Genomic DNA, 57,671 nt, shown 5'->3' with positions numbered 1-57,671 from the left:
CGCACCTCCGTGCGCGACAACTCCGAGCGCGACGGCCAGCAGGTCGCCGGCAAGACGGGTACCTCCGACGACAACAAGTCGGCCTGGTTCACCGGCTACACGCCCGACCTGGTCACCTCGGTCGGCCTGTTCGGCGAGGACGTGAAGACCAGCGCGCAGGCCAAGATGTACGGCGCGGGCGGCCTCGAGCGCGTCAACGGCGGCGGCTTCCCGGCGCAGATCTGGGCGGCGTACACCTTCGGCGTCTCGGCCAAGAACTCCAAGTTCGACCTGGAAACCGACCAGGGCGCGGCGGTCCAGCCGACGAAGTCGGCGACCCCGAGCCGGACCCCCACCCAGACACCGTCGGAAGAGCCAACCACCGAGCCCCCGACGACGGAGCCCGAGACCACGGAACCGGAGACGAGCGAGCCGCCGACGGAAACCCCGACGACGACGGCCCCGACGACCAAGCCCCAGACAACCCCGACAACATCGCCTCCCGCGGACGCCACCACCCCGGAGAACCCACTGGACCCGAGACAGAACGACCTCTAGCAACAAAAAGGGGCGCCCGGCAAACACCGGGCGCCCCCTCAGGGGTGCGGGGCTGTGACATATGCGGCTCCACCGCGTGGGCGCGACAAGCCACAACGGAACCCGTAGCCGCCCTACGACCCAACCCCCGCGGCGAAGGCGAGACCCCGCCCCACCGCCGGAGGCATCAGGCCTCAGCTGCTGTTCAGCTCGAACCAGACCACCTTGCCCGTGCTCAGCCGCGTCGCCCCCCACCGCCGGGCCAGCCGGTTCACCAGATACAGCCCGCGCCCGCCCTCGTCCGTGGCGCGAGCCTGCCGCAGCCGGGGCAGCTGCGGAACGTCGTCCCCCACCTCGCAGCGCAGCACGTCCGTCCGCAGCAACCGGAGCGTGATCGGCCGGGTCGCATAGCGCACGGCGTTGGTCACGACCTCGCTGACCAGCAGCTCGACGGAGTCGGTGATGTCCTCCATGCCCCAGCGGGACAGCGCCCGCCGGGCCAGCCGCCGGGCCCGGCCGGGAGCCGCGTCCTCCGGCTCCAGGAACCAGTACGCCACGTCACTCGGCGCGATCCCGTCGAAGCGGGCGGCGAGCAGGGCGATGTCGTCGTCCCGGTCGCCCGGGCCGAGCATGTCGAGCACCTCGTCGCACAGCGCTTCGAGGGGCGGCGGATGATCGGGTCCGGTCAGCTGCGCGGTGGCGGCGAGCTTCTCGCGCAGCTGCTCTATCCCGGTCCACACGTCCCTGAGGCGCGACTCGACCAGCCCGTCCGTGTAGAGGAGCAGGGTCGCTCCGGCCGGTGCGTCCAGCTCCACGGCCTCGAAGTCGACGCCGCCGACACCGATCGGCGCGCCCGGCGGCACCCGCAGCACCTCGGCCCGGCCGCCCAGGTGCAGCAGGACGGGCGGGGGATGGCCGGCGTTGGCGATGGTGATCCGGTGCGAGACCGGGTCGTAGACGGCGTACAGGCAGGTCGCCATGCGATCGGTGCCGAGCCGCTGGGCCTGCTCGTCGAGATGGTGCAGCACCTCCTGCGGCGGCAGATCGAGCCCGGCGAGGGTCTGCGCGGTGGTCCGCAGCTGGCCCATGATCGCGGCGGACGTCATGGAGTGCCCCATGACGTCCCCCACCACCAGCGCCACGCGGCTGCCCGGCAGCGGGATCGCGTCGTACCAGTCGCCGCCGACCCGTGCGGTTTCGGCGGCCGGGAGATAGCGGGACGCCAGCCGCACACCCGTGGGCCGCGGCAGCGTCTCCGGCAGCATGGTGCGCTGCAGCTCGTCGGCGATGTACGCCTCACGGCCGTACAGCACCGCCTTGTCGATGCCGAGGGCGCTGTGCGTGGCGAGCTGGGCGGCGACCAGCAGGTCGTCCGGCTCGAAGGCGATGCGCTCAGGGCGGCGCAGGAACAGCGCGGCACCGATCACCCGGCGCCGGCCGCGCAGCGGGGCGAGGATCGCGCGCTGCCCGGCGGGTACGGCGAACTCGCCGCCCTCACCCAGAAGTTCGGTCAGCGCGGCGCGCACGTCCGAGGTGTCCGTGAACACGGGACGTACCCCGCGCAGCACCTCGGCGAGCGCACTGCCGGGCCGTACCTCGCACAGCTCCGTGCCGATCGTGTCCAGCTCGGACTGATCCGGCACCGGCACCGGCAGGATCCCGACCTCCAGGTCCCGCTCCTGCGGGATCCGGTCGGTCCGGCGCAGCCGCAGCACCAGCGGCCCGGTGGGCCGCTCGTCGCCGACGGGCAGCGGGTCGCGCAGATAGACGAGGATGGCGTCGGAGAAGGTCGGCACGGTCGCCCGGCACAGCCCCATCACGATCTCGTCCAGGTCGATGCCACGGGCGATCCGCCGGGTCGCGGCGCCCACGAAGCGCAGCCGGTCCCCGTCCCGCCGCATCGGCGTGGGCCGGCCGGGCGTCAGCGACTGCCCGGTACGACGCTCCTCGGCTCCGGCGCTCTCGGTGCCCGGCTGGACCGGGATCGCCTCGGGCACGGGCCGCGGACGGTGCGTGTCGGGCTCCGCGGAGATGGCGGGCTGGGAGTGCTCGGATTCGGTACCTACGGCTCTGGTGTCCTCACCGCTCGATGTCGTCGTGCCGGGACCGGCGGGCGGCGGCTCGCCGGCGCGCGCCTGCGCCGCTAAGGCACCGGCGCCGGGCGCGTGCGACGGCATGTCCGAGCCGTGCTCGGCACTGTGCGGGTGCGACGGCGCCGAGGCACGCAGGAGCGCCCCGCGGGGATCCGCGGGGTCGACGCCCGTCTGGGGCCGTTCGAAGGAGGTCGGCTGCTCCGTCACGCGTGTCGAATCCGTCCGTCCGGCGCTGCATACCGCGCGTGCAGTTGGTCCCGCCGAAGACCCGATACCCGGAATGCATGTCCCAGGAACGGATTTCCCGCGTGGTCAGAGGCTGTTTCTGTGCCACCGGCGGGAGCGCTGCCGCCCGCACCGGTGTTGCCCTCGTACCCCTCGCTCACGTCCTGCCCGCCCCTCGGTGACGATCGGTCAAGCCCAGCGCGTGCTCCGGTAGTTATCAAGGCGCGCCCTTGCGGAGGACGATCCTACGTTTCTTGCCCCGGGGCGCATCAAGGGTCTCACGAGGACATGTGCGCGGGCGTACGATCCCAGTCCTCCGGCAGGGTGGGGACACTCCAGGACGGATCAGGACGCCAGTGCTGCCAGCCGTCCGAGAACGGCGGCCCCCAGGCCCGGATCACCTCCACGGCGGACCGCCCCGCCTCCCGCACCTGTTCGGCCAGTTGCTTGTCCATCAGTCCGTCCCGCTGGGCCTGCGTGAACTCGTCCTCGTCCCGCCACTGCCAACCGCGGCTCGGATCCACGGTGATGTCGAGGAAGTGGTCGACGGAGTCCACCCCGCCCTCCCAACGCGCCAGCGGCTCCTCCAGGTTCACGTACCAGTTCTTGAACCGCCAGCCCGGTTCCCAGAACAGCCACACCGACCACGGCTCACCGGGCCGCGCCAGCTTCAGCACACCCGTCCCGAACCACCGGTCGCGCTGCACGGTCCGCGGCTTGGTGTAGCGGCTCTCCAAGGGCTCGACGTGCACGGGCGTACCGTCCGCGAGCACCGGCTTCACACACTCGGTGCCCGGGGCCATCCACACGGCGAGCAGCTCGCCGTCGTCCCGTACGACGGTGACGGGACGCGCGATGTGGAAGCCCGCGCCGCCGTTCTCCCGGTAACGCCACAGGATCTGACTCCCGGGCGCCCAGTACACCGCCGACCCGCCCGCGTCCGTTTCGGCTCTCACCGCTCCACCGTCTGCCATGCACAGATATTAGGTGCCATGGGCATACGACGCTGCGGCGCGCGTCACGGTTCACGCGCGGGGCGTGCGGCGTGCGCGATTGGTTACGGATGCGTCATCCGCAGGACATCCAGCGCCTCGTCGAGCTGCTCCGCGGTGAGGTCCCCACGCTCCACGTACCCGCCCTCGACGACGACCTGACGGATGGTCTTCCGCTCCGCCAGCGCCTTCTTGGCGACCTTCGCGGCCTCCTCGTACCCGATGTACTTGTTGAGCGGAGTCACCACGGAGGGCGACGACTCGGCGTACTCCCGCGCCCGCTCCCGGTGGGCGACGATCCCGTCGACGGTCCGGTCGGCGAGCAGCCGTGAGACGTTGGCGAGCAGCCGGATGGACTCCAGCACGTTCTTCGCGATGACCGGAAGCATCACGTTGAGCTCGAAGTTGCCGGCTGCGCCTGCGGTGGCGACGGTCGCGTCATTTCCGATGACCTGGGCGGAAACCATGAGGACGGCTTCCGGAATCACCGGGTTGACCTTGCCGGGCATGATCGAGGACCCGGGCTGGAGGTCGGGAAGGCTGATCTCGGCGAGGCCGGTGCGCGGCCCGGAGGACATCCACCGCAGATCATTGGCGATCTTCGTGAGCGACACGGCGACGGTCCGCAGCTGCCCGCTCGTCTCGACGATCCCGTCCCGGGCCCCCTGCGCCTCGAAGTGGTCGCGGGCCTCGGTGAGCGGCAGCCCGGTGGCGCGGGCGACCTCCTCGATGACGGCGGCGGAGAAACCGGGCGGCGTGTTGATGCCGGTGCCCACGGCGGTGCCGCCCAGGGGCAGCTCGGCGAGCCGCGGGAGGGACGCGCGGAGCCGCTCGACGCCGTAGCGGATCTGCGCCGCGTAGCCGCCGAACTCCTGGCCCAGGGTCACCGGGGTGGCGTCCATGAGGTGCGTGCGCCCCGACTTGACGACGTCGGCGAACTCCTCGGACTTGCGGGCGAGGGAGTCGGCGAGGTGCTCGAGGGCCGGGACGAGATCGCGGGTGACGGCGGCGGTGGCGGCGATGTGGATGGACGAGGGGAAGACGTCGTTGGACGACTGGGACGCGTTGACGTGGTCGTTGGGATGCACGTCCCGCCCGAGCCGCTCGGTCGCGAGCGTGGCGATGACCTCGTTGGTGTTCATGTTGGACGAGGTCCCGGACCCGGTCTGGAACACGTCGACGGGGAAGTGCTCGTCCCAGCGGCCTTCGGCGACTTCGGCCGCCGCCTCCTGAATCGCGTCGGAGACGTCCTTGTCGAGCACTCCGAGGCTCGCGTTCACCTTCGCCGCGGCGCCCTTGATGCGCGCCAGCGCCTCGATATGGGCGCGTTCGACGCGTTGCCCGGAGATCGGGAAGTTCTCCACGGCCCGCTGCGTCTGCGCCCGCCACTTGGCGTCGGCGGGGACCCGGACCTCGCCCATGGAGTCGTGCTCGATGCGGTATTCGCTCATGAGGGGTACAGCGCCCCCGCCGCCCCTGCCCATTCCCGTCCGCTGGGGCTGCGCACCCAGACCCCCCTTCGGCCCGGAAGGGGCCTCGTCCTCAAACTCCCCCAGAGGGGGGACCCCCAGACGGGCTGAAATCAGCCCCTCCGGCGTTTGAGGAGCGGGGTCTGGGGCGGAGCCCCAGGGGGCGGGAACGGGAAGGGGCGGCGGGGGCGAAAAACCCCTAGCCCAGCCCCGGCCCCCGCACCGGAATCGACGTGAACGTCGGCTGCTCCGGTTCCCGCGAAGTGAAGAAGTCGTTGCCCTTGTCGTCGACGACGATGAACGCCGGGAAGTCCTCGACCTCGATCTTCCAGACGGCCTCCATGCCGAGCTCCTCGTACTCGACGACCTCGACCTTCTTGATGCAGTCCTGGGCGAGGCGGGCGGCCGGGCCGCCGATGGAGCCCAGGTAGAAACCGCCGTGGGCGTCGCACGCGTCCGTGACCTGCTTGCTGCGGTTGCCCTTGGCCAGCATCACCTTGGAACCGCCCGCCGCCTGGAACTGCTCGACGTAGGAGTCCATGCGGCCGGCCGTCGTCGGGCCGAAGGAACCGGACGCGTAACCCTCCGGCGTCTTCGCGGGGCCCGCGTAGTACACCGGGTGGTCCTTCAGGTACTGCGGCATCTCCTCGCCCGCGTCCAGCCGCTCCTTGATCTTGGCGTGCGCGATGTCACGGGCCACGACCAGCGAGCCGGTGAGGGAGAGGCGGGTCTTGACGGGGTACTTGGTCAGCTCGGCGAGGATGTCGTCCATCGGCTGGTTCAGGTCGATCTTGACGACGTCGCCCGCCTCGTCCAGGTGCTCGTCCGTCGTCTCCGGCAGGAACCGCGCCGGGTCCGTCTCCAGCTGCTCCAGGAAGACGCCCTCGGCGGTGATCTTCGCCACGGCCTGGCGGTCGGCGGAGCAGGACACCGCGATGGCGACCGGGCAGGACGCGCCGTGGCGGGGGAGGCGCACGACCCGTACGTCGTGGCAGAAGTACTTGCCGCCGAACTGCGCGCCGATCCCGATCTTCTGCGTCAGCTCGAAGACCTTCTCCTCCAGCTCCTTGTCCCGGAAGCCGTGCCCCAGCTCCGAGCCCTCTGCCGGGATCTCGTCCAGGTAGTGCGCGGAGGCGTACTTGGCCGTCTTGAGTGCGTACTCGGCCGACGTACCGCCGACGACGATCGCAAGGTGGTACGGCGGGCAGGCGGCCGTACCCAGCGAACGGATCTTCTCCTCCAGGAACTTCATCATGGAGGCCTCGTTCAGGACGGCCTTCGTCTCCTGGTAGAGGAACGACTTGTTGGCGCTGCCGCCGCCCTTGGCCATGAACAGGAACTTGTAGGCGCCGCCGTCCGTCGCGTACAGCTCGATCTGCGCCGGCAGGTTCGAGCCGGTGTTCTTCTCCTCCCACATGGTGAGAGGGGCCATCTGCGAGTAGCGCAGGTTGAGGTTCAGGTAGGCGTCGTAGATGCCATGGGACAGCGCCTTCTCGTCCTCACCTTCGGTGAGTACATTCTGTCCGCGCTTGCCCATGACGATCGCCGTGCCGGTGTCCTGGCACATCGGCAGCACGCCCGCGGCCGCGATGTTCGCGTTCTTCAGGAGGTCCAGCGCCACGAACTTGTCGTTGCTCGACGCCTCGGGGTCGTCGATGATCCGGCGCAGCTGGGCCAGGTGGGCCGGGCGCAGATAGTGCTGGATGTCATGGATGGCCTCCTCGGCGAGCTTGCGCAGCGCCTGGGGCTCGACCTTGAGGAACGTCCGCCCGTCGGCCTCGAAAGTGGAGACACCCTCGGAGGTCACCAGCCGGTACGGGGTGGTGTCCTCTCCCGCAGGGAGCAGATCGGTGTACGCGAACTCAGGCATCTCGCCCATTCCTCACTCGACGACGGCCGCTGGCCTCCATTGGCAGCGCCCACCAGCGTAGAACCTGCCACCGACCGCGCTCTTGTGAGGTAATCCTCAGTCGGCCGGATCAAGCCCGATCAAGCCCGATCAAGCCGCATCAAGCCGGCCGGGCCAAAGGTTGTCCACAGCCCTAGTCGCGATCTATCGCGTTTGGGTACGCTGCTGCCGTGGACCTTCAGAAGCACACCGAACCGCAGGTGCAGTCCCCCTCCGAACTGCGCGCGTCGGACGCCGACCGCGACCGGATCGCCGACATCCTGCGCGAGGCCCTCGCCGAGGGCCGCCTCAGCGCGGACGAGCATGCCGAGCGCGTCGAGGGGGTGCTGAACGCCAAGACGGTCGGCGAGCTGGAGGTCTTCATACGGGACCTGCCGGCCGCACACGAGCGCCGGGCCACCCCCCTCTACACCCCGGCCCCCAACCGCCCCACCGACGCCATCCCGCACGACCCCGACGACAACGTGGTGGCGGTCTTCGGCAGCGCCGTCCGCAAGGGCCGCTGGCGGGCGGGCCGCCGTATCCACGCGTACGCCGTCTTCGGCAGCGTCGAGATCGACCTCAGCGAGGCGATCTTCGAGTACCGGCAGGTCGTCATCAAGGCGATCTCGGTCTTCGGCAACGTCGAGGTCCGCGTCCCGGAGAACGTGTCGCTGCGCGGCACCGGCGGCGGCGTCCTCGGCAACTTCGAGGTGGACACGCTGGATTCGACCGACCCCGACGCCCCCGTGGTCTACGTGGACGGCTGGGCCGTGCTCGGCAACATCGAGGGCAGGCCCAAGCGCGGCAAGCTCGTCGCGGACATCCTCGACCGCGTGCACCGCAAGGTCGACAAGAGTTTGCGCAAGCACCTGGATCATTGACGCTTGTGAATTCGGCGGGAGGTCAAGCGGAACGGAGCATGCCCGCAGCACCGGAGAGCGCGCACATCCCCACGGAAACCAGCGGTTCGGAACTCAGTGCATAGGCGCGCGCACAGCGGGTAGGGCTTGCTGCATCGTCGCTCGCTCGCGAAGCCGTCGTCAGGAGTAGACCGTGCTGCAACCGCCGCATTCGTCCCTGCAGGTAGCTGCCGTTCCGGCCCAGCGGGTGCCAGTGCGGGACAGGGACCAAGACGCACCCTGGCACACCGAGGCGGTGTGCCGGCGCGACGAGGCCGGCCTGTTCTTCGCACCCTCCAAGGAACCCACCGCTGCCCGGCTCTCCCGCGAGCAGGCCGCGAAGCGAGTCTGTTCGGGCTGCCCCGTCATGGTCGAGTGCCGCGAGCACGCGCTCCTGCAACCGGAACCGTACGGAGTCTGGGGCGGCCTGACCGCCGCCGAACGCCGAGTCGTCCTGGCGAGGCGCCGCCGCCGCGACCTGGAGCTGAAAAAGGCGGCGAGGGCGACGGACCGAATAGCGGCAGCGGGCTGAGCAAAGGGGCGCCCCCACCGCACCGGGGGCGCCCCTTTGACGCTGGACGGACCGGTGGACGGACCGCTGGACGGACGTGCTTACTTGGCCCGGTCGAAGTCGATGGCGCTGTACGCCCGCAGCTTGCTCAGCCGGTGCTCCGAGTCGATCCGACGGACCGTCCCGGACTTGGACCGCATGACGATCGAGTCGGTGGTCGCCGTCTCCGACCGATACCGCACGCCCCGCAGCAGCTCACCATCGGTGATGCCCGTCGCCACGAAGAACACGTTCTCCCCGGACACCAGGTCGTCGGTCGTCAGCACGCGGTCCAGATCGTGTCCCGCGTCGATCGCCCGCTGCCGCTCCTCGTCGTCCTTCGGCCACAGCTTGCCCTGGATCGTGCCGCCCAGACACTTCACGGCGCAGGCCGAGATGATGCCCTCCGGCGTGCCGCCGATACCGAGCAGCAGGTCGACGCCGGTGCCCTCGCGCAGCGCCAGGATCGAGCCGGCCACGTCGCCGTCGGAGATCAGCCTGATGCGCGCGCCGGTCTCGCGGACCTCCTCGATGAGGCCCTGGTGCCGCGGCCGGTCCAGGATGACGACGGTGACGTCCTCGGGCGTGGACCGCTTGGCCTTGGCGACCCGGCGGATGTTCACGGACACGGGCGCGTTGATGTCGACGAAGTCGGCGGCCTCGGGCCCGGTGACCAGCTTGTCCATGTAGAACACGGCGGACGGGTCGAACATCGACCCGCGGTCGGCCGCGGCCAGCACGGCGATCGCGTTCGTCATGCCCTTGGCGGTCAGTGTGGTCCCGTCGATCGGGTCGACGGCGATGTCGCACTCGGGCCCGGTTCCGTCGCCGACGCGCTCTCCGTTGAAGAGCATCGGGGCCTCGTCCTTCTCGCCCTCACCGATGACGACGACGCCGTTCATCGAGACGGTGGAGACGAGGGTCCGCATGGCGCGCACCGCGGCACCGTCGGCGCCGTTCTTGTCGCCGCGGCCGACCCAGCGGCCCGCGGCCATGGCCGCGGCTTCGGTCACCCGGACGAGTTCCAGGGCGAGGTTGCGGTCGGGAGCCTCGGAGGGAACCTCGAGCTCGGACGGCAGATGATGATGCTCGGTCATCGGAGCGCACCTTTCTGATACGGCGACGGCCGGATGAGGGTATGGGCCGACTCTATCCTCAGGCAGACAAAATGAGCAGGGGGCCCCACGGATGAGCGGACCAGGGCACCTGCGACGATAGGGACGTGGCAGGTTCGAACGGTAAGCAGAAGACGGTCCGGGACATGATCCTCTCCCTTGGTCTGATCGGGCTCATGGCGGGTGTCATCTACCTCTTCATCCCGCACGACGACTCCGCTCCGGAGATCAAGAAGGTCGACTACCGCGTCGAGCTGCTCACGGCACGCCGAGCGGCCTCCTACCCGGTGGCCGCGCCCGAGGGCCTGGCCGCCGACTGGAAGGCCACCTCCGTCCGCTTCCAGGGCGACAGCTTCGACGCCTGGCACCTGGGCTTCCAGGCGCCCGACGGGGAGTACGTCCAGGTCGAGCAGTCGACTCAGAAGCCGTCGACCTTCATCGGCGAGGCCAGCCAGGGCGGCGAGGTGACGAAGACCACCCAGGAGATCGACGGCCGCACCTGGACCCGGTACACGGGCGGCCGGTACGACGCACTCGTCCACCAGGGCGACGGCGCGACGACGGTGGTGGCGGGCACGGGCTCGTTCGACCGGCTGACGGAGATGGCCGGGGCCCTGAAGATGGGGTGAGCCCCCAAGGACATGAAGAAGGCCCCCGGCGTCGCAGCCGGGGGCCTTCTGTGTGCACCTGAACCGCTCAGACGGTGGTGACGACCTCGTCGTACGCCAGGCGCGGGGAGCGCGGGAACCAGGAGTCATCGCCCGGCTTGCCGATGTTGACGACCATCAGCGGGGTGTGGTCGTCGTCCAGGAACTCCTTGCGGACACCCTCGAAGTCCAGGCCGGTCATCGGACCGGCGGCGAGGCCCGCGGCACGGACGCCGATGATGAAGTACGCGGCCTGCAGGGCGGCGTTCAGCGAGGCGGCACCCTCGCGGGCGGAGCGCTCGCCGAAGAAGACGTCCTTGGCCTGCGGGAAGTGCGGGAAGAGCTCCGGCAGCTCCTCGTGGAACTCGTTGTCCGCGGCGAGGATCGCGACCAGCGGGGCGGTGGCGGTCTTGGGCTGGTTGCCCTCGGCCATGTGCTGGACCAGGCGCTCACGGGCCTCGGCGGAGCGGACCAGGGTGACGCGCAGCGGGGACTGGTTGAAGGCCGTCGGGCCGTACTTGACCAGGTCGTAGATCGCCTGCACCTGCTCGTCGGTCACCGGTTCGTCGGTGAAGGTGTTCGCGGTGCGCGCCTCGCGGAACAGGAGGTCCTGGGCGGCGGGGTCGAGTACGAGAGACATGCGTGACTTCCTCGGGGTGGCGCCTGTATCAATACCGGACCGTGGTCCGGTATTGCTGACAGTGTCGACGTTACGCGAATTAAGGTTCAACCTTCAACCAAAAATGGGGCGTGGTGACCCGCTTCACACAGCAGGCCACTCGCAGGGCGAGCGGCTACTCGCCGTCCTCCGCCGCTGCTTCGAGGTTCTCCTCGGCCAGTGCCGCGTCCAGCCGCGCCCGCGCCCCCTCCAGCCAGCGCCGGCACACCTTCGCCAGCTCCTCGCCCCGCTCCCACAGCGCGAGGGACTCCTCCAGCGTCGTACCGCCCGCCTCCAGCCGCCGTACGACGTCGATCAGCTCGTCCCGCGCCTGCTCGTAGCCGAGCGCCTCATCCACCTTGCTGCTCATCCGTCCACCCTATGCATCGACTACGCATCGACTCGAACGACAAACTCACCCTCGGCCACCCGCGCTCGCAGCACCTCGTCCCCCGTGACCTCGCCCGGGTCGCGGACCACGTGTCCGTCGGTCTTCTGCAGCACGGCGTACCCCCGCTCGAGGGTGGCGGCGGGGGAGAGGGCCACCACGCGCGCGTGCGTGTGCGTCAGCTCGGAGTCGGCGCGGTCGAGGTGATGGCCGAGGGTGCGCCGGCCGCGATCGAGCAGGGACGCGACCTGGTCGGCCCGTTCGTCGATCATCCGGTGCGGATCCTGTATCACCGGCCGCCCGAGCGCCTGGGCCAGCCCGCGCTCCTCCCGGTCGACGAACGCCTGCACACACCGCCGCGCCCGGTCCCGCAGCATCCGCACGCGTTCGTACTCCTCGCCGACGTCCGGTACGACCTTCTTGGCGGCGTCGGTCGGGGTGGAGGCGCGCAGATCGGCGACATAGTCGAGGAGCGGCGTGTCGGGTTCGTGCCCGATGGCGGAGACGACGGGCGTACGGCATTCCGCGACGGTCCTGATGAGCTGCTCGTCGGAGAACGGCAGCAGGTCCTCCACGCTGCCTCCCCCGCGCGCGACGACGATCACGTCCACCTCGTCGATCTCGTCGAGCTCCTTCACGGCCTGCACGACCTGCGGCACGGCGTGCACGCCCTGCACCGCCACGTTGCGCACCTCGAAGCGGACGGCGGGCCAGCGGTGCCGGGCGTTCTCCAGCACGTCCCGCTCCGCTGCGGAAGCCCGCCCGCAGACCAGCCCGACGAGCTGGGGCAGGAAGGGCAGCGGCTTCTTCCGCTCGGGCGCGAACAGCCCCTCGGCGGTGAGGGCCTTCTTCAACTGCTCGAGCCGCGCGAGCAGTTCGCCGACGCCGACGGGCCTTATCTCGGCGGCCCGCAACGACAGTTGCCCCCGTGGGGCGTACCACTCCGGCTTCGCGAGGACGACGACCCGCGCGCCCTCGCTGACGACATCGGCGACCGCGTCGAACACCTGCCGAAAACAGGTGACGCCGACGGAGACGTCGTACGACGGATCCCGCAGGGTCAGGAACACGACCCCCGCCCCCGGCCGCCGCGACAACTGAGTGATCTGCCCCTCCACCCACACGGCTCCGAGCCGGTCGATCCACCCCCCGATGAGCCGGGAGACCTCGCCGACGGGCAGGGGTGTTTCGGGGGACGTGTTGACAGCCATGCCGCGAGGGTAACGGCCACGTACGACAACGCCGCCCAGCCCGGCGGCGCCCGGTTGGCGGGACTCGACCCCCTCCTGCCCCACGCCTCCCCGCTCACCGCCAGTCCCCCGTCCATCCGAGACACCGGCGCTCTGTGACCCGCTGAACGCGCCCGTACGATGGGGTGCATGACTGCTTCGCCTGGCCGCCGTGTCCTGCTCGCCGCCCCCCGTGGCTACTGCGCGGGTGTGGACCGCGCCGTGATCGCCGTCGAGAAGGCCCTGGAGCAGTACGGCGCTCCGGTCTACGTCCGGCACGAGATCGTCCACAACAAATACGTCGTCCAGACGCTGGAGAAGAAGGGCGCCATCTTCGTCGAACGCACGGAGGAGGTGCCGCCGGGCAACATCGTGATGTTCTCGGCGCACGGCGTCGCACCGACCGTCCACGATGAGGCCAAGCAGGGCCGGCTCGCGACCATCGACGCCACCTGCCCGCTGGTCACCAAGGTCCACAAGGAAGCCGTCCGCTTCGCGGACGAGGACTACGACATCCTCCTGATCGGGCACGAAGGCCACGAGGAGGTCATCGGCACCTCCGGCGAGGCCCCCGACCACATCCAGCTCGTCGACGGCCCCGAGGACGTCGCCAAGGTCGAGGTCCGTGACGAGTCGAAGGTCGTCTGGCTCTCCCAGACCACCCTCTCCGTCGACGAGACGATGGAGACCGTCGACGCGCTGAAGGAGAAGTTCCCGCAGCTCATCTCCCCGCCCAGCGACGACATCTGCTACGCCACGCAGAACCGTCAGCTGGCGGTGAAGCAGATGGGCGCCGAGGCCGAGCTGGTGATCGTGGTCGGCTCCCGCAACTCCTCGAACTCCAAGCGCCTGGTCGAGGTCGCCAAGCTCGCGGGCTCGCGCGAGGCCTACCTCGTGGACTTCGCGGACGAGATCGAGGAGGCGTGGCTTCAGGGCGTGTCCACGGTCGGCGTCACCTCCGGTGCCTCCGTGCCGGAGATCCTGGTCGAGCAGGTCCTGGAGTGGCTGTCGCAGCGCGGGTTCGAGGACGTCGAGCTGGTCAAGGCGGCCGAGGAGTCCATCATCTTCTCGCTGCCGAAGGAGCTGCGCCGCGATCTGCGCGACGAGGCGGCGGCGCTCATGGAGCAGCGCGGCGGATCCGGTGCGGAAAGTGTGTGAGAGCCCCTCGGTCGGGGTGCGGACACCCCTCGGCGGAGTGACTGTCAGTCGTCCGTCGTAACGTAGGGCCATGCAGATCTTCGGCGTGGACATCGGTGGATCCGGGATCAAGGGCGCCCCTGTGGACCTGGACAGGGGCGACCTGGCGGACGAGCGTTTCAAGGTGCTGACCCCGCACCCGGCGACCCCGGACGCGGTGGGTGACGGCGTCCAGCAGGTCGTCGACCACTTCGGCTGGAGCGGGCCGGTCGGGCTCACCTTCCCGGGCGTGGTCACCGGTGGCGCCACGATCCGTACGGCGGCCAACGTCGACAAGAGCTGGATCGACCTGGACGCGGGCGCGTTGTTCAGCGACCGCCTGGGCGGCCTGCCGGTGACGGTGGTCAACGACGCGGACGCGGCGGGCGTCGCGGAGATGAACTTCGGGGCCGGCCGGGGCCGCAAGGGCACGGTCGTCCTTCTCACGTTCGGCACGGGCATCGGCAGCGCCCTCTTCGTCGACGGCGTCCTCGTCCCCAACACCGAGCTGGGCCACCTCGAACTGCACGGCCACGACGCGGAGAAGCGGGCCTCCAGCAAGGCCAAGGAGGACGAGGAACTGACCTGGGAGCACTGGGCGCACCGCGTCCAGAGATACCTCGCCCACGTCGAGATGCTCTTCTCGCCGGAACTGTTCGTCATCGGCGGCGGCGTCAGCCGGAAGTCGCAGAAGTTCCTGCACTACATCGAGGACATCAAGGCGGAGATCGTACCGGCGCAGCTGCAGAACAACGCGGGGATCGTGGGGGCGGCGATGCACGCGGTGAAGGGCGGCTAGAGCCCTTGGCCGGACCCCTTCAAGGGCCGGGTCGGACGGGCGGGCGGTTCCTGGTGGACCGGCGGTTCAGCAGGCGGATCTTCCGCACCGTCGCGATCAGTCCGGCGATGAGGGTGCCGCCGTACAGCCACCCGGCCTGGGTGGCGAGGGCGGTGAAGAGGCCCATCAGGCGACCGCTGATTCCCTGTCCGCTCTCGGCCACGGGGAGGAGCCCCACGGCGAACGCGATCGGTACGACGATGGGCGCGGTCAGCAGATCGCCGCGCCGGATCCAGACGGCGGTCAGGACGCACGCGGGCAGGAACAGCACGCCGTACGCCGTGAGCGACGCCCCGAACAGCAGCTGGTCGAGGCAGCCGAGTGCGAACATCAGCGCCCCGCAGAACAGCCCGCCGCCGAGCCCGGTCAGCCGGGGGTTGGGCAGCCGCCGTACGGCCTGGACGATCGGCGGCCCGCTCGGCCCTGCCGCCGCCGGACGCCGCGGCGGCACCCCGGCCCGCGCCGACGGCGAACCGGTTCTGCCGGCCTTGGCGCCGCCCCGCGCCGCCTGCGGAGGCAGGGGCGGCGGCGGCACGTCGCGTCGCGGTCCGTGCTGCGGGGGTCGTGTCCTGTGTTGCTCCACTGGACCAACTTAGGTCGGTTTATGTGTCGAATCGCCCCTCAGACACGCCGTCGACCGGACCTTGGCCAAGCGTTCGACACGTCGCCGGGGCGGGGCCGGGCACGCCGTAGACTGGTGGATCGGTCCCCTGGACCCTGTCGTCACATTCCCGCCTGCTCCGCGGCGCCATGCACGCACTCCCGGGGGGGGGGGGGGGGGGGGGGGGGGGGGGGGGGGGGGGGGGGGGGGGGGGGGGGGGGGGGGGGGGGGGCGGGGGGGGGGCGGGGGGCGGCGCGCCCCCCCCCCCGCGCCGCCCGCCCCGCCCCCCCCCCCCCCCCCCCCCCCCCCCCCCCCCCCGGGCGCCCCCCCCCGCCCCCCCCCCCCCCCCCCCCACGCCGAGAGCACGCACCTACAGCCACATCAGCCGCTACCGCGGCGGGCGCGGCGCCCGCCCTCCCGGCGGACGACGGGAATGTGACGGCAGGGCCCAGGGCCCGCCGCCAGGGGCCCGCCCCCGGTCCTCTCACGCCAGCCCTCTCACTCCGGGAAGTCGCACCGTGTCGCTCACGATCGGAATCGTCGGACTGCCGAATGTCGGCAAGTCGACCCTGTTCAACGCCCTGACCAAGAACGACGTGCTGGCGGCCAACTACCCGTTCGCCACGATCGAGCCGAACGTCGGTGTGGTCGGCGTCCCCGACGCCCGCCTGACGAAGCTGGCGGAGATCTTCGGCTCCCAGCGGATCCTCCCGGCGACAGTCGACTTCGTCGACATCGCGGGCATCGTGAAGGGCGCCTCCGAGGGCGAGGGCCTGGGCAACAAGTTCCTCGCGAACATCCGTGAGTCCGACGCGATCTGCCAGGTCATCCGCGCCTTCAAGGACGAGAACGTCGTCCACGTGGACGGCAAGGTCTCGCCCAAGGACGACATCGAGACGATCAACACCGAGCTGATCCTCGCGGACCTCCAGACGATCGAGAAGGTCCTGCCGCGCCTCCAGAAGGAGTCGCGCATCAAGAAGGACGTCGCTGCGAAGGTCGCGGCGGTCGAGGCGGCGAAGGAGATCCTGGAGAAGGGCGACACCCTCTTCTCGCAGGGCATCGTCCAGGACTCCGGCAACGAGGAGCTGCTGCACGACCTGCACCTCCTCACCACCAAGCCCTTCCTCTACGTCTTCAACGTCGACGAGGACGAGCTGGTCGACGACGACTTCAAGGCCGAGCAGCGCGCGCTGGTCGCCCCCGCCGAGGCGATCTTCCTCAACGCCAAGCTGGAGGCGGACCTCGCCGAGCTCGACGAGGAGGACGCGATGGAGCTCCTCCAGTCCGTCGGCGTCGAGGAGCCGGGCCTCGCCACCCTTGCCCACGTCGGCTTCACCACCCTCGGCCTCCAGACCTATCTGACGGCCGGCCCCAAGGAATCCCGCGCCTGGACCATCAAGAAGGGCGCCACCGCCCCCGAGGCCGCCGGCGTCATCCACACCGACTTCCAGAAGGGCTTCATCAAGGCGGAGGTCATCTCCTTCGACGACCTGGTGGAGACCGGCTCGGTCGCCGAGGCCCGCGCGAAGGGCAAGGCCCGCATGGAGGGCAAGGACTATGTGATGCGGGACGGGGACGTGGTGGAGTTCCGGTTCAACGTGTAGCGGGTGACTCACCACCACGTCGATGATCTGGCAGACCTGCAGGTCAGAAGGGGTCTGATCTTTCGAGGTCGGGCCCCTGGTCAGTTCCCGTGCAGGGATGGTGCTGGGATGCCAGTGAGGCTGGCCGCGGCGCTGCCCGCCGACCGGGCGAGCGTGCTGGTCATCGACGAGGTGCCGTACCTGATGGATGCCGACGGCGCCTTTGAGGGGATGCTGCAACGGGCCTGGGACCGGGTGCTGGAGACCAAGCCAGTGCTGCTCGTCCTCATCGGCTCGGATCTGTCGATGATGGAGGCTCTGAACAGCTACGGACGGCCCTTCCATCAGCGCGGCCGGGAGATGGTGCTGGGACCACTGAACCCCGCCGAGGTGGGGCAGATGCTCGGGTTGGGACCGGCGGAAGCGTTCGACGCCGCGCTGGTCAGCGGCGGGCTGCCGCTGGTCTGCGCGCAGTGGCCACCGGGTGCAGGGCTGTGAGACTTCCTCGGCGAGGCGCTGAGCGACCGGGTCTCGGCCCTGCTGGTGTCGGCCGAGCGCTCGCTGGCTGCCGAATTCCCCCCGCAGGCCCAGGCGCGTACGGTGCTGGCGGCCATCGGCAGTGGCGAGCGGACCTTCACCAATATCGCCCGTGCGGCCGGCGGGATCGGGGCCACGTCCCTGCAGCGAGCGCTGGAGCTGCTCACGAACAAGCGGATCGTCACCGCGGAGCTGCCCGTATCGCTGCGTCCGTCGAAGGATCGCCGCTACCGGGTGACAGATCCCTACCTGCGGTTTTGGCTGCACCTGCTCGGCCCGGCCATGGAGGAAATCGAGCGAGGGCGGGGCGATCTGACGTTGGCGCGGATCCGGGAGAGCTGGACCAGCTGGCGCGGCCGGGCGATCGAGCCGCTCATCCGAGAGGCGCTCCGCCCGGATACTGCCCGACGATCGACTTCCCGCAGCGCACGCAGTCGGCGGCTACTGGACCCGCACCAACGACGTTGAGATCGACATCGTCGGGGCGGACCGCGCTCCCATTGCCGCGGAGCTGCTCTTTGTCGGCTCCATCAAGTGGCTGGAGCAGTCGCCCTTCGACCGGCACGACCGGGCCGCTCTCCATCGGCACCGGGCCGCCCTCACCGAACCTGTTCCAGTCGTGGCGGTCTCGCGCAGTGGAGTCGACTGTCCGGGGCTCGACGCTGCCTACGGCCCCGGCGATTTGCTGGCCGCTTGGCCACTGTGAGTGGCGGATGGCAGGCGAGGAACGGGAGTTGGTGAGCGCGATCAGGTCGTAGACGTTGGGGAGAAGAGGCCGGGCTCGCCAGAGCCCGGCCCCTTCTCGGTGCCGACATCGAGCGCACCTCGCCATTCCCCGGATGACCTCCCGAGGACACCTGGGCTGCAAGTGGCGGGCCCTGCCTGCGGATTTCCCTCGTTCGCGGACCCCGGACCCCGGTCCCGCGGAAGGGAGACGGAGACCGGGAACGGGAACGGTGTCAGAAGACGAGCACTGGCTTGACGGCCGCCCCCGACCGGGTGTCGTCGACCGCACGGTTGATCTCCGCGAAGGGGTAGAAGCTGATGAGTTCCTCCACGGGGAGCTGCCCGGTGGCACGCATCTCCAGCAGCCTCGGCAGGAAGTCGTGGGGCACGGCGTCACCCTCGATGCTGCCGCGCAGCGACTTGCCGCCCGAGATCATGTCCTGCACGTCGACGGTCACGTCCGGGGCTCCGATGCCGACCACCACCAGTGTTCCCCCGCCGCCGAGCGCCTTGACGCCGCCCGAGATGACGGCGGGTTTCGCCGTCGTGTCGAGGGCGTGGGTCGCGCCGCCCTGGGTGAGCTCCCGCACCGCTTCCACGGGGTCGCCGTCCGCGGGGTCGATCACGGCGGTGGCGCCCAGCTTCAGCGCGAGCTCCCGCCGGGCGGGCACCGGGTCGACGGCGACGACGGCCGTGGCTCCGGTGGTCACGGCGGCCATCAGTGCTGCCAGTCCGACACCGCCGGCCCCGTAGACCACGAACCGGCTGCCGTCGCCCGGTCTCAGTACGTTGAGCACGGCTCCGGCGCCGGTCTGGATGCCGCAGCCCAGCGGGGCCGCGGTACGCAGGTCGACGTCGTCCGGCACGACGACGGTGTTCTGCGGTGTGGTGATCACATGGCTGGCGAAGCTGGACTGGCCGAAGAAGGAGCCGAGGACCGGCGTACCGTCCTTGGTCAGCACGGTCGATCCGTCGGGCCGGGTGCCGCCGGTGTTGAGCACCCGGAAGCTGTCGCAGTAGCCGGGCCGCCCCGCGGAGCACGGCAGGCAGGTGCCGCAGGAGTTGAAGCTGAGCAGTACCTGGTCGCCGGGCCGCACACCGGTGACGTCCCGGCCGACCTCCTCCACCACGCCGGCGCCCTCGTGTCCGAGGACGTACGCCAGCCCGTCCGGCAGCATCCCTTTGATGGTGAGGTCGGTGTGGCAGACGCCGGTCGCCACCAGGCGGACCAGGATCTCCCCGTCCCGGGGGCCGTCGAGGTTCAGCTCTTCGATCGCGAAAGGCTCCTGCGGTCCGTGCGACACCGCGGCTGTGATCTTCATGGGGGCTCCTGCTGTACGGAAGGGGAAGGCGGCCGCGCGGCTCGGGCCGCGGTGTCCGGGACGGAGGTCGCCCGCGGACGGCCACGGGAAAGAGGTGGCCAGGGCGGCCAGGGGAAGGAAGTGGCCGGTGCCTGTCGGGGCACTAGGCGACGGAGGGGACGAAGACGGACCGCGTCTTCAGATACGCGGCAAGGCCCTCGGGGCCGAACTCCTTGCCGATGCCGCTGGCCTTCCAGCCGCCGAACGGCGAACCGGGGTCGAGCGTCCACATGTTGACGCCGATGCTGCCGGTCTCGATACGGCTCGCCACGGAGAGCGCGTGTGCGGAGTCCGTACTCCACACGCTGCCGGCGAGGCCGTAGTCCGAGTCGTTGGCGATGGCGATGGCCTCGTCCTCGGTGTCGTACGGGATCACGCAGATCACGGGTCCGAAGATCTCCTCCCGGGCCACGGTCATGGTGTTGGCGACATCGGCGAAGACGGTGGGCTCGACGAACCAGCCCCGGTCCAGGCCGCTCGGGCGGCCGCCACCGGCCACCACCCGCGCCCCCTCGGTCCGGCCGACGGCGATGTACGACTCCACGCGCTGCCGCTGCCGGTCGCTGACGAGCGGGCCCATCGTGGTGTCCGCGTCCAGGGGATTGCCGAGCTTGAACGACTGCGCGAGCTGGGCGAGGCCGTCGACGACCTCGTCGTAGCGCTCCCGCGGCGCCAGCACCCGAGAGTTGAGGAAGCACGACTGGCCGTTGTTGGCGAAGGACAGGAAGGCGAGACCCGGCAGCACCTGGGAGAGATCCGCGTCCGGCAGCACCACGGCGGCCGACTTCCCGCCGAGTTCCAGCGTGACGGGCTTGAGGGCCTCGCCGCAGAGGGCGCCGATGGCACGCCCCGCCGCCGTCGAGCCGGTGAAGGCGACCTTGTCGACGTCCGGGTGGCGGACCAGGGCCTCGCCGGTGTCCCGTCCGCCGGTCACCAGGTTGACGACACCGGCGGGCAGGCCGGCCGCGTGCACCGCCTCCATCAGATACCTGGTGTCCAGCGAGGTCTCCGGCGCCGGCTTGAGCACCACGGTGCAGCCGGCCGCCAGCGCCGGGGCCAGCTTCATGGCGGTGAGGCCCAGCGGGTAGTTCCACGGCACGATGAGCGCCACCACACCCACCGGTTCCCGCTGGATGCGCACATCGCCCGGGAACGACAGCGCCGGGCGCTTCTCGTCGTCGAAGCCGGCACGGGCCAGGGACGCGTAGTAGCGCAGCGTGCCCGCCACCGAATCGACCTCGGACATCCGGGACAGCATCAGAGGCATGCCGTTCTGCCGGGAGACCGTCTCGCTGATCTCCTTGCCGCGCCGCTCCACCTCCTCGGCCAGCCGCTCCATCAGCGCGGCGCGCTCGGCCGGGTCGGTGGCCGCCCAGCCGGACCGGGCCCGCCGGGCGGCGTCGACGGCGCGCTCGACGTCCTTGGCGGAGGAGTCGGGGATGTGCCCCAGCAACTGCTCGGTGGCGGCTTCGACGACGGGGATGGTGGCGGACGCCAGCGGATGCGTGAACTCGCCGTCGATGTAGAGGAGAAAGTCGGAGCTTCCGCCTGCTGTGATGCCTTCGTTGTCGGACATGCGTGCTCCTGGCGTGGGTGGGAGGGAGACGGGGGGAGGGGAGAGGGCGGACGAGAGGCGGAGAAGAGGGGGGGAGGGGGGAGGGCCTACGCGGACACGGCGTCCGGTGCCAAACGGAAGACAGGTATCGCTTCCCCGCCTTCGGGGCGTTCGAAGTCCACGGCCACCCGGAGGCCGGTGCGTACCTCCTGCGGGGCGCCGGTGATGACCTGCGAGTGCAGCCAGGGGCCTTCGTCGAGTTCGACGACGACCACGGCGGTGACCGGAGCGGGCCCGCCGTCGCGCGGCGGGCGACCATGGACCAGCGTCCAGGAGGCGATCGTCCCGGTGCCCTTGGCGGCAACCCTGTCGAGTGCCGCCGAGCCGCAGGCCGGACAGGTTTCGCAGCGCGGCGCGCTGTGGTGGCCGCAGTCGGCGCAGCGGCGGATCAGCAGCTCGCCCCTGGCCGTACCGTCGAAGAACTCCGCCGTGGCGGGGTCCCGTTGCATGATGCCGACCGTCATCGCGGTCTCCCTTCAGCTGTGCGGGTGGGGGCTGAGGACGAGCGTCGAGTGGTGGTCGAGGACGCCGCCGTTGCCGCTGACGAGGACGAGGTCGTTCTTGGCCACCTGGCGATCGCCGCCCTGTCCGCGGGCCTGGATGACGGCCTCGGAGAGCGGGGTCATGCCCCACATGTAGTACGAGGACAGCTCGCCGCCCCCGGTGTTGAGCGGGAACGAGCCCTCAGGGCCCAGCACCCCGCTGGAGACGAAGGCGCCGCCCTCGCCCTTGGCGCAGAAGCCGTAGTCCTCGAGGGTGATGAGGACGGTGTACGTGTAGCAGTCGTAGATCTCCGCGATGTCGATGTCGGCCGGGCCGACCCCGGCCATCTTCATCGCCGCGGGCCCGGCTGTGGCCGCCCCGCTGACCAGCCCGAAGTCGGTGCCGCGGCCCATCTCGTAGCCCGGATGCGCCTGCCCCCAGCCGAGCACGTGCACGGCCGGCTGCCGCAGGTCGGCGGCCCGGTCGGCCGAGGTGACGATGACGGCGGCCCCTCCGTTGCTGACCAGGCAGCAGTCCAGCAGGCGGAACGGATCGGAGATCATGCGGGAGTTCTGGTGGTCCTCGACGGTGATCGGCTCACGCATCTGGGCCAGCGGGTTCTTCGCCGCCCAGGCGCGCTGGGCCACCGCGATATGGGCGAACTGTTCGCTGGTCGTACCGTAGGTGTCCATGTGCCGCCGGGCGGCCAGCGCGTACATCGGGTTGGCGCCGGAGAGGCCGCTCGCGAAGTCCAGCATTTGCCAGCCGGTGAACTTCAGACCGGAGCTGTACACGGCCCCGGCCGAGCCCTTCTCCCGCAGCGGCGCGTCCGCGAAGACGCAGGCCACAGTGTCGACCATGCCGGACTGGACGGCCATGGACGCGTACTGCACCATCGCGCCCGCCGTCGACCCGTACGCCTGGACCTCCGACAGCATGCGCAGGTCCCGCAGTCCGAGTTCGCGCTGGAGCGTCAGCCCCACTCCTCCGCCGACTCCGTTGCTGAACAGCAGGCCATCGATGTCGGACAGCCGCAGTCCGGCGTCCTGGGCCGCGCGCCGCACGGCGTCGGCGGCGAACTCGGCGGGGGAGCGGCCGTACACCTTGCCCATCTCGGTGAGACCGAGTCCGGCGATCACCGGTCGGCGCGATCCGGCTCCTGACGTGTCGTTCACGTGGGGTCTCCTTCACTGGTTGTCGGGGCCGTGGTCCTGGTCGCGGCTGGGGCCCGGGGCGGCGGTGTCCCGGTCGCGGTCATCGCGGAGCGCCGCCCTTCACCCGCCGTGGGTATGCCGCGCCGGGCGCCGCGCATCAGCGGGCCCGCCAGACCGGGGCGCGCTTCTCGGCGAAGGCGCGCGGGCCCTCCTTGGCGTCCTCCGACGCCATCAGCACCTTGATCTCGGCCTCGTTGAGCCGCCACGCGGCCTCCTCGGAGGCGACCTTTCCGTCGACGATCCCGAGCGCGATGCGCTTGCTGGCCTGCACCGACAGCGGCGCGTTGACGGTGATCCGCTCGGCGAGGGCCAGCGCCTCGTCGAGCACCTTGTCCTGCGGGACGACACGGTTGACCAGCCCGAGCCCCTGCGCGGTGGCGGCGTCCACCGGGTCGCCGGTGAGCAGCAACTCCATGGCGATCTTCGTGGGGAGCTGCGCGGCGAGCCGGAAGGCGCCGCCGGCGCCGGCGATGATGCCGCGCTTGACCTCGGGGAGGCCGAAGTGCGCGGTGTCGGCGGTCACCACCAGATCGCTGGAGAGTGCGATCTCGGTGCCGCCGCCGAGCGCGAAGCCGTTCACGGCGGCGATGGTGGGCTTGCTGATGTGGTGGGAGACGTAACCCGCGAAGCCCCAGTGCTCCTTGCCCTCCGGGAAGAACGCCTCGCCGCGCGCCAGCGCCTTGAGGTCGGCTCCGGCGCAGAACGCCTTGTCCCCGGCGCCGGTCACCACCACGACCCGCACGTCCGGGTCCTGGTCGGCCTCCTCCAGCGCTTCGCCGACCCGGAGGGTGACCTCCAGGTTCACCGAGTTGCGGGCCTCGGGGCGGTTGAGCGTCACGATCATGATGTGGTCCTGGCGCTCCACCAGTACGGGGGGTGCGATGGTGTCGTTGTTCACGCGGACTCTCCCTCTTCCAGCACACCGGCGGCTGCCAGCGTGTCGATTTCGTGTTCGGTGAGGCCCAGCCACTCCCGGCACAGCTCCCTGGTGTGCTCGCCCTGGTGGGGAGCGGGGCGCAGCGGCGGGTCGGCGATCCGCCGGGACAGCGCGGGCCGCGCCTCGGTGGGCAGGTCCTCGTCGATGCCCGGCTGCCGCAGTACGCCGAAGAAGCCGCGGGCCGTCAGCTGCGGGTCGCTCGTCAGCTCGGGCACCCGCCGCATCGCGCCGGCCGGGACGCCGGCCTGCTGGAGCAGTTCCATGACCTTGCGCGGCTCGTGCCCGGCGGTCCACCGCGACAGCGCCTCGTCGATCTCCTGGCGGTGTGCGAGGCGGCCCTCGGCGGTGCTCAGCCGGGGGTCCCCGGACAGGTCGGCCCGGCCGATCACGGCGGTGAGGCGCTGCCAGTCGTCGTCGTCCCTGACCTCGACGGCGCACCATTCGTCGTCGCCCGCGCAGGCGTACAGGCCTTGAGGAGCGTCCGAGACACCCACGTTGCCCCGGGCGGTGAGAGACCCGGGATTCAGCCCTTCGCCGAGCAGGAGGTCCGACATGGCGGTGAGGATGACCTCCGCCTGCGAGACGCTGACGGTGCCACCGCGCCCGGTGCGGCGTACGGCGACGAGCTGGGCCAGCACGGCGGCGGCGCCGACCCGGCCGACGAGGTGGTCGGGGTAGATGGTGATGCCGTCGCTGAAGCCGTCCTCCATACCGGGGTAGCGCCACAGCTCGGTGAGTCCGGTGGAAGCCCGTACCAGCGGTCCGTATCCCATGCGGTCGCTCCACGGGCCCCAGGAGCCGAAGGCGCTGGTGTCGGCCATGACGATCCGCGGGTTGAGCTTCGACAGCTCCTGGTGGCCGAGGCCGAGGGAGTCCATCGTGCCGGGCTTGAAGTTGGACAGGACGATGTCGGCTCCGGCGGCGAGCCGCTTGAACAGCTCGACGCCTTCCGGTGAGCGCAGGTTGATGCCGAGGCCGCGCTTGTTGCGATGGCCCCAGGCGAAGGAGGCGGTGATGGCCTCCCCGGTGATCGACTGGCGGCCGCCGTCGGGAAACGCCCGGTTCTCCACCTTGATGACGTCGGCGCCGTGATCGGCGAGGAGCCGTCCCAGCTCGGCCCCGGCCACGATGACGCCCAGGTCGAGGACCCGCAGCCCGTTGAGCGGGTGCCGTCGGGCGGCGGACTCCTGCTCGGTGGCGCGCTCCTGCTGGGGGGTGGCCTTCTGCTCGGGGGCGGGCGGCGTGGTGGCGTACGCCGTACGGGCCGGCTCCGCGAAGACCTCCGCGTTGTGCTCGCCGAGCAGCGGGGCCCGGTGCCGGAAACCCGCCCGAGTGCCGTCGAGTTCGAGGAAGCCGGTCGGTACGCGGGCATCGAGGCCGGGCGCCACTTCGACGTCGGTCAGCGCGCCCCGCTCCAGGTAGTGCCCTGCCTCCAGCGCCTCGCCGGGAGTGAGGACGGAGGCGATCGGTACGCCCAGCCGCTGCCCCTCCCGTACGAGCTCATCCCGTGGTCTGTCCTGGAACAGCTCCCCGATGAGCCGGTGGATCCGGCCGGCGGCCTGGAACCGCGTACCCAGCGACTCGTACTTCGGATCCGCGAACTCCTCCGGCTCGCCGAGCCAGGCCCGCATGCCGCGCCACTGCCGAGGGCTGAGGACGCAGATCCGGACGTGGCCGTCGGCGCACGGGAAGATCGGATACATGTGCCGCGCGTCGGGGCGGCCCCTGGGGAGTTCGCTGGCCCGGCGGCCGCCGGTGGCCGAGCCACCGATGCCGTAGCCGGGGTCGAGGACCTGAGCCACGGCCTCGTGGAGCGAGAAGTCGATATGGTCGCCGTGCCCGGTGTCCAGCCGGTTGAGGTACGCGAGTACGGCGTACCAGGCCGCCTGGAGGGCCGCGGACTCCGTGGCCAGGGAGCCGGGGGGCAGCAGCGGTGGCTGTCCGGGGAGGCCGGAGCGCGACAGGACGCCGCCGAGCGCCCAGTGGACGCGCTCGGTCGCGCAGTAGTCGCGGTACGGGCCGGTGTGGCCGAAGTCGGTGATGGAGACGGTCACCAGCCGGGGGTTGCGAGCGGCCACCGCCGCGAAGTCCAGCCCCGGTCCGCGCGTGGCGCCGGGGGCGCCCGACTCGATCCAGATGTCGGCGCTGTCCAGCAGCGTCAGCAGTCGCGCACGGTCGGTGTCCACGCGCGGATCGAGCGTGACGCCGCGTTTGTTGGCGTTGTGCGTCGCGAAGTACAGGCTGATGTCGCCCATCAGCGGGGGCAGGCGCCGGGCGGCGGCGCCCTCGGGTGGCTCGACGAGGATCACGTCGGCTCCGAGGTCGGCAAGGAACCGGCCGGCGGTCTCCCCACGGCTGTCGGTCATGTCGACCACTCGAACCCCGGACAGAGGTCCTGGTCCGGTCTCACGGTGAGCTGCCATAGGTCACCACGTTCCTTCCGTGCGCTTCGGCCCCGTCCGGGGTCGCCGAGGCGTCCGGGCATGCCGGATGACCTGGGGAGACCCGTCAGGGGGTGGGAAAGAGCGGTAGGTGCGCGGGGACGCGGACCCGGTCGTCCGCCGGTCCGGCGGCTCGGGTCATCCCGCGTTACCGTGCTGTTAACGGCGCCGGCGTCATCGTGGCACTCCACCGGGCCCCTGCCCATGGCCGATTTCCGCAGGTGTACGTGCTCGTAACCGCAATGTGCTTCCGGTCGTGCCCGACCGTAGCCGTGGGCGGGATCCCGGTGATCTACTGGGCAATGTGGACATCCAGCAGCTCCGCTGTTTCGTGGCAGTAGCCGACGAGCTGCACTTCGGACGCGCCGCGGAGCGTCTGCACGTCACCCCGTCACCGTTGAGCCGGCGCATCAGGGAACTGGAACACGAGCTCGGATCGGATCTGTTCATCCGTGAATACCACCGCGTCCGGCTGACGGTTTTCGGCCTCGACTTCCTCGAGCCGGCCCGCGAGGTCCTGAAGCGGTTCGACGCCCTGAAACACCTCTCCCAGGACCCCGAGGCCTACCGGCGCCGCCGCTGCAGGCTCGGGGTGGCGCCGCTGGCGGCTCCGCTGGTCGTCGACGCGGTCCTGGACGCCTTCCACAGGGCGGCACCGGATGTCGAGCTGCCGCTCACGCCCGCTCCCTCCGCGGAACTGCTGGCCGAACTCGCCGGCGACGGCCTCGACCTCGCGGTCGTCCACCTTCCGATCGGCGTACCGGATCTGAACAGCCTGACCGTCGGCCGCGGCCCGTACGCGGTGGCCATGCGAGCCGATGACGAGTTCGCCGGGCGCGATTCACTGACCCTCTCGGAGTTGCGGCACCGGGAATTCCTGATGGCATCGCCGAAGGTGCATCCCTTCTTCATGGGTGGAATCCGAGCGGCCATGCTCGCCGCCGGCATCACCCGGATCATCGACCTCCCGCACACCGATGTCATACAGGTGGCCACGCAGGTGTCACGGACCGGAGCCCTCAACCTCACGCCGGGCGGCCCCAACCATCCGGCGGCCAGGGTCTTCGGCTCCCCGGACTACCGGCTGGTGCCGCTGGGCGCACCGCGGATCACGGTCTCCATAGGGGTGGCCTGGCGCCCGGGCAGCGAAGCCCAGGTGCCCGGCCTGGATGACGTGCTCACCGCCCTGCGCGACGAGTACGGCGCGAACCCGATCTCCCTGTAGACACGCTCTTCATGATGGACAAGGCCGGTGGCACGAAGCCTCTCGGCTCCGGGGCATTCAGACAGTTCCCATACCCGACGTCACCATCACATCTGCCGCCCAGCGCCTGGGACCGTTGCCGTGTGGTCCTGCAGAACGCCATGCGGCTGATCTCTCGATCCTGACTTGTTCGAATCGTGCTGATTCTGTGCTGACCTGGATCTCTCAGTTCGGTGAACGCCTCCTCGGAGGTCGCGAACGGCACGTGGCGGCTGAGGGTCAGCGACAACGCGGCGCAGGACGTCGGGCGGATCGACGCCTGGGCGTTGCAGTTCTGACGGCCGATCAATTCAGTACCTCCGTCCTCGCGGAAGGGCCTCGGGTCCGTGACCCGGCCCGCCGCGAGGACGAGGCGCGAGGCGCGGCGCACGGCGAGGAAGCCGAAGGGGAAGCCCGCCCCCCCACTCCACCCGCGGCTCCAGCGTGCCCCGGATCGTCGTATGCGTGACCGGCATTCCGCCCTCACCTGCACCGCGCTTACCATGCGCCCTGTCGTACGTGAGTTCTGTACGGTCATCGTCACGGTCTTCGCCCCGGCCCCGCCGCCCGAGCCAGGAAGCACGGTACTCGTGTCCATACCTCCGCCCCCTGGGCCCTACCAGCCTCAGGAACCCCAAGGGCCGTACCCGCAGGGCCAGTACCCGCCGCCTCCGCCGTCCGCGCAGGGTCCGTACGGCACTCCTCCCTACGGTGCGTATCCCCCGCCGCCCTACCAGGGCTGGGGTCAGGGATACAGCCCGTACAACCAGCCGGCGCCCGTCAACGGGCTCGCCATCGCCGCCCTGGTCCTCGGCGTCCTGTGCTGTCTGCCGGCCGTGGGACTGGTCCTCGGGCTGATCGCGCTGCGGCAGATCAAGAAGAAGGGCGAACGCGGGAAGGCCATGGCCGTCATCGGGTCCGTGCTGTCGTCCCTCGGGCTCGCCCTGTGGGTGCTGGTGCTCGCCACGAACGGTGTGTCGGAGTTCTGGGACGGGTTCAAGGACGCGGCGAACAGCAGCTCGCCGGTCAAGGGCGAGTGCTTCGACTCGCCGAGCGGCCTGGAGGGAGCGACGTACGACCTCGACGAGGTGTCCTGCTCCGGCACGCACGACGGCGAGGTGTTCGCGGTCATCACGCTGCCGGACGGCGACTTCCCCGGTGACGCCTCGGTCACCGGCACCGCCGAGGACAGGTGCTACAAGCTCCGCTCCACCTACGCCATGGACGCCTGGGCCGTACCGGACGACGTGGACGTGTACTACGTGGTGCCGTCAGAGGAGAGTTGGGACCTCGGCGACCGCGAGATCACCTGCGCGTTCGGCGACACGGACAGCGACGCGGCCATGGACGGCGGCTCGCTGCGCAACGACGAGACGACGCTCGACGCGGACCAACTGGCCTACCTGAAGGCGGTCAACGTCCAGCAGGCGGCCGCGGAGTCGGTGCCCGAGGACATGCCGGAGGACGACCTGAAGGCCAACAAGGAGTGGGCCGCGCAGCTGGTGTCCGCGCTGGACGAGGAGGCCGGACTGCTGCGCGGCCACACCTGGCCCGCCGACGCGCGGAAGCCGGTCGAGGCCGTCGCCAAGGAGGCGGAAGCCCTCCAGGTGCCGTGGTCGAAGGCGGCCGTGGCCGCCGACGTGGACTCCTTCTACGTCCACTACGGAGAGGCCCTGGAGCTGGAGGACACCGACCTGTCGGTCACCGCACGCGAGGCTCTGGGGCTGGCCACCACCCCGCCCGCCGACGACGAGGGCGGTGCCGGCGGAGGCAGCGGGGGATCGGGCGACGACCTGGAGGTGTGACGGCGGCCATAGCGGAGAGAAAGTGCCTGCGTAAAGGCATACCCGGGCACATGTCATCACATCGAGTGATTCTCTGGCCTTTGCTTGCATGGCTCAACCTACGGTTGCCACGCTGTTGCTGTCTGTACAACCTGATGGGAGCGGCCAGTGACATTCGGTGAGCAGCCGGCGTACCTGCGCGTCGCGGGTGATCTCCGCAAGAAGATCGTCAACGGATCGCTGCCACCGCACACCCGCCTCCCGTCCCAGGCCAGAATCCGCGAGGAGTACGGCGTCTCGGACACGGTCGCGCTCGAGGCGCGCAAGGTGCTGATGGCCGAGGGGCTGGTCGAGGGCCGCTCCGGCTCGGGCACGTATGTGCGTGAGCGGCCGGTGCCCCGGCCCATCGCCCGCTCCGGCTACCGCCCGGTCGGCGGGGCCACGCCCTTCCGGCAGGAGCAGGCCGACGCGGAGGTGCGCGGCACCTGGGAGTCGAGCAGCGAACAGGCCGAGGCGAGCGGTGCCGTCGCCGAGCGGCTCGCCATCCGGCCCGGCGACCGCGTGATGTGCACGAAGTACGTCTTCCGGGAGGCCGGCGAGGCGATGATGCTCTCCACCTCCTGGGAGCCCCTCGCCGTCACCGGCCGTACGCCCGTGATGCTGCCCGAGGAGGGCCCGCTCGGCGGGATGGGCGTCGTCGAGCGGATGGCCGCCATCGACGTGGTGGTGGACAACGTCACCGAGGAGGTCGGCGCCCGCCCCGGCCTCGCCGAGGAACTCCTCGCGCTCGGTGGTGTCCCAGGCCATGTCGTCCTCGTCGTCCAGCGCACGTACTACGCCTCGGGCCGCCCGGTGGAGACGGCCGACGTGGTGATCCCGGCGGACCGGTACCGGGTCGCGTACCACCTGCCCGTGAAGTAGCGTGCCTCCCGGCCGACTTGCGTGTACCCCATGTGAAGTGGCGCACGCCCTCCCGGCAGTTGCCTGCGGCCAACGCCCAACGGGGCGCCTTTCGTGCAGCGTTCGAATTCGGCCGTTCTCGCAGGTCGGCGCAGATGCGCGGGGCATGTCGCTGACCGGTGCGTCAATGTGTAGCGGGGGCGCGTTTGATGTTGTGCGCCCCCTGGAGCGCCGGTCCGTCCTGGCTGGTTGCGTACCTCTTTGTGAAAAGCCGTGTTCGCTGCGTAAAGGTTGGGCGTAGGCTCGGGCATATGCGGATTGCGGTTTCCTTATCGGGTGGGGCTCGGCGCAGGCTGTGGGTGGGAAGCGGGCGGGCCGGGGCGGGAAGGAGCGGTGGGGCGCGATGAACGACGGCACGATCACTCTTCCCTGGCTCGTCATACGGCAGGACGACAACGGCAATCGCTACCGGGTCGGCAGGTACGCGACCCGCGCCGAGGCCCAGAAGATCGCGGACAGCCTCGACTCCCGCCGGCACAAACAGCTCTACTGGGTCGAGCGGATCGGGCAGAACGGATCCAGCTCGGCCGACTGAGCCCTGCGGCCCGTCGGCCCCGCGCTCCCGTAGGCTCCGGCGCATGACGGAACGGATCGTGGTGGTGGGGGCCGCCCTGTTCGACGGCGGCCGCCTCCTCGCCGCCCGCCGCAGCGCGCCCCCCGTACTCGCGGGGCGCTGGGAACTGCCCGGCGGCAAGGTCGAGACGGGCGAGACGCCCGAGGCGGCACTCGTGCGCGAGCTGCGCGAGGAACTCGGCGTCGAAACCGAGCCGGTCGAGCGGATCCCGGGCGAGTGGCCCCTGAACCCGCCGTACGTCCTCCAGGTGTGGACGGCCCGCCTCCTTCCCGGTTCCGGCGACCCCAAGCCCCTCCAGGACCACGACGAGCTCCGCTGGCTCACCCCCGCCGAGATCTGGGACGTGCCCTGGCTGGACCAGGACGTGCCGGCGGTCCGCGAGGCGGCGACGAGGCTCCAGGGCGGGGCGGGCTGATCGCCGTACGGCGGCCGGGGCCGGGGCGCTGATCGCCGCACGTACGCCTCGCGGCCGAGCGGGCGCCGCAGGCGGCGGTGCACCGGCTCGGACACTCGGGTGGCCGGGACACGGTGGCGCACCGGTCTCCCGCACGGAGCCCGTGACCGGCGTGCGCTGATCCCCTCTTCGCTGTTGGTGCCACAGTGCGCCGTCGGGGCGGTACTGGCCGCTCGATACCGGGTATGTGCCCATTAACCCCACGAAAGCGGACATGGGTGAGCTGGCCGGCTCGGGATGTGATCGGCGTGATCGACACCGAAGGTGACTGCGCCGAGTGGACCTTTCCCGCGGACCCGGGTGCCGTCCGCAGCGCCCGTGCCGTCGTCCGGGGGCAGTTGCGCGACTGGGGTCTCGACAGCCTCGCCGACCTCGCGGCCCTGCTGGTCAGCGAGCTGGTGACCAACTCCCTGCGGCACGCCAGGGGCCCCATCGGCGTACGGCTGGTGCGCCCCGCGGGCCTGGGCGGCGTACTGCTGGTCGAGGTCTCCGACCCGCTCCCGGACCCGCCCCGCGAGCGCGTCGCCCGGCCCGAGGACGAGAGCGGCCGGGGCCTGCAACTGGTGGCCCACTCCTCGCGCCGCTGGGGCACCCGTCCGGGCGAGGCGGGCAAGACGGTGTGGTTCGAACTCGCCGTGCCGGGCTGAGCCGACGGTGTACGACCGCCTCCGCTCTGTCGAGCAACTGGTTCAGGCCAGTGGCGGTTGTCGACACGCGGGGTTCGACGACGTGTCCGCTGGTTAGAAGACTGTAGGTGTTGGCGCGGTCCGGACCGAAAACCATCGGGACCGTGCTGTGATCGTGAACACCGTGTTGTGCGGCGCCGTAGTGCTGGATACTGCGGGCAGCCGCCCCCGGTGACCGGTGCCGGACGCGGTGAGCTGGAGGGGACGGTTCGCGTGAGCGAGATACCAGCGAAGGCCACGGAGTCGCAAGACCCGTCGGACGGCGCGAGGACGGAGGCCGTGGGTGGTGCCGCGGCGGGGATCCGTCCGGAAGACGTGCCGCCCGGTGACGCCATGTGGCAGAGCAGTCCGCCCGGCTCGATCTACGACTACATCAAGGTCGCCTCCTTCTCCATCGGCCCCGACGGGCTGGTCGACCAGTGGAGCCTGCGGGCCGAGCAGCTCTTCGGTATCGCGGCCGAGCGGGCCGTCGGCATGGACCCCATCGAGGCGTTCATCGACCCCGACCTGCAGGAGCGGGGCCAGCGGAAGATGGCCGAGATCCTCGACGGGCGGGAGTGGACCGGAGTGGTCCCCTTCCGGATGCCGGACACGGCGGACGGGGAGCGCGGTCGGCAGGGTCTCGCCGAGGTGTACGTCATGCCGACGCGGACCGAGGACGGTGAGAAGGCCGCCGTCTGCATCGTCGTCGACGTCCGCACCCTGCGCAGCATCGAGACCGACCTCGCCGCCTCGCAGGCGATTTTCGGTCAATCTCCGTTCGGCTTTCTGCTGATCGACCCCGATCTGCGGGTGCGCCGCGCCAACCTGCAGTTCGCCAACACCTTCGGCGGCACCCCCGACGACCACCGCGGCAAGGGCGTGTACGACTATCTGCAGCGCCCCGAGGCCGAGCGGGTGGCCGCGACCCTGCGCCGGGTGCTGGAAACCGGCAACTCCATCACGGACATGCACGTCACGGGCTTCGTGCCGGGCTCCGAGGAGCGCCGTCACTGGTCCATCAACCTCTACCGCGTGCACAGCGGCTCCGGCCGCCCCATCGGCATCGCGTGGCTCGGACTCGACATCACCGCCCGCCGCGCCGCCGCCCGTGAGGCCGCCTCCGCCCGGCGCAATCTCGCCCTACTGAATGAGGCCGGTGCCCGCATCGGCAACTCCCTCGACCTGGAGACCACCGCCCGCGAACTCCTCGACGTCGTCGTCCCCGGCTTCTGCGACCTGGCCACGGTCGACCTCTACCAGGGCCTGCTGGCCGGCGACGAGACCCCGCCCGGACTCGCCGACGGCAGCGCGCAGCTGCGCCGCGTCGCCTTCGCCAGCGCCGTCTCCGACGCGCCCTTCGCCGGCTCCGGCGATCCGGTCGCGGTCGGCGCGGTCCACCACTACCCCTTCAACTCGCCCTGCGCGGACGCCCTGCGCACCGCGCGCCCACGGATCGTCCCCGCCGAGGAGGGCGGTCTCGTCCAGTCCACGATCGCGGTGCCGATGGTCGCCCACGACACCGTCGTGGGCCTGGCGCAGTTCGCCCGGACCAAGGGCAGCGAGCCGTTCGGCGACCGGGACCGGGATCTGGCGGTGGAGCTGGCGGCCCGCGCGGCCGTCTGTATCGACAACGCCCGCCTGTACCGGCGGGAGCACGAGCGCGCGTTGATACTGCAGCGGTCCCTGCTGCCCCCCGGCGACCCGGTGGCCTCCGGCCTCGACATCGCCTGCCGCTACCTGCCCGGCAACTCCTCCTCGGACCGGCCCAGCGAGGTCGGCGGCGACTGGTTCGACGTGATCGAACTGCCCGGGCACCGGACGGCGTTGGTGGTCGGGGACGTGATGGGCCGGGGCCTGCGGGCGGCGGTCGCGATGGGCGAACTCAGGTCGGCCGTCCGCACACTGGCCCTGCTGGACCTCGAACCGGCCGAGGTGCTCTCCGCGTTGGACGAGATCGCACGCGGACTCGGCGCGCCGGGAGGCGTCCAGCAGGCGACCCGCGCCGCCCGTCGCCCCCGCGAGGCGGACCTCTCCGAGGTGTACCTGGCGACCTGCGTGTACGCGGTGTACGACTCGGTGACCCGCAGGTGCACGTTCGCGAACGCGGGTCACCTGCCTCCGGTCCTGGTCGAACCCGGCGAGTCGGCGCTGATGCTCGACGTACCGCCGGGCATGCCGCTCGGCGTAGGGGGCGAGCCCTTCGAGGAGGTCGAGGTCGAACTTCCCGAAGGTGCTCTGTTGGCGCTCTACACGGATGGACTGGTCGAATCGCGCGACCACCCGCTGGACGAGGGCCTCCAGGCGTTCGTCGGAGCCCTCACGGACCCCTCGGCTCCCCTGGAGGACGTCTGCGACCACGTCCTCAACACCCTCGACACCCACCACGGCGAGGACGACATCGCCCTGCTCATGGCACGTGTCCAGGGCCTGCCCGTCGACTCGGTCGGCGACTGGACGCTGCCGCGCGAGCCGCGCAGCGTGGGCAAGGCCCGTGAGTACGCCCGCAACCAGCTGCTCAGCTGGGACATGGAACCCCTGGTCGACACGACGGAGCTGCTGGTCAGCGAGCTGGTGACGAACGCTCTGCGGTACGGCGAGGGCGAGATCAGGCTGAGACTGCTCCTCGACCGCACGCTGGTCTGCGAGGTCTGGGACTCCGGCCTGGTCCAACCCCGTCGCCGCCGCGCCCGCGACACGGACGAGGGCGGTCGCGGACTGCAGTTGGTCGGTCTCCTCAGCGCGGCCTGGGGCTCCCGCCGGACACCGCGCGGCAAGACGGTGTGGTTCGAACTGCCGCTGCCGGACGGGGAGAACGGGCTGGCGGACCCGGCGGAGGCGTTGCTGAGTCTCTTCTGAGAGGACCACTCGGGAAGAGGACCACTGGAGAAGAGGGCCACGGGGCAAGAGGACCACGGGCAAGAGGACCACGAGGCAAGAGGCCACGGGGAAGAGGGCCGCCGGGGAAGAGCGCTACGGGGAGCGGAGTCCTCGCCTGGCCCTTGTCCTCGGCCCGCCGAAGCTGGGCGGCCGGCCCCCGCCCAGGAGGATCCCGCCGAGGACCGCCCCGGAGACCCCGCTCGCGCGCTGGTCCGCCCCGGCGACGGGGTTGCCGTGCACGCGTACGTCCTGCTCGGCGAGCTCGCGGGCCTGCCGGGCCAAGGTGTGGGCGCGTACCAGGTCGGCGAGGGGTGCGGCATCGAGCAGTTCCCGTGCCGCCGCGAGCCGGGTGCGGGCCCCGGCGCCCACCGCGCCCCGGTGTGTGGTGACGAAGCCGTCCGCGCCGGCGGCGGCGCTGCGCGCGGTGAGCCGGGCGGCCGCCGAGAGGACCGCGGCCCGCCCGGTGGCGACCGGGGCGAGGACGTGCACGATCCGGCGCAGGACGTCCAGCGGGTCGTACGGCTGCCCGCCGGTCAGCTCTTCGCGCACGGAGGTCAGCACGGTGTCGGCGTGCAGGACCTGTGACCGCAGTTTCCCCACGGGGGTGCCCCGCACCCCCGAGAGTTCCGACTCCGCTCCGGTCAGGGCGCTTGCCACCATCCTCGCGGCGGATCTCAGCTCGGTGGCGAGACGGTTGATGGCGCTGACGAAAACGGCGGCTTGAGCGACGGCTCCCTCGGCGGCGCGCAGCTGTCGGGCCGCTGCCTCGGCCTCGTCCAAGTCGGCTGCCTGGCGCGCCTGGTTGAGGTGGTTCGTGGCGAACACCAGGCGGTCCTTGGCCTGTTCGGCGTAGCCGGTGACGGATGCGGTGGCGGAGGGCGCGTACAGCTCGGCGAGGTCCGCGAGGGTCGTCTCCGCGGTCGCCGTGCGGCCGGCGAGTTCCCGGAAGCGTGTTTCCGCGACGGTCAGCGCCTCGCCGATGTCCCGTTCCAGTGCGCGGAGTTGGTCGAAGGCCGCCGCCTCCTCGTCCAGGCGCCGGCCCGCCTCCTGGCACCGGCCCACGATCCCGGCGAGCGCATGGCGACGGGACGTCTCGTCCTGCGGGACGTCGGCCTCGTACTGCCGGCGAATACGGAAGGCGGCCGTCAGTTCGGACTCCGCGTCGCGTACGGCCTGGGTGATGGAGGCGACGGCTGCCGGTCCGGAACGGGCCTCGGCGAAGCTCAGCTCCTCGCGGCTGGTGCGGATCCAGTTGTCGGCCTCGGCGAGGAGGGCCCGGGACCGGTCGTCGAGCTCCGTGAGGGGTGGCGCGGGGGGTGGGATGTGGGGGCCGCCGGGGGTCGTACGGGTTCTGGCCCGTCTGGTGCGTCGTATGTATCCGTATCCGGCCAGTGCGCCCGCCGCACCCACCACCACGAGCGGCAGGACCAGGTCCGCGGCCGAGGTCTCCTCGTCCTCCTGCGCGGTGGCGGCAACCGGGGCATCGGTGCTGATCGCAACCGGAACGTCCGTGTTGATCGTCATCCCTGGCAACACCAGCCACCCGAGCCCGGCCACACCGCCCAGTACGGCATGCGCCACCCGCACGGATATGTGGGAGCGGGTGCGCCGCGGGCGGCCCCGGATCAACGATGACGTCACATTTCGGAGCGTATGAGGAGGAATGCGGGAGCGCGACCGGGGTGACGGGTGGCCGTACGCCGATGGGGGAGGGGAACGCCGTGACGGGACGTTCTGGGGGGACGGGGATGGAAGCGGAGCAGAAGCCCGAGGAGGGGGAGATACCCGCGGTCGCCGACGGTGACCAGGCCGCACCGGAGCGGGGGCCGGAGTCGGAACCGGAGCCGAAGAGGCGGCGGCGGACATGGGTCCGCTGGGTTCGGCGTACGGCCCTCGGCCTCGTGCTGGTGGTCGTCTTACCGTTGCTCGCCGCCGAGATCGCCCTCCGCGTGAACTACACCGGCGACCCCGCGGACGGTACCTACACCCGCGACAAGGACGCCATCTGGCTCGGCCACGCCTGGGTCGACGGGCGGAAGAAGGATGCCGACGTCACCGCCCTGGCCCGCCGGCTGGAGAGCACCGGGTTGCGTGATCTCTACGTCCACTCCGGGCCGCTGGAGCACGACGGCACGCTGCCCAAGACGCTCTACCCCAGGGCGCGTGGGTTCATCGACGCCATGCACGCCGCCGCGCCCGGCATCCGCGTCCAGGCCTGGCTCGGTGACGTGCTCGCCACCGAGAGCCCGAACGGCATGCGGCTGGAGCGCCCCGAGACCCGGGCCGCCGTCGTCGAGTCCACCCGGCAGATCCTGGCCGTCGGCTTCGACGGCGTGCACTTTGACCTGGAGCCGCTGCACTCGGGCGACCGGAACTACCTCACCCTCCTCGACTCCCTGCACCGCGTCACCCGCGCGCGGGACGCCCAGTTGTCGATCGCCGCGCACCAGATCGACCCGGTGCCGGCGTTCCACTCCTTCTGGGGCACGGTCGCCGGGCACCCGAAGTGGTGGTCGCAGAAGTTCTTCGGGCAGGTCGCGCGCCGGGTCGACCAGATCGCGGTGATGTCGTACGACACCATGCAGCCGTTGGAGAGCCTGTACGGCGGCTATGTCGCCCAGCAGACCGCGCTGGCCCTGGAGGTCACCCCGCACTCCACCGACCTGCTCATGGGCCTGCCCTTCTACCACGAGAACCGGTTCGGCCACTGGAATCACGCCGAGACCGTCTCCGCCGCGGTCCGGGGCGTCCGGCTGGGCCTCTCGCGCACGGACGCGGACCGCGCCAACTTCGGCGTCGCCGCGTACGTGGACTTCGCCGCCACGGAGGAGGACTGGACGGCGTACCGGGAGGGCTGGGTGCGCTGAGAAATCCCTCACCCGCGTCGCCCTGTGCCCCCTTGGCAGAGCCGCGGAGGGTGGCGCCTTCCGTTTCGTTGTGGGGCGGGGGCGCGCCGGGGGGTGTCCGTCCTCGGAACGGCGCGGAATCGGTCGCTCACCAACGCACCGGCGTTGACGCGCCAACCCTGCGGGCGAACACCCCCCGACACGCCCCCTCCTCGCCGTACGCGGGTGCCGGACACCCATGCCTCCGACGGCCCACTCCGGCTGGCCGCGGATCCGATTCGGCCGGCATCGCCGAGCACAATCTGCGCCGGGCCCTGGAGCTGATCGGGCGCCGGGGCGGGACTGCGTAAGCCTCCCGTGGCCGAGACGTCATGTGCGCTTCGCCCGCACGGGTTCTTCCGTTGGTTGTGAGAGTGCTGTGAGCGGCCCTACCGTCCACGGATGCGAGCGCTACTCACCAGCAAGGCTGCCCGGCGTGCCCTGCGGCCGATCGTCGAACTCATCGACCAGCGCATAGAGCGCCAGGTCCGCCGTGCCATCGGAAACGGCAACGGAAGCACCACCGGGAACCCCGCGTCCGACGCGTTGCAGCAGGAGCTGAAGACGCTCCGCAGCCGTCAGCGCCCGCTGGAGCTGTTCTTCGACGGGACCGGGCGCGGCGCGTCTCGGCTGCCGTCCGCGCCCCATCTCAACCGCACGATCGCGGAGCTGGCGCAGGTGACCGGGGACAAGGACGGCGCCGAGCGCAATGTCGCCCAGGCGTTCCGGCTGCTCATCGCGTTGGAGGCGCTCGGGGTCGGCCGGATCGCCGGCGGCACCATGAACATCGTCGGAAAGCTGTCCGCCGTACCGCTGCTCGACCCGCCGAACGACGAGATCCTGGAGATCGGCACGCTGTACGGGATGTTCGGCGCGGCCGTGATCCGGATGATGGAGCGCGCGGGGCGTGATCCGAGGCTGACGATCGTCGATCCGCTCGCGGGGACGCAGCTGCAGCCCGGCGCCACCATGGGGGACGACGCCTCGGGCACCCCGGTGCAGGGAGCCGCGGTGCGCACCAATCTGTCGCTGGCGGGCGCGGCCGGTGCCGCGACCCGGATCCAGCAGGGCTTCTCCGAGGACCCCGAGGTGCGCGCCCTGGTCTCCGACCGCTCCTACGGCGTGATCATCGTCGACGGCGACCACTCCGCCGCCGGAGTGGCGGCGGACCTGGAGTGGGCCGAGCAGATCGTCGCGCCCGGCGGCATCGTCGTACTGGACGACTTCGGGCACCCGAAGTGGCCCGGTATCAAGGAGGCGTTCGAGAAGCACATGGCCGGCGAGACCCGGTTCACCTACCTCGGCCAGGTCGCGCACTCGGGCTATCTGCGGGCCTCGGCCTGACGGCTTCGGTCTGACGGCTTCAGCCCGACCGCCGACGGATCTTGTTGCCGAGCCACACCAGCGGGTCGTACTTGCGGTCCACGGCCCGTTCCTTCAAAGGGATCAGCGCGTTGTCCGTGATCTTGATGCCCTCGGGGCAGACCTCCGTGCAGCACTTGGTGATGTTGCAGTAGCCGAGACCGTGCTCGTCCTGGGCGGTCTGCTTCCGGTCGAGCCCGGCCTCCGCCGCCGCGTCCAGCGGGTGCATGTCCAGTTCCGCCACCCGCATCAGGAAACGCGGGCCCGCGAACGCCGTCTTGTTCTCCTCGTGGTCGCGGACCACATGGCAGGTGTCCTGGCACAGGAAGCACTCGATGCACTTGCGGAACTCCTGCGACCGGTCCACGTCCTCCTGCATCATCCGGTACTCGCCGGGGCCGAGCTTCTCCGGCGGCACGAACGCCGGGACCTCGCGGGCCTTCGTGTAGTTGAAGCCGACGTCCGTGACGAGATCCCGTATGACCGGGAAGGCGCGCAGCGGAGTGACGGTGATCGTCTCCTCGGGGGTGAACACCGACATGCGGGTCATGCACATCAGGCGGGGGCGTCCGTTGATCTCCGCCGAGCACGAACCGCACTTGCCCGCCTTGCAGTTCCAGCGGACGGCGAGGTCGGGGGCCTGGGTGGCCTGGAGGCGGTGGATGATGTCGAGGACGACCTCGCCCTCGTTCACCTCGACCTTGAAGTCCTCCAGGTCGCCGCCCTCCACGTCGCCCCGCCACACCTTGAAGTGGGCCGTGTAGCCGCTCATTCGTACAGCTCCTCTTCGGCGAGGTACTTGACCAGCTCCTCCTTGTCGAAGAGGGCGAGCAGGTCGGGGCGGATGGGGTCGGTGGACTCACGGGTGAGGTCGATCTGGCCGCGCACCGGGTCGGTGGCCGCCAACCCGCCGGTGGGATCGGTGAGTTGACACAGGAGGTTGATGCGGCGCCACTTGCGGTCCATCCCGGGGTGGTCCTCGCGGGTGTGGCCGCCGCGCGACTCCGTCCGCTCCAGCGCGGCCCGCGCCACGCACTCGCTGACCAGGAGCATGTTCCGCAGGTCCAGGGCGAGATGCCAGCCCGGGTTGAACTGGCGGTGGCCCTCGACGCCGGCCCGCCGGGCCCGTTCGCGCAGCTGAGCCAGCTTTTCCAGGGCCTGCTGCATCTCCGCCTCGCGGCGGATGATGCCGACGAGGTCGTTCATGGTCTGCTGGAGTTCCTGGTGGAGGGTGTACGGGTTCTCCGGCGGGCGGCCGACTGCCTCTTCCGGCTCCCCCGGCGCCGGGCCCTCCGCGGAGAAGGGGCGCAGGGCCTCCGCCGCGGCCGTGTCGACCTGGGTTTCGTCCACGGGCGGGCGGTCCGTGCCGAGCCCGGTCGCGTAGTCCGCCGCGTGCCAGCCGGCCCGCCGGCCGAAGACCAGCAGGTCGGAGAGCGAGTTGCCGCCCAGCCGGTTGGAGCCGTGCATGCCGCCCGCGACCTCACCGGCCGCGAACAGGCCCGGTACTCCGCGCGCGGCCGCCGTGTCCGACTCGACGGCGATACCGCCCATCACGTAGTGACAGGTGGGCCCGACCTCCATCGGCTCCGCCGTGATGTCGACGTCGGCCAGCTCCTTGAACTGGTGGTACATGGACGGCAGCCGGCGCCGGATGACCTCGGCGGGCATCCGCGTCGACACGTCGAGGAAGACGCCGCCGTGCGGGGAGCCGCGGCCCGCCTTCACCTCGGAGTTGATCGCGCGGGCCACCTCGTCACGGGGGAGCAGCTCCGGCGGGCGCCGGTTGTGGTCCGGGTCCTCGTACCAGCGGTCGCCCTCCTCCTCGGACTGGGCGTACTTCTCCTTGAAGACGTCGGGGATGTAGTCGAACATGAACCGCTTGCCCTCGGAGTTCCTGAGCACCCCGCCGTCACCGCGCACCGACTCGGTGACGAGGATGCCCTTCACCGACGGCGGCCAGACCATGCCCGTCGGGTGGAACTGCACGAACTCCATGTTCAGCAGGGGTGCGCCCGCGAGCAGGGCCAGCGCGTGGCCGTCGCCCGTGTACTCCCACGAGTTCGACGTCACCTTGAAGGACTTGCCGATGCCGCCGGTCGCGATCACGACCGAGGGGGCTTCGAGGACGAAGAAACGGCCGGTCTCACGGTCGTAGGCGAAGACACCGGAGACGCGGCTGCCCGCGGCGGAGCCGCTGTCAGGCACAGTCTTGAGGATCCTGGTGACCGTGCACTCCTGGAAGACCTTGAGCCGGGACTCGTAGTCGCCGGTCTCGCGATGGTCCTCCTGCTGGAGCGCGACGATCTTCTGCTGGAGCGTGCGGATCAGCTCCAGGCCCGTACGGTCGCCGACGTGCGCGAGGCGCGGGTACTCGTGGCCGCCGAAGTTGCGCTGCGAGATCCGGCCGTCCTTCGTACGGTCGAACAGGGCGCCCCAGGTCTCCAGCTCCCACACCCGGTCCGGGGCCTCCTGCGCGTGCAGCTCGGCCATCCGCCACTGGTTGAGGAACTTGCCGCCGCGCATGGTGTCGCGGAAGTGGACCTGCCAGTTGTCGCCGGAGTTCACGTTGCCCATCGCCGCCGCGATGCCGCCCTCGGCCATCACGGTGTGCGCCTTGCCGAACAGCGACTTGCAGATCACGGCCGTACGGGCACCGCGCTCGCGTGCCTCGATGGCGGCGCGCAGCCCGGCGCCGCCGGCGCCGACCACGACGACGTCCCACTGCTGCCGGTCCACAACGGACATCAGAAAAACCTCGGATCGTCGAAAGCGCCGGAAGCGACCAGGTACACGTAGAAGTCGGCGAGCGCCACGCTCACCAACGACGCCCAGGCGAGCAGCATGTGCCGGGCGTTGAGCTTCCCGACCCACTGCCACATCCGGTAGCGCACGGGGTGTTTGGAGAAGTGCTTGAGCTTGCCGCCGACGATGTGCCGGCAGGAGTGGCAGGAGATCGTGTACGCCCAGATCAGCACGATGTTGATCAGGAAGACGAGCGTGCCGAGGCCCATGTGGCCCCACTCGTAGTGCTCGTCGCGGAAGGCGAGCACGGTGTCGTAGGTCAGGATCCCGGCGACGACGATCGCGGCGTAGAAGAAGTACCGGTGGATGTTCTGCAGCACCAGCGGGAAGCGGGTCTCGCCGGTGTACTTCTTGTGCGGCTCGGCCACCGCGCAGGCCGGCGGGGACGCCCAGAAGCCCCGGTAGTACGCCTTGCGGTAGTAGTAGCAGGTCAGGCGGAAGCCGAGCGGGAAGATCAGGATGATGATCGCGGGGGAGATGCCCCACCAGCCGCCGAAGAGTTCCCAGTTGGGACCGGCGCGCATCGCGTCGCAGTTCTCCGCCAGACAGGGCGAGTAGAACGGCGACACGTACGGCGCCGCGTAGTAGTCGGCGTTCGCGAACGCCCGCCAGGTCGAGTACACGATGAAGGCGAGCAGACCGGCGGCCGTGATGGCCGGGGCCACCCACCAGCGGTCGGTGCGCAGGTGCGGGGCGTCGATCGCGGCGCGCGTACCGGTGTGTACGCCGCCGCGCAGGGGATGGGCGTCTTCGGTGGCTGGTGGTTCCGTACCAGTGGCCAATTTCATGACTCCGGTCGGGTCGGGACTCCGGACGGCTCAGGGGGCGTGGCGGTCCCGGGCGCCGAGTCCCTCGTCGTCCGAGTCGATCCACAGTGAGCCGTCGTACGGGGTGTCGGGGATGGTGACGAGGTCGGGGCGCCTGGGCGAGGCCGGCGTGGAGGCCGCCTCACGCAGCAGCGCGACGCTCTCGCGCAGGTGGTCGGCGTCGGCGCGGACGCGGCGCATGTCGAGCCCGCCGTTGCCGAGCTGCTGCTCCAGGCGTCCGACCGACCGGGTCAGATCGTCGAGGCAGCGCTGGACTGTTGTCAGTTCGTCGTGCACGGACATGACGTGACCTCACTTCCGTGGGCGGGGATGCCCTGGGTGGCAACGTTCATGCGCCTGCGAGTGTTGCGCGTCACACCTGCCGGTGGGAAGGGACGTGCACCGATTGGCCGAGGCGTACAGGTGCACTGAGCGGTGCGTTGCGCCGCATGGGTGACCTTCCCGACCGCGATCGCCGTGTCGCCGTCCGTTGCCGAACCTTTTCCTCTTCAGTGGCCGCATACATGTGATCAGCTCCATATACCGCCAAAAGTGATCATAACGCTCGCGGCTCCCGGAGGTAAGCAGAGATGTCCCACGACGGCGTCGGACTGCGCGCGGTCACGCGCTCGGTCTCCTTCCTCACCGTGAGCGCGCTCGCGGTGTCCATGCTCGCCGGATGCAGCTCCGAGGACCGGGCGGGCAGACCACTCGCCGGCCCGGACGTCGCGCCTGCCGCCCGGGCCCGGCTCGCCGACGGCGGCACCCTGCACTGGGCCGTGGACGCCGTGCCGGAGACGCTGAACACGTTCCAGGCGGACGCGAACGCGGCGACCGGCCAGATCGCGCAGGCCGTACTGCCGTCGATGTACCGGCTGGACCAGAAGGGGCGCCCGGAGCGCAACGCCGACTATCTGGAGTCCGCGAAGGTCGTCGAGACCGAGCCGAAGCAGGTCGTGCTCTACAAGCTGAACCAGCAGGCCGTGTGGAGCGACGGCCGGGAGATCGGCGCCGCCGACTTCGCCGCCCAGTGGCGGGCCCTGTCCGGCAAGGACACCGCGTACTGGACCGCCCGCAACGCCGGGTACGAGCGCATCGAGAAGGTCGAGCGCGGGGCGAACGACCTGGAGGTGCGGGTCACGTTCGGGCGGGCGTACGCCGACTGGCGGTCGCTGTTCTCGCCTCTGTACCCGAAGGAGGTCATGGGCACGCCGGACTCCTTCAACGACGGGGCGCGGCGGAAGCTCAAGGTCACCGCCGGGCCCTTCGCCCTGAAGAAGGTCGACCGCAAGGACGACGAGGTCGTCCTCGTCCGTAATCCGCGCTGGTGGGGGCAGCGCGCCAAGCTGTCCGAGATCGTGCTGCGGGCCGTACCGCGCGACAAGCGGGCCGCCGCCCTGGCCGCCGGGACGATCGACCTCGCCGAGATCGACCCCGAGTCCGCCGACCGCCTCACCCTCGCCGCGCGTGCCGGGGGGAAGGGCACGAGCACCCCGCTCCAGGGCCCGGCCGGCCGCAAAGCGGCCGCCAAGGACGAGAGCGGGCCAAAGTCCCTCTCGGGCTTCGAGGTCCGCAAGTCGCTGGAGCCCGCCTACACCCAGCTCGCCCTCAACGGTGCCGACGGCCCGCTCGCCGACGAGCGCGTCCGCCGGGCCGTGGCCCGCGCCCTCGACCGGGAGGCGCTCGCCAAGGCCGCCCTCAAGCCGCTCGGGCTGCCCGCCGAGCCGGTCGGCAGCCACCTCGCCCTGGCCGGGCAGGCCGCCTACGCCGACAACAGTGGCGCCCTCGGCGGACAGGACACCGCCAAGGCGCGTGCGCTGCTCGCGGACGCCGGCTGGGTGCCCGGCGGGCCGGTCAAGGAGGAGAAGAAGAAAGAGGGGGAGAAGGCGGCAGGCGCCAAGGGAGAGAAGGCCGAGAAGTCCGGGAAGGGCGTGCCGGAGTCGGCGGAGGGCGACGACGGGACGTACATCGTCGGCGAGGACGACAAGGCTCCCCACGAGACCGACCGGGAGAAGGAGAAGCACTCGCAGAGCCGGACGGACAAGAGCGAGGAGAGTGGCGGCAAGCACCTCGCCCAGGACGGCAAGCAGTACGAGAACAAGCTGAAACAGGGCGGCGCGCCCGGCGCCTACGCCCCCCTGGGCACCGCCGCCCCCGCGGGTGCCGCGGCCGGCGCACTGGCGAAGGACGGCAAGCCGCTCACCCTCCGCTTCGTGCTCCCCTCGGGAACGGGCTCTCAGACGCTCCGCACGGTCGCCGACCGGATCAGCCGCATGCTTCGGAAGGTCGGCATCCGCACCGAGATCTCGAAGGTCGCCGACGAGAGCTACTTCAAGGACCACATCGCGTCCGGCCAGTACGACCTCGCCCTCTACTCCTGGCCCACCTCCGCCTTCCCCGCGACCGACGCTCGCCCGATCTTCGCCAAGCCGGTGCCGGCCGCCGACGGTTCCCTGAACGTCGAGCAGAACTACACCCGCGTCGGCACCGACCAGGTCGACCAGCTCTTCGACCAGGCCGTCACCACCCTCGACGAGAACGAGAACCGCGGCCTTCTCCGCAAGGCCGACGCCCGTATCTGGGCGGCCGCCGGTTCCATCCCCCTCTACCAGCGCCCCCAGCTCACGGTCGTACGGAAGAACCTGGTCAACGCCGGTGCCTTCGGCTTCCAGACCCCGGTCTACGAGGACATGGGCTACCTGAAGCAGGGCACGAAACCGGCGGCGGGCACGTCGTTTGACCGCTGAGCGGTGCCGGCTCAGGGATCCCTCAAATCGCTTGCCGCCCCCACCCGGCGCCCGCACCATGAGCTCGACAGCGATCATGGTGCGGGCGCCGGGCGCTTCGTACACGGGGGACGGAGCCCGCGCATGCGGGGCACGACACGACGGATCTGGGCTGCGGGACTGGCCGCGGCGGTACTGACAGCGGGGGCCGCGGCCTGCACCGGTGGTGGGGACAACGGCGACGACAAGAGCGTCGGCGGGACCGACAAGACCGTGGTCCGGGCCTGCACGGGCGGCACCTTCACCTGGTCCGGCGTCGCGAAGACGGACCGGCTGACCGGGGTGTCCGAGGTGCAGGGCATCTCAGAGGGCGGCGGCGGCAGGCTGACGCACCGGATCCGGCGGGTGTACACGCCGGGCCCGTCCGTGAAGACCGAGGGACCCTCCGTGTCCGCGGCGGAGGTCCTGTACTCGCTGGGCAAGAAGATCGGCGAGATCGACTCCGACGCCCCGGCCCTGGCGAAGGACGACAGCGGAACGACGTACGTCTTCGCCGACCCGAAGGCCAAGGCGCCCGGCCGGGAGTCCGGCTTCTCCCGGGTCGACGGCTCCGGTGCGTTCGTGACGTACGCCGGTGTGCGCGAGGTCACGGGGGACTTCCGCTACGCCTGCCCCGGCGGCCGCACCACCACGGGGCATGCCCGCACCTGCACGGTAGATCTGAATGGCCTCCTGAACTGCGACGAGTCCGTGGGCAAGGACCCCCTCGCCCTCCAGGCGGCCCGCGGCTCCTGCGTGGCGGGAAGCGCGGCCACGAAGCGGGCCTGAGCTCCCCCCCGCCGCCTCCGGTCACGGCCCGGGCAGCCCCAACGGCGGCGGCCCCGTACCATGGGGTAAGGCCGTGGCATGTTCAGCCCGGCAGGGTCCGCGTAACACAGACGTACGCGCAGGCCATCCTCACACTCCGGGAGTACGCCGCAATATGGCCACGCGCCACGACATTCGTAACGTCGCCATCGTCGCCCATGTCGACCACGGGAAGACGACCCTCGTCGACGCCATGCTCAAGCAGGCCGGTGCCTTCGCCGCGCACGCCGCCGAGTCGCTCGACGACCGCATGATGGACTCGAACGACCTGGAGCGTGAGAAGGGCATCACGATCCTGGCCAAGAACACGGCGGTCAAGTACCACCCGAAGGATGGCAGCGATGTCATCACCATCAACATCATCGACACCCCCGGCCACGCCGACTTCGGTGGCGAGGTGGAGCGCGGCCTGTCGATGGTCGACGCGGTGGTGCTGCTGGTCGACGCCTCCGAGGGCCCGCTGCCGCAGACCCGCTTCGTGCTGCGCAAGGCGCTGCAGCAGCGCCTGCCGGTCATCCTGTGCATCAACAAGACCGACCGCGCGGACTCCCGGATCGACGAGGTCGTCAACGAGACCTACGACCTCTTCCTGGACCTGGACGCCGACGAGGAGCAGATCGAGTTCCCCATCGTCTACGCGTGTGCGCGTGACGGTGTGGCGTCGCTCACCAAGCCGGAGGACGGCACCGTCCCGGCCGACAGCGACAGCCTGGAGCCGTTCTTCTCCACGATCCTGTCCCACGTCCCGGCCCCCGAGTACGACGAGGAGGCCCCGCTCCAGGCGCACGTTACCAACCTGGACGCGGACAACTTCCTCGGCCGTATCGCGCTGCTCCGCGTCGAGCAGGGCGAGCTGCGCAAGGGCCAGACCGTCACGTGGATCAAGCGCGACGGCACGATGTCCAACGTGCGCATCACCGAGCTGCTGATGACCGAGGCGCTCACCCGTAAGCCCGCCGAGAAGGCGGGCCCCGGTGACATCTGTGCGGTCGCCGGTATCCCGGACATCATGATCGGCGAGACGCTCGCCGACCCCGAGAACCCGATCGCGCTGCCGCTCATCACGGTCGACGAGCCGGCGATCTCGATGACCATCGGTACGAACACCTCGCCGCTGGTCGGCCGCGGCGGCACCGGCAAGGGCGCCTCCGCGAAGGCCGCGGTCAAGGACCGCAAGGTCACCGCCCGTCAGGTCAAGGACCGTCTGGACCGCGAGCTGGTCGGTAACGTCTCGCTCCGCGTGCTCGACACCGAGCGTCCGGACGCGTGGGAGGTCCAGGGCCGTGGTGAGCTGGCGCTCGCCATCCTGGTCGAGCAGATGCGCCGCGAGGGCTTCGAGCTGACCATCGGCAAGCCCCAGGTGGTCACCCAGGAGATCGACGGCAAGGTCCACGAGCCGGTCGAGCGCATGACGATCGACGTGCCCGAGGAGCACATGGGCGCGGTCACGCAGCTCATGGGCGTCCGCAAGGGCCGCATGGACAACATGTCGAACCACGGCTCGGGCTGGGTCCGCCTGGAGTTCGTCGTCCCCTCCCGCGGCCTCATCGGCTTCCGGACCGAGTTCCTGACCGGCACGCGCGGCACGGGCATCGCCCACTCCATCCACGAGGGCCACGAGCCGTGGTTCGGCCCCCTGACGACCCGTAACAACGGTTCGCTGGTCGCCGACCGCGCGGGTGCCGTCACCGCCTTCGCGATGACGAACCTCCAGGAGCGCGGCGTTCTGTTCACCGACCCCGGCACCGAGGTGTACGAGGGCATGATCGTCGGCGAGAACTCCCGCGCCGACGACATGGACGTGAACATCACCAAGGAGAAGAAGCTCACCAACATGCGCTCCGCCGCCGCCGACTCGTTCGAGGCGATCGTCCCGCCGCGCAAGCTCTCCCTGGAGCAGTCCCTCGAGTTCTGCCGCGACGACGAGTGCGTCGAGGTGACCCCGGAGGCCGTGCGCATCCGCAAGGTCGTCCTCGACCAGAAGGAGCGCGGTCGCACCGCGAGCCGCGCCAAGCACGGCTGACGCCTGGCCTTTCGGCCACTCACCGGGCACTCCCGCCTTGCCGGCGGGGGTGCCCGGTGTCGTCGTAGGAGCCGAAAGACAGTCAGAAGCAGTCAGAAGACGGTTAAGAAGACGGTAAAGAGGGATGTAGGGAAAACCCTCGAATTGGCCGGGCAGGCCCTCCGGGGTGCCTCGCCCGCACTACGCTGCTGCCCGAACGGCTCGGCTGCCCGTAGTGGACCTGAGCCTGTGCAGTCGCTGTGCCGTCGAGGGCGTGTTGGCCCTCGACCACCGAACGGCCCGGCTACGCAGCGTGTTGACGGTGCGCCAGATGGCGCCGATCCCCGCACAGGGGCCACGTTACGCGCAACTCATTTTTCGCTTCGCCGCGTCCGGAATTCGGACGCTCGCCACCGATAGATGTGTAACAAGTCCGTTTCGCAGGGATCTTTCGGCAAACTGTTTGTCCGGATTTTGGAAGAAGTATGCGCCAGGTGTGATCGAACCGAGACCTTAGGGGTGTGGTTCGGCCATGGCGCATGGCAGATAGTTAGGCGCGTAGAGCTCGGATCAACGGGTCACGCGCTGCAGGCGGCGCCGACTCACGAGCGTGGGGACATCTGACTTTTCCGGCACCTGAAGGTGGCGGTGGTGTGTCATGTGCTCCCCCTTGCGGTGAACCAATGGACTCATGAGGAGGAACCCATGCGCGGTGCCAAGAGCGCCAAGTGGGTGGCCATAGCCGCGGTTGTGGCACTCGGTGCGACGGCTTGTGGTGGCGGCGGGGACGACGGCAGCTCGGGCAAGGGCAAGGGCAACGGCGTCCTGTCGGTGGAGATCGGTGAACCGCAGAACGGCCTGGTCCCCTCCAACACGTACGAGACCGAGGGCGGCCAGGTCATCAACGCCCTCTTCACGGGTCTGACCAAGCTTGACGCCGACAACAAGATCGTCAACGCCATGGCGCAGTCGATCGAGTCCAAGGACAACAAGGTCTGGACGATCAAACTGAAGCCGGGCTACACCTTCCACAACGGGGAGAAGGTCACCGCCCAGTCCTTCATCGACGCCTGGAACTACGGCGCGAACCAGACCAACGCCCAGCAGACCAACCCGCTGTTCAGTCACATACAGGGCTACAGCGACCTGAACCCGGGCGAGGGCAAGAAGCCCACGACGGACAAGATGTCGGGTCTGAAGGCCGTTGGCGACGACACCCTCCAGGTGACCCTGACCGGGGCGTTCTCGGCGTTCCCGTCGCAGCTGTCCTTCACCGCTTTCGTCCCGCTGCCCAAGGCCTTCTTCAAGGACCCGAAGGGCTTCGGCGAGGCCCCCATCGGCAACGGCCCCTTCGAGATGAAGGGCAAGTTCAAGCACAACGAAGAGATCGACGTCACGAAGTACGACAAGTACCCGGACGCCTCGAAGGTCGAGGTCAAGGGCGTCAACTTCAAGATCTACTCGAACCTGGACACGGCGTACAAGGACCTCGTCGCCGGCAACCTCGACGTCCAGCTCGTCATCCCCACCTCGGGTCTGCCGACGTACCACAAGGACCTGCCGAACCGTTACATCGACGAGGCCGACTCCGGCGTCGGCTACATCGGCTTCCCGATCAAGTACAACAAGGCGTTCCAGAACGCGGACCTGCGCAACGCCATCTCCATGGCGATCGACCGGAAGACGATCGCCTCGAAGATCTTCCTCGGCGCTCGTACGCCTGCGGACGACTTCATCAGCCCCATCATCGACGGCTACCGCAAGGGCGCCTGCGCCGCGTGCACCCTCGACCCGGCCAAGGCCAAGGAGCTCTACAAGAAGAGCGGCGGCCTGCCGAACAACACGCTGGAGATCGGCTACAACGCGGACGGTGACCACAAGGCGTGGGTCGAGGCGGTGGCCAACCAGATCCAGCAGAACCTGGGCATCAAGGTGACGGCCAAGCCGTTCGAGCAGTTCCAGACGATCCTCAACGACCTGGACGCCAAGAAGTACAAGGGCGCGTTCCGCATGGGCTGGAACATGGACTACCCGGACATGGAGAACTACCTCCGTCCGATCTTCTCGAAGGAAGCCATCACCAACGGCTCCAACTACGCGGGCTACGTGAGCGAGGACTTCGAGAAGTTCCTCGTCGAGGGTGACCAGGCCGCCACGCACGAAGAGGCCGTCAAGAAGTACCAGCAGGCCGACGACGTGCTCCTCAAGGACATGCCGTACATCCCGGTGTACTTCTACACGCTCAACACCGGCTTCAGCGACAAGGTCAAGTCGCTGAAGATCGCCGGCCACCAGATCCTGTGGGACACGGTCAAGCTGAGCTGAACAGGTTCTGAGCAGTCCTGACACAGCGGCACGGGGTGAGCAGGGGAGGAAGAGCCTTCCCTGCTCACTCCTGCTGCGTCTTCCGTCCGACCGCCGCCACCCCTCCGGCCGCGGTCGGGCCGAGCACCTCCCTCTGGAGTACCCATGGGCCGATATATCGTGCGCCGTCTTCTGCAGGTGATCCCTGTGGTGATAGGCGTCACGTTCATCATCTTCTGTCTGGTCTTCGCTCTGCCCGGCGACCCGATCCAGGCACTGGCCGGCGAGAAGCGCGCAGACCCGAACATCGCAGCGATCCTCCGCGACCACTACCACCTCAACGAGCCGCTGTACCAGCAGTACTGGCACTACATCAGCGGCGTCTTCACCGGTGACCTCGGTGAGACGTACAACGGGCGTGCCATCTCCGAGATCGTCTCCGAGCGATTCCCCATCACCCTGAAACTGGGGTTGACCGCGTTCGGCATCGAGGCCGTGATCGGCATCGTCGCGGGCATCTTCTCCGCCCTGAAGAAGGGCAAGTTCCTCGACAACGTCGTGCTGATCTCGACCCTCGTCCTGATCTCGATCCCGGTCTTCGTACTCGGTAGCGTGTTCCAGCTGGAGTTCGGCGTGAAGCTGAAGATCACGCCGGTCGCGGGCATCGAGAAGGGCTGGCCGCAGAGTTACATCCTTCCGGCCATCGTGCTCGCGTCGACCTCGATGGCCTACATCGCGCGCCTGGTGCGGACGAGCATGACGGAGTCGGTACGCGCCGACTACGTCCGTACGGCGATCGCCAAGGGGCTGCCGACGCGGCGGGTCATCGGCGTGCACGCGATGCGCAACTCCCTGATCCCGGTGGTCACCTTCCTGGGCTTCGACCTCGGCGCTCTCATGGGCGGGGCCATCATCACCGAGCGGGTGTTCAACATGCCCGGCATCGGTCAGCAGCTGGCCCAGTCCGTCTATCTGCGTGAGCGGCCGGTCGTCGTCGGCCTGGTGACTCTGCTGGTGCTGATCTATCTGGCCGCCAACCTCCTGGTAGACCTGATGTACGCCGTGCTCGACCCGAGGATTCGCTATGAGTGAGAAGACGATAGAGAGGCCCACCACCGACGAGGCCTCCCTCGTGAAGGAGATCGAGGCCGAGGAGAAGGCGGCGGCCCGTCAGGCGAGCCTGCTCAAGGACGGCTGGGCGGACCTGCGCAAGCGGCCCCTGTTCATCGTGACCGGCTTCATCATCGTCTGCCTGCTCGCGCTGGCGATCGCGCCGAGCCTGTTCACGGCACGCTCCCCGTTCTCGGGCGGCTTCTGCCAGCTGCAGAACTCCATGAACGGACCGTCCTCCGAGCATCTGTTCGGCTACGACGTGCAGGGTTGCGACATCTACACGCGGACGGTGTACGCCACCCGCAACTCGATCGTCGTCGGTGTGGTGACGACCGTGGCCACCACTCTGATCGGCGGTCTGCTGGGCATGCTGGCCGGCCTGGTCGGCGGGTGGATCGACGCGGTGCTGTCCCGTTTCACCGAAGTCTTCTCGGCCCTGCCGCTGATCGTCGGCGGTCTGCTGATCATGTCGATCTGGGGCGGCGGCGACGTGTGGTCGGTGTCGTTCATCATGGCGATCCTCGGCTGGCCGCAGGTCTTCCGGATCATGCGCGGCGAGGTCATCTCCAACAAGTACAACGACTACGTGATGGCGGCCCGGGCGCTGGGTGCGGACTCGTGGCGGATCGCGTTCCGGCACATCCTGCCCAACACGCTCGCCCCGGTGATCGTCATCACCACCATGAACCTCGGTGTCTACATCGCTGCCGAGGCGGCCCTGTCCTACCTGGGCATCGGCATCCAGTACCCCAACATCTCCTGGGGTGTGATGATCAGTGACGCCCAGGACCGGTTCCTGACGTCGCCGCATGCGCTGCTGTTCCCGGCCGGCGCCCTGAGCATCACCGTGCTGGCGTTCATCATGCTCGGCGACGTCGTCCGCGACGCCTTCGACCCCAAGATGCGCTGAGGGAGGCGTACGTGACCATCATCGAACCGACGGACGCCATTCCGGCTCCGCGTCCCGGCGACCGCGAGGGAACCGGTCCACTCCTCGAAGTGCGAGATCTGCACGTCGAGTTCCAGACCCGTGAGGGTGTGGTCCGCGCCGTCAACGGCGTGAACTACTCCGTGAACTCCGGAGAGACCCTCGCCGTGCTCGGCGAGTCCGGTTCCGGCAAGTCCGTGACCGCGCAGGCGATCATGGGCATCCTCGACATGCCGCCCGCCCGCATCCCCAAGGGGGAGATCCGCTTCTACGGTCAGGACATGCTCGTCATGTCCGCCGATGAGCGGCGCAAGCTGCGCGGCGCCCGGATCGCCATGATCTTCCAGGACGCGCTGTCCTCGCTCAACCCCGTGCTCAGCGTGGGATTCCAGCTGGGCGAGATGTTCCGCGTTCACCGGGGCCTGTCCCGCAAGGCGGCCAAGGCCAAGTCCATCGAACTGATGGACCGGGTGAAGATCCCGGCTGCCGCGGCCCGGGTGAACGACTACCCGCACCAGTTCTCCGGCGGTATGCGCCAGCGCATCATGATCGCGATGGCGCTCGCCCTGGAGCCGGACCTGATCATCGCCGACGAGCCGACCACGGCCCTCGACGTGACGGTCCAGGCCCAGGTGATGGACCTGCTCGCGGAACTGCAGCGCGAGTATCAGATGGGTCTCATCCTCATCACCCACGACCTGGGCGTCGTCGCGGACGTCGCCGACAAGATCGCGGTCATGTACGCGGGCCGGATCGTGGAGACGGCGCCGGTGCACGAGTTGTACAAGCGCCCCGCCCACCCGTACACCCGTGGTCTGCTCGACTCGATCCCGCGCCTGGACCAGAAGGGCCAGGACCTCTACGCGATCAAGGGGCTGCCGCCCAACCTGCTGAAGGTGCCCAGCGGTTGTGCCTTCAACCCGCGCTGCGAGAAGGCCCAGGACCTCTGCCGCACGGATCGTCCGCTGCTGGTCCCGGTGACCGAGCCGGACGGCACGGAACTGCCCGGCCGCGCCAGTGCGTGCCACTTCTGGAAGGAGACGATCCATGGCTGAGCTCATCAAGGCCGACGAGCCTGCGGACGCGACGCCGAACGTCTCCGACGTGGAGACCGTCGACGTCGACACGGAGGAAGAGGCGGTCGCCGCCCTCGACGCACCCGTGGAGCGGGGCGAGCCGATCCTGCAGGTGCGCAACCTCGTCAAGCACTTCCCCCTGACCCAGGGGATCGTCATCAAGCGTCAGGTCGGTGCCGTGAAGGCGGTCGACGGCGTCTCCTTCGACCTGTACCAGGGCGAGACCCTGGGCATCGTGGGCGAGTCCGGCTGTGGCAAGTCGACGGTGGCCAAGCTCCTGATGAACCTGGAGCGGGCGACGGCCGGCGAGGTCTTCTACAAGGGCCAGGACATCACCAGGCTCTCCGGCAAGGCACTCAAGGCCGTCCGCCGGAACATCCAGATGATCTTCCAGGACCCGTACACCTCGCTCAACCCGCGGATGACGGTGGGCGACATCATCGGCGAGCCCTTCGACATCCACCCCGAGGTGGCTCCGAAGGGCGACCGGCGCCGCAAGGTGCAGGAGCTGCTGGACGTCGTCGGTCTGAACCCCGAGTACATCAACCGGTATCCGCACCAGTTCTCCGGCGGTCAGCGGCAGCGCATCGGCATCGCGCGCGGCCTGGCGCTCAACCCCGAGGTCATCATCTGCGACGAGCCGGTGTCCGCGCTGGACGTGTCCGTCCAGGCGCAGGTCATCAACCTGATGGAGCGACTGCAGGACGAGTTCAACCTGTCGTACATCTTCATCGCGCACGACCTGTCGATCGTCCGGCACATCTCGGACCGCGTCGGGGTCATGTACCTCGGCAAGATCGCCGAGATCGGCTCGGACGAGCAGATCTACGAGCACCCGACACACCCCTACACTCAGGCGCTGCTGTCGGCCGTCCCGGTGCCGGACCCGGAGGCCCGCGAGGGCCGCGAGCGGATCATCCTCACCGGTGACGTCCCGTCCCCGGCCAACCCGCCGTCCGGGTGCCGCTTCCGCACCCGCTGCTGGAAGGCCCAGGACAAGTGCGCCGAGGAGACGCCGCTGCTGGCGATCCCCGAGCGCTTCAAGGACGTGGACTCCCCGGTGGCACACGAGTCGGCGTGCCACTTCGCCGAGGAGAAGGACGTCGTGCACGCGGCCTGACGCGCTCTCACCGTACTGGTTCCCGGCACCCTCACCCAGGATGCCGGGAACCGGCGTTCGTGCCCCGGGCGCACGTCACGCCGTGATCCGCGCCCGCGCCCAGTGACACGCCACCTGCGCCTCCCCGCCCCCGCCCAGGACTTCTGGATCCTCGGTCCGGCACGCTCCCGCGACCCCCGCCCGTTCCGCCTTCCCGCTCGCCAGGACCTGGCACCGGGCGTGAAAGCGGCAGCCGGAGGGGATGCGGGAGGGGTCGGGCGGCTCACCGGCGAGGACCACCGGGTCGCCCGGCGCCTCCGGCAGGACCGACAACAGGGCCTGGGTGTACGGGTGCCGAGGCGCCGTCAGGATCTCCTCGACGGCGCCCGTCTCCACGATCCGGCCCAGGTACATCACCGCGACCCGGTCGGCGATGTTCCAGGCCAGGCCCAGGTCATGGGTCACCACCAGCGCCGACAGGCCCAGTTCGGCGCGCAGGCGCAGCAGCAGGGAAAGGATCTCGCCCCGCACCGAGGCGTCCAGCGAGGCCACCGGCTCGTCGGCGACGAGGAGTTCGGGCTCCAGGACCAACGCCCCCGCGATGACGACGCGTTGGCGCTGGCCGCCGGACAGCTCGTGCGGATAGCGCAGGAAGAAGCGCTCGGGGGGCCTCAGGCCCGCCCGGGACAGGGCTGAGGCCACCGCCGCCCGCTCGTCGCCGCCGTACCCGTGGATCCGCAGTCCCTCGGCCACCGCGTCGTACACCGTGTGCCGGGGGTTCAGCGATCCGGTCGGGTCCTGGAGGACCAGCTGGACGCGTCTGCGGTACGCCTTCAGGGCCCGCGAGGAGTACTCCAGCGGCTGCCCGCCGAAGCTGACGCGTCCCTTCGTCGGCCGTACCAGACCCAGCAGCGCCCGGGCCAGTGTCGTCTTGCCGCAGCCGGACTCGCCGACCAGGGCCACGATCTCCCCGGTACTGATGTCGAGTTCGACGCCGTCCACCGCCCGGGCGGGCGGACCGCCGTGCCGGCCGGGGTAGGTGACGTGCAGTTCCTCCGCGCTCAACAGGGGCGCGTGCTGCTCGGTCATGTGCCGCTCCTCGCGTCCTCGGCCGCCGCGGCAGGCTCCGGCGTCGGCGCGTGCACGCGGGCTGTTCGTCGGCCGGGCTCGGCCTTCCGCGGTTCCTGGGCGCTCAGGAGGGGCGGTGCGGGTGCTTCCGGTGCGTCGGTCATGTGCCGCTCCTCGCGTCCTCAGTCGCCGTGGCCGGACCGGGCACCGTCGCTCCCACGTGCACGCAGGCCGCCCTCCGTCCCGGCCCCGCATCCCGCAGCTCCGGGTCGTCCGCCGCGCACGAGTCCAGCGCGACCGGGCAGCGAGGGTGGAAGGTGCAGCCGGAGGGCAGGGCGGCCGGGTCCGGCGGATCACCGGCCAGGCCGCGCGGGGCGAACCGGGAGGCGGGGTCGCCGATGCGCGGGAACGCGGCCGACAGGGCCTTGGCGTAGGGGTGCCGGGCGTCCTCGTGGACCTCCCGGGCGGGCCCCTCCTCGACCACCCGGCCCGCGTACATCACCGCGAGGCGGTCGCAGGTGTCGGCGAGGACCGCCAGATCGTGGCTGATCATGATCAGGCCCAGGTCCTGCTCGGCGACGAGTTGCTCGATCAGCCGCAGGATCTGCGCCTGGATCATCACGTCCAGGGCGGTGGTCGGCTCGTCGGCGACGACCAGCCGGGGCGAGCAGGCCAGCGCCATGGCGATCATGACGCGCTGGCGCTGACCGCCGGAGAGCTCGTGCGGATACGCCGACGCCCGCGCCGCCGGCAGGCCCACCTGCTCCAGGAGCTCCCCGGCCTGCTTCTTCGCCGCCGCCGGTGTGGCCCTGCGGTGCAGCAGGATCGGCTCGGCGATCTGGTCGCCGACGCGGTGCACGGGGTTGAGCGAGTGCATCGCCCCCTGGGAGACGATCGACGCGCCCGCCCAGCGGACCGCCCGTACCCGCCCCCACCGCATCGACAGCACGTCCTCGCCGTCCAGCAGCACCTCACCGCCGACCCGGGTGCCGGCGGGCAGGAGCCTGAGCAGCGCGAGGGCCAGCGTGGACTTCCCGCAGCCGGACTCGCCCGCGACACCGAGCTTCTGCCCGGCCTCCAAAGACAGGTTCACGCCCCGCACGGCGGCGGCCCCGCCCGGGTAGGTGACGTCGAGGTTCCTGACCTCCAGCAGCGTCAACGCTCCACCCCCAGCCGGGGGTTGAGCACCGACTCCACCGCGCGCCCGCACAGCGTGAACGCCAGCGCGACCGCGGCGATCGCGATCCCGGGCGGCACCAGGTACCACCAGTCGCCGGAACTCACCGCACCCGCCTCCCGCGCCTCCTGGAGCAGCCCGCCCCACGACACCACCGTCGGATCGCCGAGCCCGAGGAAGGCCAGCGTGGCCTCGGCGAGGATCGCGGAGGACACCATCAGCGTCGCCTGTGCCAGCACCAGCGGCATCACGTTGGGCAGTACGTGCCGGGACATGACGTGCCAGTGGCCGCCGCCGAGCGCCTTCGCGCGTTCGATGTACGGCCGTGACTCCACCGCCAGCGTCTGCGCCCGCACCAGCCGGGCCGTCGTCGGCCACGAGGTCACGCCGATCGCCAGGATCACCGTGCCCAGCGAACGGGACATCACGGTGGCCAGCGCGATGGCGAGCACCAAAGTCGGCATCACCAGGAACCAGTCGGTGACCCGCATCAGCACGGTCGCGTACGCGCCCTTGAAGTGCCCGGCCGTGACGCCCACCAGCGTGCCGATCGCCACCGACAGCACGGCCGCCAGCAGCCCGACGAGGAGCGAGACCCGCGAGCCCCACACCAGCAGACCGAGCAGATCGCGCCCGAACCGGTCGGTGCCCAGCGGGAACTCGCCGCTCGGGCTCTCCATCGGCAGGCCCGGTGCGCTGGTCACGTCGG

The 57,671-nt window shown here is 70.3% G+C and carries 48 protein-coding genes and 2 pseudogenes (2 of these 50 running past the window's edge); 26 read left to right on the top strand and 24 right to left on the bottom strand.

Translation table 11 applies throughout. The annotated features are described in order from the left end of the window. Window positions 1–537, top strand: the 3' portion of a protein-coding gene (locus ACFYO2_RS10580; protein ID WP_388346946.1) for a transglycosylase domain-containing protein. It extends 1,764 nt beyond the left edge of the window; 537 of the gene's 2,301 nt are visible here — the last part of the coding sequence; its start codon lies beyond the left edge, outside the window; it ends in the stop codon at window positions 535–537. Between the two features lie 173 nt (window positions 538–710). Here the strand turns inward: ACFYO2_RS10580 and ACFYO2_RS10575 are convergent, their stop codons facing one another. The 4 genes from ACFYO2_RS10575 to ACFYO2_RS10560 all read right to left on the bottom strand — a co-directional run bounded on the left by ACFYO2_RS10575 (window position 711) and on the right by ACFYO2_RS10560 (window position 7,165). Then, on the bottom strand, window positions 711–2,816 hold the full coding sequence (locus tag ACFYO2_RS10575; protein WP_388346944.1) for a SpoIIE family protein phosphatase: 2,106 nt from the start codon (window positions 2,814–2,816) through the stop codon (window positions 711–713). A 296-nt stretch (window positions 2,817–3,112) separates the two neighbouring features. Then, window positions 3,113–3,808, bottom strand: a complete 696-nt coding sequence (locus ACFYO2_RS10570) for a DUF402 domain-containing protein (RefSeq protein WP_388346942.1) — start codon at window positions 3,806–3,808, stop codon at window positions 3,113–3,115. 83 nt (window positions 3,809–3,891) lie between these two features. After that, the gene (locus tag ACFYO2_RS10565) at window positions 3,892–5,277 is read right to left on the bottom strand and encodes a class II fumarate hydratase (RefSeq protein WP_388346940.1); all 1,386 of its coding nucleotides are present in this window, start codon (window positions 5,275–5,277) and stop codon (window positions 3,892–3,894) included. A gap of 217 nt (window positions 5,278–5,494) precedes the next feature. Next, window positions 5,495–7,165, bottom strand: coding sequence for a fumarate hydratase (locus tag ACFYO2_RS10560; RefSeq protein WP_388346939.1), 1,671 nt, complete (start codon window positions 7,163–7,165; stop codon window positions 5,495–5,497). A gap of 209 nt (window positions 7,166–7,374) precedes the next feature. Between ACFYO2_RS10560 and ACFYO2_RS10555 the strand changes: the two genes are divergently transcribed. Together ACFYO2_RS10555 and ACFYO2_RS10550 are read left to right on the top strand one after the other, a co-directional pair. Next, complete coding sequence (locus ACFYO2_RS10555) at window positions 7,375–8,067, top strand: DUF1707 domain-containing protein (RefSeq protein WP_388346937.1); 693 nt, start codon at window positions 7,375–7,377, stop codon at window positions 8,065–8,067. A 172-nt stretch (window positions 8,068–8,239) separates the two neighbouring features. Further along, window positions 8,240–8,617: a WhiB family transcriptional regulator gene (locus ACFYO2_RS10550; protein ID WP_388346935.1), complete on the top strand. Its 378-nt coding sequence runs from the start codon at window positions 8,240–8,242 to the stop codon at window positions 8,615–8,617. Window positions 8,618–8,697: 80 nt separating this feature from the next. On the opposite strand, the gene glpX is transcribed toward ACFYO2_RS10550, so the two are convergent. Continuing rightward, the gene (glpX, locus tag ACFYO2_RS10545) at window positions 8,698–9,732 is read right to left on the bottom strand and encodes a class II fructose-bisphosphatase (protein ID WP_388346934.1); all 1,035 of its coding nucleotides are present in this window, start codon (window positions 9,730–9,732) and stop codon (window positions 8,698–8,700) included. 125 nt (window positions 9,733–9,857) lie between these two features. Here glpX and ACFYO2_RS10540 point away from each other — a divergent pair, with 125 nt between their 5' ends. After that, window positions 9,858–10,379: a DUF4245 domain-containing protein gene (locus tag ACFYO2_RS10540; RefSeq protein WP_388346932.1), complete on the top strand. Its 522-nt coding sequence runs from the start codon at window positions 9,858–9,860 to the stop codon at window positions 10,377–10,379. Window positions 10,380–10,446: 67 nt separating this feature from the next. Here the strand turns inward: ACFYO2_RS10540 and ACFYO2_RS10535 are convergent, their stop codons facing one another. The 3 genes from ACFYO2_RS10535 to xseA all read right to left on the bottom strand — a co-directional run bounded on the left by ACFYO2_RS10535 (window position 10,447) and on the right by xseA (window position 12,654). Further along, window positions 10,447–11,037 (bottom strand): malonic semialdehyde reductase, encoded by a 591-nt coding sequence (locus ACFYO2_RS10535; RefSeq protein WP_388346931.1) that lies wholly within the window; start codon window positions 11,035–11,037, stop codon window positions 10,447–10,449. A 154-nt stretch (window positions 11,038–11,191) separates the two neighbouring features. Then, window positions 11,192–11,425, bottom strand: a complete 234-nt coding sequence (locus ACFYO2_RS10530; protein ID WP_388346929.1) for an exodeoxyribonuclease VII small subunit — start codon at window positions 11,423–11,425, stop codon at window positions 11,192–11,194. A 20-nt stretch (window positions 11,426–11,445) separates the two neighbouring features. Then, window positions 11,446–12,654, bottom strand: coding sequence for an exodeoxyribonuclease VII large subunit (xseA, locus tag ACFYO2_RS10525; RefSeq protein ID WP_388346927.1), 1,209 nt, complete (start codon window positions 12,652–12,654; stop codon window positions 11,446–11,448). 159 nt (window positions 12,655–12,813) lie between these two features. On the opposite strand from xseA, the gene ACFYO2_RS10520 reads away from it, so the two are divergent. Together ACFYO2_RS10520 and ppgK are read left to right on the top strand one after the other, a co-directional pair. Continuing rightward, window positions 12,814–13,830 (top strand): 4-hydroxy-3-methylbut-2-enyl diphosphate reductase, encoded by a 1,017-nt coding sequence (locus tag ACFYO2_RS10520; protein ID WP_388346925.1) that lies wholly within the window; start codon window positions 12,814–12,816, stop codon window positions 13,828–13,830. A 70-nt stretch (window positions 13,831–13,900) separates the two neighbouring features. Next, window positions 13,901–14,647, top strand: coding sequence for a polyphosphate--glucose phosphotransferase (ppgK, locus tag ACFYO2_RS10515; protein ID WP_388346923.1), 747 nt, complete (start codon window positions 13,901–13,903; stop codon window positions 14,645–14,647). 19 nt (window positions 14,648–14,666) lie between these two features. Here ppgK and ACFYO2_RS10510 read toward each other — a convergent pair whose 3' ends face one another. After that, entirely contained in the window at window positions 14,667–15,269 is a 603-nt protein-coding gene (locus tag ACFYO2_RS10510) for a DUF6542 domain-containing protein (protein ID WP_388346921.1), read from the bottom strand. A gap of 536 nt (window positions 15,270–15,805) precedes the next feature. Between ACFYO2_RS10510 and ychF the strand changes: the two genes are divergently transcribed. Next, window positions 15,806–16,894: a redox-regulated ATPase YchF gene (gene ychF, locus ACFYO2_RS10505; protein WP_388346920.1), complete on the top strand. Its 1,089-nt coding sequence runs from the start codon at window positions 15,806–15,808 to the stop codon at window positions 16,892–16,894. Window positions 16,895–17,014: 120 nt separating this feature from the next. Next, window positions 17,015–18,116: pseudogene (locus ACFYO2_RS10500) on the top strand (ATP-binding protein); the annotation flags it as partial. Between the two features lie 253 nt (window positions 18,117–18,369). Here ACFYO2_RS10500 and ACFYO2_RS10495 read toward each other — a convergent pair. The 6 genes from ACFYO2_RS10495 to ACFYO2_RS10470 form a co-directional block, all read right to left on the bottom strand. Beyond that, complete coding sequence (locus ACFYO2_RS10495; protein ID WP_388346918.1) at window positions 18,370–19,458, bottom strand: NAD(P)-dependent alcohol dehydrogenase; 1,089 nt, start codon at window positions 19,456–19,458, stop codon at window positions 18,370–18,372. Between the two features lie 142 nt (window positions 19,459–19,600). After that, entirely contained in the window at window positions 19,601–21,073 is a 1,473-nt protein-coding gene (locus tag ACFYO2_RS10490; RefSeq protein ID WP_388346916.1) for an aldehyde dehydrogenase, read from the bottom strand. Window positions 21,074–21,159: 86 nt separating this feature from the next. After that, window positions 21,160–21,576 carry a Zn-ribbon domain-containing OB-fold protein gene (locus tag ACFYO2_RS10485; protein WP_388346914.1) on the bottom strand — a complete coding sequence of 139 codons (417 nt, stop codon included), beginning with the start codon at window positions 21,574–21,576 and terminating at the stop codon, window positions 21,160–21,162. A gap of 12 nt (window positions 21,577–21,588) precedes the next feature. Then, on the bottom strand, window positions 21,589–22,770 hold the full coding sequence (locus ACFYO2_RS10480; protein ID WP_388346912.1) for a thiolase family protein: 1,182 nt from the start codon (window positions 22,768–22,770) through the stop codon (window positions 21,589–21,591). Window positions 22,771–22,906: 136 nt separating this feature from the next. Further along, a complete protein-coding gene (locus tag ACFYO2_RS10475; RefSeq protein WP_388346910.1) occupies window positions 22,907–23,707 on the bottom strand; it encodes a crotonase/enoyl-CoA hydratase family protein in 801 nt (266 codons plus the stop codon). Continuing rightward, the gene (locus ACFYO2_RS10470) at window positions 23,704–26,169 is read right to left on the bottom strand and encodes a CaiB/BaiF CoA transferase family protein (RefSeq protein WP_388346908.1); all 2,466 of its coding nucleotides are present in this window, start codon (window positions 26,167–26,169) and stop codon (window positions 23,704–23,706) included. The genes ACFYO2_RS10475 and ACFYO2_RS10470 overlap by 4 nt, the downstream gene beginning before the upstream one ends. 274 nt (window positions 26,170–26,443) lie before the next feature. Between ACFYO2_RS10470 and ACFYO2_RS10465 the strand changes: the two genes are divergently transcribed. The 8 genes and pseudogenes from ACFYO2_RS10465 to ACFYO2_RS10430 all read left to right on the top strand — a co-directional run bounded on the left by ACFYO2_RS10465 (window position 26,444) and on the right by ACFYO2_RS10430 (window position 34,726). After that, window positions 26,444–27,412 (top strand): LysR family transcriptional regulator, encoded by a 969-nt coding sequence (locus tag ACFYO2_RS10465; RefSeq protein ID WP_388346906.1) that lies wholly within the window; start codon window positions 26,444–26,446, stop codon window positions 27,410–27,412. 209 nt (window positions 27,413–27,621) lie between these two features. Beyond that, a pseudogene (locus tag ACFYO2_RS10460) lies at window positions 27,622–27,729 on the top strand (proprotein convertase P-domain-containing protein); the annotation flags it as partial. 204 nt (window positions 27,730–27,933) lie between these two features. Then, window positions 27,934–29,235: a DUF4190 domain-containing protein gene (locus ACFYO2_RS10455; RefSeq protein ID WP_388346904.1), complete on the top strand. Its 1,302-nt coding sequence runs from the start codon at window positions 27,934–27,936 to the stop codon at window positions 29,233–29,235. Window positions 29,236–29,382: 147 nt separating this feature from the next. Then, on the top strand, window positions 29,383–30,135 hold the full coding sequence (locus tag ACFYO2_RS10450; protein WP_388346902.1) for a GntR family transcriptional regulator: 753 nt from the start codon (window positions 29,383–29,385) through the stop codon (window positions 30,133–30,135). Window positions 30,136–30,517: 382 nt separating this feature from the next. After that, the gene (locus ACFYO2_RS10445; RefSeq protein WP_388346900.1) at window positions 30,518–30,709 is read left to right on the top strand and encodes an SPOR domain-containing protein; all 192 of its coding nucleotides are present in this window, start codon (window positions 30,518–30,520) and stop codon (window positions 30,707–30,709) included. A gap of 43 nt (window positions 30,710–30,752) precedes the next feature. Then, window positions 30,753–31,163, top strand: a complete 411-nt coding sequence (locus tag ACFYO2_RS10440; RefSeq protein WP_388346898.1) for a (deoxy)nucleoside triphosphate pyrophosphohydrolase — start codon at window positions 30,753–30,755, stop codon at window positions 31,161–31,163. Between the two features lie 224 nt (window positions 31,164–31,387). Further along, on the top strand, window positions 31,388–31,849 hold the full coding sequence (locus tag ACFYO2_RS10435; RefSeq protein WP_388346896.1) for an ATP-binding protein: 462 nt from the start codon (window positions 31,388–31,390) through the stop codon (window positions 31,847–31,849). Window positions 31,850–32,101: 252 nt separating this feature from the next. Next, window positions 32,102–34,726: a SpoIIE family protein phosphatase gene (locus ACFYO2_RS10430; protein ID WP_388346895.1), complete on the top strand. Its 2,625-nt coding sequence runs from the start codon at window positions 32,102–32,104 to the stop codon at window positions 34,724–34,726. A 114-nt stretch (window positions 34,727–34,840) separates the two neighbouring features. Here the strand turns inward: ACFYO2_RS10430 and ACFYO2_RS10425 are convergent, their stop codons facing one another. Next, a complete protein-coding gene (locus ACFYO2_RS10425) occupies window positions 34,841–36,388 on the bottom strand; it encodes a hypothetical protein (RefSeq protein ID WP_388346893.1) in 1,548 nt (515 codons plus the stop codon). A gap of 107 nt (window positions 36,389–36,495) precedes the next feature. Here ACFYO2_RS10425 and ACFYO2_RS10420 point away from each other — a divergent pair, with 107 nt between their 5' ends. Together ACFYO2_RS10420 and ACFYO2_RS10415 are read left to right on the top strand one after the other, a co-directional pair. Beyond that, window positions 36,496–37,614 (top strand): hypothetical protein, encoded by a 1,119-nt coding sequence (locus ACFYO2_RS10420; protein WP_388346891.1) that lies wholly within the window; start codon window positions 36,496–36,498, stop codon window positions 37,612–37,614. A gap of 420 nt (window positions 37,615–38,034) precedes the next feature. Further along, on the top strand, window positions 38,035–38,976 hold the full coding sequence (locus ACFYO2_RS10415; protein ID WP_388346890.1) for a class I SAM-dependent methyltransferase: 942 nt from the start codon (window positions 38,035–38,037) through the stop codon (window positions 38,974–38,976). Between the two features lie 19 nt (window positions 38,977–38,995). Here ACFYO2_RS10415 and ACFYO2_RS10410 read toward each other — a convergent pair whose 3' ends face one another. From ACFYO2_RS10410 to ACFYO2_RS10395, 4 genes are read right to left on the bottom strand one after another with little or no spacing between them, the layout of a single operon-like run. After that, on the bottom strand, window positions 38,996–39,766 hold the full coding sequence (locus ACFYO2_RS10410) for a succinate dehydrogenase/fumarate reductase iron-sulfur subunit (protein WP_388346888.1): 771 nt from the start codon (window positions 39,764–39,766) through the stop codon (window positions 38,996–38,998). After that, entirely contained in the window at window positions 39,763–41,739 is a 1,977-nt protein-coding gene (locus tag ACFYO2_RS10405) for a fumarate reductase/succinate dehydrogenase flavoprotein subunit (protein ID WP_388346886.1), read from the bottom strand. Before ACFYO2_RS10405 ends, ACFYO2_RS10410 begins: the two co-directional genes overlap by 4 nt. After that, window positions 41,739–42,578 (bottom strand): hypothetical protein, encoded by an 840-nt coding sequence (locus ACFYO2_RS10400; RefSeq protein ID WP_388347563.1) that lies wholly within the window; start codon window positions 42,576–42,578, stop codon window positions 41,739–41,741. Before ACFYO2_RS10400 ends, ACFYO2_RS10405 begins: the two co-directional genes overlap by 1 nt. 36 nt (window positions 42,579–42,614) lie before the next feature. Continuing rightward, window positions 42,615–42,905 (bottom strand): hypothetical protein, encoded by a 291-nt coding sequence (locus ACFYO2_RS10395; RefSeq protein WP_388346884.1) that lies wholly within the window; start codon window positions 42,903–42,905, stop codon window positions 42,615–42,617. Window positions 42,906–43,192: 287 nt separating this feature from the next. Between ACFYO2_RS10395 and ACFYO2_RS10390 the strand changes: the two genes are divergently transcribed. The 8 genes from ACFYO2_RS10390 (at window position 43,193) to ACFYO2_RS10355 (ending at window position 54,738) form a co-directional block, all read left to right on the top strand. Continuing rightward, window positions 43,193–45,349, top strand: coding sequence for an ABC transporter family substrate-binding protein (locus tag ACFYO2_RS10390; protein WP_388346882.1), 2,157 nt, complete (start codon window positions 43,193–43,195; stop codon window positions 45,347–45,349). A gap of 123 nt (window positions 45,350–45,472) precedes the next feature. After that, a complete protein-coding gene (locus tag ACFYO2_RS10385) occupies window positions 45,473–46,156 on the top strand; it encodes a hypothetical protein (RefSeq protein WP_388346880.1) in 684 nt (227 codons plus the stop codon). A gap of 154 nt (window positions 46,157–46,310) precedes the next feature. Then, window positions 46,311–48,218, top strand: coding sequence for a translational GTPase TypA (typA, locus tag ACFYO2_RS10380; RefSeq protein WP_388346878.1), 1,908 nt, complete (start codon window positions 46,311–46,313; stop codon window positions 48,216–48,218). 684 nt (window positions 48,219–48,902) lie between these two features. Beyond that, on the top strand, window positions 48,903–50,522 hold the full coding sequence (locus ACFYO2_RS10375) for an ABC transporter substrate-binding protein (RefSeq protein WP_388346876.1): 1,620 nt from the start codon (window positions 48,903–48,905) through the stop codon (window positions 50,520–50,522). Between the two features lie 144 nt (window positions 50,523–50,666). Further along, the gene (locus ACFYO2_RS10370; RefSeq protein ID WP_388346874.1) at window positions 50,667–51,593 is read left to right on the top strand and encodes an ABC transporter permease; all 927 of its coding nucleotides are present in this window, start codon (window positions 50,667–50,669) and stop codon (window positions 51,591–51,593) included. Then, window positions 51,586–52,524, top strand: coding sequence for an ABC transporter permease (locus tag ACFYO2_RS10365; protein WP_388346872.1), 939 nt, complete (start codon window positions 51,586–51,588; stop codon window positions 52,522–52,524). The genes ACFYO2_RS10370 and ACFYO2_RS10365 overlap by 8 nt, the downstream gene beginning before the upstream one ends. Window positions 52,525–52,535: 11 nt before the next feature. After that, a complete protein-coding gene (locus ACFYO2_RS10360; RefSeq protein WP_388346870.1) occupies window positions 52,536–53,597 on the top strand; it encodes an ABC transporter ATP-binding protein in 1,062 nt (353 codons plus the stop codon). Beyond that, window positions 53,590–54,738, top strand: coding sequence for an ABC transporter ATP-binding protein (locus tag ACFYO2_RS10355; protein WP_388346868.1), 1,149 nt, complete (start codon window positions 53,590–53,592; stop codon window positions 54,736–54,738). Before ACFYO2_RS10360 ends, ACFYO2_RS10355 begins: the two co-directional genes overlap by 8 nt. A 75-nt stretch (window positions 54,739–54,813) precedes the next feature. Here the strand turns inward: ACFYO2_RS10355 and ACFYO2_RS10350 are convergent, their stop codons facing one another. The 4 genes in view from ACFYO2_RS10350 to ACFYO2_RS10335 are tightly spaced (each overlapping or abutting the next) and all read right to left on the bottom strand, a layout consistent with a single transcriptional unit that may run on beyond the window. Then, entirely contained in the window at window positions 54,814–55,806 is a 993-nt protein-coding gene (locus ACFYO2_RS10350) for an ABC transporter ATP-binding protein (RefSeq protein ID WP_388346866.1), read from the bottom strand. Continuing rightward, window positions 55,803–55,949, bottom strand: coding sequence for a hypothetical protein (locus ACFYO2_RS10345; protein ID WP_388346864.1), 147 nt, complete (start codon window positions 55,947–55,949; stop codon window positions 55,803–55,805). Before ACFYO2_RS10345 ends, ACFYO2_RS10350 begins: the two co-directional genes overlap by 4 nt. Beyond that, window positions 55,946–56,944 carry an ABC transporter ATP-binding protein gene (locus ACFYO2_RS10340; protein WP_388346862.1) on the bottom strand — a complete coding sequence of 333 codons (999 nt, stop codon included), beginning with the start codon at window positions 56,942–56,944 and terminating at the stop codon, window positions 55,946–55,948. Before ACFYO2_RS10340 ends, ACFYO2_RS10345 begins: the two co-directional genes overlap by 4 nt. Further along, window positions 56,941–57,671 carry the 3' portion of an ABC transporter permease gene (locus ACFYO2_RS10335; protein ID WP_388346860.1) on the bottom strand. 184 nt of this gene lie beyond the right edge of the window, so the window shows 731 of its 915 coding nt (coding positions 185–915); its start codon lies beyond the right edge, outside the window — the gene reads right to left on this strand; its stop codon occupies window positions 56,941–56,943. Before ACFYO2_RS10335 ends, ACFYO2_RS10340 begins: the two co-directional genes overlap by 4 nt.

Origin of the sequence: Streptomyces sp. NPDC006602, assembly GCF_042870385.1 — a bacterium.
In the GTDB taxonomy this organism is placed as follows: domain Bacteria; phylum Actinomycetota; class Actinomycetes; order Streptomycetales; family Streptomycetaceae; genus Streptomyces.
This window is presented reverse-complemented; position numbering and strand designations above follow the sequence as displayed.

Coding starts and splice junctions, on each gene's coding strand:
- ACFYO2_RS10570 (WP_388346942.1), bottom strand. CDS start 3,808: ATGGCAGACGGTGGAGCGGTGAGAGCCGAAACGGACGCGGGCGGGTCG.
- ACFYO2_RS10565 (WP_388346940.1), bottom strand. CDS start 5,277: ATGAGCGAATACCGCATCGAGCACGACTCCATGGGCGAGGTCCGGGTC.
- ACFYO2_RS10560 (WP_388346939.1), bottom strand. CDS start 7,165: ATGCCTGAGTTCGCGTACACCGATCTGCTCCCTGCGGGAGAGGACACC.
- glpX (WP_388346934.1), bottom strand. CDS start 9,732: ATGACCGAGCATCATCATCTGCCGTCCGAGCTCGAGGTTCCCTCCGAG.
- ACFYO2_RS10535 (WP_388346931.1), bottom strand. CDS start 11,037: ATGTCTCTCGTACTCGACCCCGCCGCCCAGGACCTCCTGTTCCGCGAG.
- ACFYO2_RS10530 (WP_388346929.1), bottom strand. CDS start 11,425: ATGAGCAGCAAGGTGGATGAGGCGCTCGGCTACGAGCAGGCGCGGGAC.
- xseA (WP_388346927.1), bottom strand. CDS start 12,654: ATGGCTGTCAACACGTCCCCCGAAACACCCCTGCCCGTCGGCGAGGTC.
- ACFYO2_RS10520 (WP_388346925.1), top strand. CDS start 12,814: ATGGGGTGCATGACTGCTTCGCCTGGCCGCCGTGTCCTGCTCGCCGCC.
- ppgK (WP_388346923.1), top strand. CDS start 13,901: ATGCAGATCTTCGGCGTGGACATCGGTGGATCCGGGATCAAGGGCGCC.
- ACFYO2_RS10495 (WP_388346918.1), bottom strand. CDS start 19,458: ATGAAGATCACAGCCGCGGTGTCGCACGGACCGCAGGAGCCTTTCGCG.
- ACFYO2_RS10490 (WP_388346916.1), bottom strand. CDS start 21,073: ATGTCCGACAACGAAGGCATCACAGCAGGCGGAAGCTCCGACTTTCTC.
- ACFYO2_RS10485 (WP_388346914.1), bottom strand. CDS start 21,576: ATGACGGTCGGCATCATGCAACGGGACCCCGCCACGGCGGAGTTCTTC.
- ACFYO2_RS10470 (WP_388346908.1), bottom strand. CDS start 26,169: ATGGCAGCTCACCGTGAGACCGGACCAGGACCTCTGTCCGGGGTTCGA.
- ACFYO2_RS10455 (WP_388346904.1), top strand. CDS start 27,934: ATGCGCCCTGTCGTACGTGAGTTCTGTACGGTCATCGTCACGGTCTTC.
- ACFYO2_RS10445 (WP_388346900.1), top strand. CDS start 30,518: ATGAACGACGGCACGATCACTCTTCCCTGGCTCGTCATACGGCAGGAC.
- ACFYO2_RS10440 (WP_388346898.1), top strand. CDS start 30,753: ATGACGGAACGGATCGTGGTGGTGGGGGCCGCCCTGTTCGACGGCGGC.
- ACFYO2_RS10435 (WP_388346896.1), top strand. CDS start 31,388: ATGTGCCCATTAACCCCACGAAAGCGGACATGGGTGAGCTGGCCGGCT.
- ACFYO2_RS10420 (WP_388346891.1), top strand. CDS start 36,496: ATGGAAGCGGAGCAGAAGCCCGAGGAGGGGGAGATACCCGCGGTCGCC.
- ACFYO2_RS10415 (WP_388346890.1), top strand. CDS start 38,035: ATGCGAGCGCTACTCACCAGCAAGGCTGCCCGGCGTGCCCTGCGGCCG.
- ACFYO2_RS10410 (WP_388346888.1), bottom strand. CDS start 39,766: ATGAGCGGCTACACGGCCCACTTCAAGGTGTGGCGGGGCGACGTGGAG.
- ACFYO2_RS10405 (WP_388346886.1), bottom strand. CDS start 41,739: ATGTCCGTTGTGGACCGGCAGCAGTGGGACGTCGTCGTGGTCGGCGCC.
- ACFYO2_RS10395 (WP_388346884.1), bottom strand. CDS start 42,905: ATGTCCGTGCACGACGAACTGACAACAGTCCAGCGCTGCCTCGACGAT.
- ACFYO2_RS10390 (WP_388346882.1), top strand. CDS start 43,193: ATGTCCCACGACGGCGTCGGACTGCGCGCGGTCACGCGCTCGGTCTCC.
- ACFYO2_RS10385 (WP_388346880.1), top strand. CDS start 45,473: ATGCGGGGCACGACACGACGGATCTGGGCTGCGGGACTGGCCGCGGCG.
- typA (WP_388346878.1), top strand. CDS start 46,311: ATGGCCACGCGCCACGACATTCGTAACGTCGCCATCGTCGCCCATGTC.
- ACFYO2_RS10375 (WP_388346876.1), top strand. CDS start 48,903: ATGCGCGGTGCCAAGAGCGCCAAGTGGGTGGCCATAGCCGCGGTTGTG.
- ACFYO2_RS10370 (WP_388346874.1), top strand. CDS start 50,667: ATGGGCCGATATATCGTGCGCCGTCTTCTGCAGGTGATCCCTGTGGTG.
- ACFYO2_RS10365 (WP_388346872.1), top strand. CDS start 51,586: ATGAGTGAGAAGACGATAGAGAGGCCCACCACCGACGAGGCCTCCCTC.
- ACFYO2_RS10355 (WP_388346868.1), top strand. CDS start 53,590: ATGGCTGAGCTCATCAAGGCCGACGAGCCTGCGGACGCGACGCCGAAC.
- ACFYO2_RS10350 (WP_388346866.1), bottom strand. CDS start 55,806: ATGACCGAGCAGCACGCGCCCCTGTTGAGCGCGGAGGAACTGCACGTC.
- ACFYO2_RS10345 (WP_388346864.1), bottom strand. CDS start 55,949: ATGACCGACGCACCGGAAGCACCCGCACCGCCCCTCCTGAGCGCCCAG.